Source organism: Streptomyces echinoruber (genome assembly GCF_014651135.1).
Classification (GTDB): Bacteria; Actinomycetota; Actinomycetes; order Streptomycetales; family Streptomycetaceae; genus Streptomyces; species Streptomyces echinoruber.
In genome coordinates this window covers 1-57,671 of record NZ_BMWH01000009.1, presented here as the reverse complement: position 1 = coordinate 57,671, position 57,671 = coordinate 1, and the positions used below count along the sequence as shown (strand labels likewise).

The window sequence follows — 57,671 nt, the reverse complement described above, 5'->3', positions numbered from 1 at the left end:
CCCGGGAGCCGGTGGCGACCACGGCGTGGGAGAAGCCGGCCGGCGTCGGCAGGCCGGGCGGGTTGACGCGTCCGGCGGTCACCGGGCCGCCTCGCCGGTGTCTGTGCCGGTGTCTGTGCCGGTGTCCGCACCGGCACCCATGCCGGTGTCCGCGCCAATGCCCGTGCCGGCGTCCGCGCCGGTATCCGCGCCGGTATCCGCGCCGTGGTCCACGGCGTGGTCCACGGCGTGGTCCACGGCGTGGTCCACGGCGTGGTCCACGGCGTGGTCCACGGTGGCGTACAACTCCTTGGCTATCACGGTCCGTTGGACCTCGCTCGCCCCCTCGTAGATGCGCGGCGCCCGCACCTCCCGGTAGAGGTGCTCCAGGAGGTGGCCGCGCTGCAGGGCACGGGCGCCGTGGAGCTGGACGGCGGTGTCGACGACGTACTGCGCGGTCTCGGTGGCGAGCAGCTTGGCCATCGCGGCGCGGCCGCGCACGTCGGGGGCGCCCGCGTCGTACGCCGTGGCCGCCGCGTACACCATCAGGCGGGCCGCCTCGGTGCGCAGGGCCATCTCGGCGACCTGGTGGGAGACGGCCTGCAGGTCCTTCAGGCGGCCGCCGAAGGCCGCGCGGCGGGCGGTGTGGGCGAGGGTGGCGTCGAGGGCCGCCTGGGCCATGCCGACGGCGAAGGCGCCGACGCTGGGGCGGAAGAGGTTCAGGGTGCCCATGGCGACGGCGAAGCCGCGGTCGACGCCGCCGAGGACGTCGTCGGCGGTGACGGGGACGGCGTCGAAGCGCAGGGTGCCGACGGGGTGCGGGGCGAGCAGGTCGAGGCGGGTGCCGGTGAGGCCGGGGCGGTCGGCGGGGACGAGGAAGGCGGTGACGCCGCGGGCGCCGGCGCCGGGGGTGGTGCGGGCGAAGACGGTGTAGACGTCGGCCTCGGGGGCGTTGGAGATCCAGCACTTGTCGCCGGTGAGCCGCCAGCGGGCGGGGCCGTCGGGCACGGCGGCGAGGGAGAGGGCGGCCGCGTCGGAGCCGGCGCCGGGCTCGCTGAGCGCGAAGGCGGCCACGGCGCCGCCCCCGGTCACCGGCGGCAGCCAGCGGTCGCGCTGGGCGGGGGTGCCGTGGGCGTGCACGGGGTGGGCGCCCAGGCCCTGCAGGGCGAGGGCGGTCTCGGCCTCGGTGCAGACCTGGGCGAGGGACTCGCGCATCAGGCACAGGTCGAGGGCGCCGGCGGCGAACAGCCGCGCGAGCAGGCCGAGTCGGCCGAGTTCGGCGACCAGGGGCCGGTTGACGCGGCCCGGTTCGCCCCGCGCGGCCAGGGGGCGCAGCCGGTCGGCGGCCAGGGCGCGCAGCTCGGCGCACCAGGAGGTCTGCGTCGGTTCGAGCGAGAACGCGGGCATCACCGGGCCCCTCTCTGCCGCCTGCGCCGAAGTCCGCCGCCCGCACGCGGGATTGCGCCTCTCGGGCGGCGTACCCGACGACGGTATCGCGCACCATTGACTGCCGTCACCAACACGATACGCTCGGTGCGCGAGCCCACCACGGCGAAGGGGGCGAACCGCCATGGCAGCCACCAACCCGGACGCCGCCGACCCGGACGCCGCCGACCCGGACGCCGCCGCCCGCGAACCGGTGGAACCGGTGCCCTCGGCCCACGTCGACACCTTCGCGCGCGACCGCCTCCCGCCGCCCGGCCAGTGGCCCGATCTGCTTTTCGACCTGCCGGAGCTGCGCTATCCAGGCCGGCTCAACGCGGCCGCCGAGCTGCTGGCCGGCCCCGATCCGGCCCGCCCGGCGTTCCGCACGGCCGCCGGGGAGGTGTGGACCTACGGCGAGCTGCGCGCCCGCGTCGACCGCGTCGCGCACCTGCTCACCGGCCCGCTCGGCGTCGTCCCCGGCAACCGCGTCCTGCTGCGCGGCCCGACCACGCCGTGGCTGGCGGCCTGCTGGCTGGCGGTGCTGAAGGCGGGCGCGGTCGCGGTCACCGTGCTGGACCGGCACCGCCCGCACGAACTGGCCACGATGTGCGCCCTCGCCCGGGTGCGGCACGCGCTGTGCGACGCCCGGTCGGTGGACGACCTGGTCAAGGCGGGCGTGCCGGGCCTGGAGATCACGGTGTACGGCGGTGACGGCCCCACCGGCCCGTCCGGCCGTCCGGTGCCCGGCACGCCGTACGAGGCGGTCGGCACGGCCGCCGACGACGTGGCGCTGATCGCGTTCACCTCGGGCACCACCGGGCGTCCCAAGGGCTGTGTGCACTTCCACCGGGACGTGCTGGCGATCGCCGACACCTTCTCCCGGCACGTGCTGCGGCCCCGGCCGGACGACCTGTTCGCCGGCTCTCCTCCGCTGGGTTTCACCTTCGGCCTGGGCGGCCTGGTCGTCTTCCCGCTGCGGGCCGGGGCGTGCGCGCTGCTGCTGGAGCAGGCGGCGCCGCGGCAGTTACTGGCCGCCGTGGCCGAGCACCGCGTCTCGGTGCTGTTCACCGCGCCGACCGCCTACCGCGCGATGCTGGCCGGGCTCGACGGGTACGACGTCGCCTGCCTGCGGCGCTGCGTCTCGGCCGGCGAGAACCTGCCCGCGGCCACCTGGCACGCCTGGCACGAGCGCACCGGGCTGCGCCTGATCAACGGCATCGGCGCCACCGAGCTGCTGCACATCTTCATCTCCGCGGCCGACGACGCGGCCCGCCCCGGCGCCACGGGGCTGCCCGTCCCCGGCTGGCAGGCGCGCGTGCAGGACGGGCGGGGCGTGCCGGTGCCGGACGGCGAGCCCGGCCTGCTCGCCGTGCGCGGCCCGGTGGGCTGCCGCTACCTCGCCGACGAGCGGCAGCGCGGCTACGTCCGCGACGGCTGGAACGTCACCGGCGACACCTACGTCCGCGACGCCGACGGCTACTTCCGCTACGTGGCCCGCGCCGACGACATGATCGTCTCCGCCGGGTACAACATCGCGGGGCCCGAGGTCGAGGAGGCCCTGCTGCGCCATCCGGAGGTGGCGGAGGCGGCGGTGGTGGGGCGGCCCGACGAGGAGCGCGGGCAGGTGGTGGTGGCGTACGTCGTCGCGCGCGAGGGCGCGCGGCGGGACGCGGAGGCGCTGCGCGCGTTCGTCAAGGCGGAGCTGGCGCCGTATAAGTGCCCGCGCGAGGTGGTCTTCCTGGACGCGCTGCCGCGCACGGCGACCGGCAAGCTCCAGCGGTTCAGACTGCGCCCGGGCCGGGCCGGCGGCGCCGGCCGTGACGGTGGTGACGGCGGAGACGACCAGCGGTGATGCCAGCGGCCTGAGCCGATCGACTTAAGATGATCAACGTGTCCGAGCAGCACGCCCCCCGGTCTCTCATCGTCACGCTCTACGGCGCCTACGGCCGCTCCTGGCCGGGCCCGGTGCCCGTCGCCGAGCTGATCCGGCTGCTGGCCGCGGTCGGGGTGGACGCGCCCTCGGTCCGCTCGGCGGTGTCCCGGCTGAAGCGGCGCGGGCTGCTGCTGCCGGCCCGCACGGCGCAGGGCACGGCCGGGTACGAACTCTCCCGCGACGCACGGCAGGTGCTCGACGACGGCGACCGCCGCATCTACGCCGCGGCGCCCGCCGCGGACGAGGGCTGGGTGCTCGCGGTGTTCTCCGTGCCGGAGTCGGAGCGGCAGCGGCGGCACGTGCTGCGCTCCCGGCTGGCCTCCCTCGGCTTCGGCACCGCGGCCCCCGGCGTGTGGATCGCCCCGGCCCGCCTGTACGACGAGACCCGGCACGCCCTGCAGCGGCTGCGCCTGGAGGCGTACGTGGACCTCTTCCATGGCGAGCACCTGGGCTTCACGCCCACCGCGGACGCGGTCGCCCGCTGGTGGGACCTGGCGGCGATCGCCCAGCAGCACGAGGCGTTCCTGGAACGGCACGCGCCCGTCCTGCGCGCCTGGGAGCGGCGCCCGGACACCCCGCCGCAGGACGCCTACCGCGACTACCTCCTCGCCCTGGACTCCTGGCGCCGCCTGCCCTACGCCGACCCCGGCCTGCCCGCCCGCCTGCTGCCCGCCGACTGGCCCGGCGCCCGCTCGGCGGCCGTCTTCCAGGCGCTGCACGCGCGTCTGCGGGACGCGGGGGCGGCCTTCGTCGGCGTGTGACGCCTCCCACCGGCCTCCCACCGGCCTTCCGCCGGCTTCCCGTCGCCCTCCCGCCGCCGGCGCGCGGGCCGGTGCCGCTCAACTCCCCAAGGAAAGGCGGGGTTTGGGGGCGTCCGTACGGCCGGTGGGCGGGCGCCTGCTGCCCGCGCGGTACGGCGCCGGCCAGACGGCGCCCGGACCGGTGTAGCCCTGCTCGGCGGCCGCGTGCAGCGTCCAGTGCGGGTCGTACAGGTGCGGGCGGGCCAGCGCGCACAGGTCGGCCCGCCCGGCCAGCAGCAGGGAGTTGACGTCGTCCCAGGAGGAGATCGCGCCGACCGCGATCACCGGTGTCCCGGTCTGCTGCCGGATGCGGTCGGCGAACGGCGTCTGGTACGAGCGCCCGAATTCCGGCCGTTCCTCGGACACCACTTGTCCCGTCGACACGTCGATCGCGTCGGCGCCGTGCGCGGCGAAGGCCCGCGCGATCTCCACCGCGTCCTCGGCGCTCGTCCCGCCCTCGGCCCAGTCGGTCGCGGAGATCCGCACCGTCATCGGCCGCTCCGGGGGCCAGGCGGCGCGTACGGCGTCGAAGACCTCCAGCGGGAAGCGCAGCCGTCGCTCCAGGCAGCCGCCGTAGGCGTCGGTGCGGCGGTTGGTGAGCGGGGAGAGGAAGCCGGAGAGCAGGTAGCCGTGGGCGCAGTGCAGTTCCAGCAGGTCGAACCCGGCGCGGGCGGCGCGCTGCGCGGCGGCGGTGAACTGTTCGCGGATGTCGGTCAGTTGGGCGCGGGTGAGTGCGCGCGGGGTCTGGCTGCGCGGCGTGTACGGCAGCGGGGAGGCGGCCACCAGCGGCCAGTTGCCCGTGTCGAGGGGTTCGTCGAGGCCCTCCCACATCGGCTTGGTGGAGCCCTTGCGGCCGCAGTGGCCGAGCTGCACGCCGAGCGCGGTGCCCGGCGCGTGGGTGTGCACGAAGTCGGTGATGCGCCGCCAGGCCTGGGTGTGGCGGCCGTCGTACAGGCCGGCGCAGCCGGGGGTGATGCGGCCCTCGGGGCTGACGCACACCATCTCGGTCATCACCAGCCCTGCGCCGCCGAGGGCGCGGGCGCCGAGGTGGACGAGGTGGAAGTCGCCCGGGACGCCGTCGACGGCCGAGTACATGTCCATCGGGGAGACGACGACGCGGTTGCGCAGGGTCAGGTCGCGCAGCCGCAGCGGCGTGAACATGGGCGGGGTGCCCGGCGGGCAGCCGAACTCGCGCTCCACGGACTCGGTGAAGCGCGCGTCGCGCAGGCGGAGGTTGCCGTGGGTGACGCGGCGGCTGCGGGTGAGCAGGTTGAAGGCGAACCGGCGGGGCGGCTGGCGGACGTAGAGGGCGAGGTCCTCGAACCACTCCAGGCTGGCGCGGGCGGCGCGCTGGGTGGAGGCGACGACCGGCCGGCGCTCCTGTTCGTAGGCCGTCAGCGCCTGATCCAGGCCGTCGTGCTCCCGCAGGCACGCGGCCAGGGCGAGGGCGTCCTCGACGGCGAGTTTGGTGCCGGAGCCGATGGAGAAGTGGGCGGTGTGGGCGGCGTCGCCGAGGAGGACGACGTTGCCGTGCGACCAGCGGTCGTTGACGACCGTGCGGAACCTCGTCCACGTCGAGGCGTTGGAGCGCAGGGGCCGTCCGTCGAGGGCGTCGGCGAAGATCTTCGCGCAGCGCTCGACCGATTCCCGCGTGCTCAGCGTGTCGAAGCCGGCCGCCCGCCACACCTCCTCGCGCATCTCGACGATCACCGTGGACGCGCCGGGCCGGTGCCGCGGCCCGCGGGGCCTCGTCGCGGGGTGGTGGCCGGGGGACGGGCGGGCGTAGGGGTAGCCGTGCAGCTGCATCACGCCGTGTTCGGTCTCGGCGATCTCGAAGCGGAACGCGTCGAAGGCGAGGTCGGCGGCGAGCCAGATGTAGCGGCAGCGGTGCGTGGTGACGGACGGGCGGAAGACGTGCGCGTACGCCGCCCGGGTGCCGCTGTGCACGCCGTCCGCGGCGACGACCAGGTCGTGGGTGCGGGCCAGCTCGCCCGGGTCCGGCGCGAGGGTGCGAAAGCGCAGGTCGACGCCGAGCGAGCGGCACCGCTCGTGCAGGATGCGCAGCAGTCGGCGCCGGCCGAGGGCGGCGAAGCCGTGGCCGCCGGAGGTCTGCCGCACGCCCCGGTGCACGATGTCGATGGCGTCCCAGCGGACGAACTCCCGCTGCAGGGCGGCGTGGACGGCGGGGTCGGCGTGCTCGATGCCGCCGAGGGTCTCGTCGGACAGCACGACGCCGAAGCCGAAGGTGTCGTCGGGGGCGTTGCGCTCCCAGACGGTGATCTCGCGGGCCGGATCGAGGCGTTTGAGCAGCGCGGCGGCGTACAGGCCGCCGGGGCCGCCGCCGATGACGGCGACCTTCATCGTCCCCGCCACCTGGGCGGCCGCTGCTCGGTGAAGGCCGCGTGGAACTCGGCGTAGTCCTCGCCGTTCATCAGCAGGGCCTGGGTGGCGGCGTCGAGTTCCACGGCGGCGGCCAGCGGCATGTCCAGCTCGGCCGTCAGCAGCGCCTTGGTCTGGGCGTGGGCGAGGGCCGGGCCGTCGGCGAGGCGGCGGGCCAGGGCGTGGGCGGCCTCGTCGGCGCGGCCCTCGCCGGTGAGTTCGCTGATCAGGCCGATGCGTTCGGCCTCGGGCGCGTGGACCGGCTCGCCGAGCATCAGCAGGCGGGTGGCGTGGCCGAGGCCGACGACGCGGGGCAGCAGGTAGGCGGCGCCCATGTCGCCGCCGGAGAGGCCGACCCGGGTGAAGAGGAAGGCGAAGCGGGCCCGGGGGTCGGCGACGCGGAAGTCCGCGGCCAGGGCGAGGACGGCACCGGCGCCGGCGGCCACGCCGTGCACGGCGGCGACCACCGGGAAGGGGCACTCGCGCACGGCCCGCACGACCTGCCCGGTCATCCGGTTGAAGTCGAGCAGCTGCGCGGTGTCCATGGCCAGGGTGGCGCCGATGATCTCGTCGACATCGCCGCCGGAGCAGAAGCCGCGCCCCTCCCCCGCCAGCACCAGCGCGCGCACCGCCCTCTCGCGGGCCAGTTCGGCGAGCAGGTCGCGCAGGTCGGCGTAGGCGCCGAAGGTGAGCGCGTTGAGCTTCTCGGGGCGGGCCAGGGTGACGGTGGCGACGCCGTCGTCGAGGGCGACGCGCAGGTGCCGCCAGTGGGAGGTGCGGGCGGCGGAGCCGGTGAAGGGACTCATACCGTCGAAGCTATCACTGAGTTGTGACGGTCGTCACGAGCGCGCGACACACCCGGTGCGCCCGGCAGGCGGCCGGTCACCATCCGTCACATCGGTAACGAAACGGCCGCAACCTGTTCCTCGTGCGGCAACGACGGGAGCGCGGCGGTGGGGTGGGGCGCCGGGCCGGGTAGGCCCCCGTACGATCCCCTTGTTGACAGCAGGACGGCCCGCCGGCGGACGGCGGGGCCCGCTGCGCCACGAACGGACCCGCCTTGGACGAACGCCCCGCCGCCCCCGCCTGCCCGGCATCCGGCCACCACCCCTCACCGGGGCACTGCGTGGCGTCCCCGCCGTCCTGGCGCGTCGCGCTGCCGCACACCACCGCGGCCGTGCCCGTGGCCCGCGCCCTGGTCCGCACCGCCCTGACGGAGCTGGAGCACGCGGCCGACAGCGACACCGCCGAGCTGCTGACGGCGGAGCTGGTGGCCAACGCCGTGGAGCACACCTCCGGCGAGGCCCCCATCCGGCTGGTCGTGGAACTGCTGCCGACCGGCTGCCACGTCGAGGTGCACGACCCCGACCCGGCGCCGCCCGGCAACCTCACCCGCCCCCCGGACACCGAGCCCGACCCCTGGCAGGAGCACGGGCGGGGCCTGCTGCTGATCCGCACCCTCAGCTCGTCCTGCGGCCACCGCCCCACCGAATCGGGCAAGGCGGTGTGGTTCAGACTGCCGCTTCCGCCTTCTCGGCGACGCCCGCCGGAGTAGCCGCGCCCCGGGCCAGCCGCGAGTGGCGGCGGCCGTAGCCGGCGTACACCGCCAGCCCGGCCGCGAGGAACACGGCGAACTGGATCCAGGCCGCGCCGCCCGTCTCGTACATCAGGTACAGGCAGCAGCCGGTGGCCAGCAGCGGCACCACCGGGTACAGCGGCACCCGGAAGGTACGCGCCAGGCCCGGCTCGCGGCGGCGCAGCGCGATCACGGCCACGTTGACGGCGGCCATGGTGGCGAGCGTGCCGATGGTGCACAGGCCGACCACGGCGTCCAGCGAGGCGAAGGCGGCCGGCAGGGCGAAGACCACCGCGACGAGCACCGTGCCCGCCACCGGCGTGGCCGTGCGCGGCGAGACCCGCTCGAAGACGCGCGGGACCAGCCCGTCCCGGGACATCGACATCAGGATGCGCGTCTGGCCGTAGAGCACGGCCAGCACCACCGAGGCGATCGCGACGACCGCGCCGAAGGCGACCACCCCGCCGCCGACCGAGGAGCCGGTGACCTCGTTGACGACGTACGACAGCGCGGCGGGCCGGCCGCCGACCCGGTCGCCGCCGACGGCGCCGATCGCGGCGAGGGCGACCGCGCAGTACAGCAGGGTGACCACGCCCATGCACACCAGGATGGCGACCGGAACGTGCCGGCGCGGGTCCTTGGCCTCCTCTCCGGCCGTGGTGATCGCGTCGAAGCCGATGTAGGAGAAGAACGCGGCCGTGGTGCCGGCGCCGACGCCGCCGAGCCCGGCCGGCGCGAAGGGGGTGAGGTTGCCGTCCTGGAAGGCGCTGAACCCGATGGCGCAGAACGCGGCGAGGATCGCCAGCTTCAGCACCGCCATCGCGGCCGTGGCCCGGGCGCTCTCCCGCACCCCCCGCACCAGCAGGACCGCGGCCAGGGCGATGACCAGCACCGCGGGCAGGTTGACGACGCCGCCGTCGCCGGGGCCGGCGGTGAGCGCGGCGGGCAGGGACAGGCCGGTGAGGCTGTGCAGCAGCTCGTCGACGTACTGGCTCCAGCCGACCGCGACCGCGGACACCGACACGCCGTACTCCAGCAGCAGGCACCAGCCGACGAGGAAGGCGGCCGTCTCGCCGAGGCCGGCGTAGGCGAAGGAGTAGGAGGAGCCGGAGACCGGGAGGGCGCCGCCCAGCTCGGCGAAGGAGAACGCGGTCAGCACGCAGGTGACGGCGGCGAGGACGAAGGAGACGACGACGGCGGGCCCGGCCTGGGCGACCGAGTCGGACAGGCCGACGAAGATGCCGGTGCCGACGATCGCGCCGACGCCGAAGCAGATGAGCTGGAACAACCCCATCGTCCGCCGCAGGCCGTGGCCCGCGCGGTCGGTTCCGGCCTCGGCGAGGAGAAGGGCGGGGGACTTGGTGCGGAATGCGGGCATGCGGGTGGTGCTCGTTTCTGGTGGTACGGGCATGCGGGTGGTGCTCGTTCCCGGTGGCTTTCCGGTGGCTTCCGGTGGCTTTCCGGTGGCTTTCCGGTGGTGCGGGCGCGACGGGGTGCCGTCGCGCGGCGGCCGTGGACGGGGTGGGTCCGGGCCACCGGTCGGGACGGGGTGCGGCCGGGCCGGCCGGCGGGGCTCAGGCGAGGGTGGCGACCAGGACCGCCTTGATGGTGTGCAGACGGTTCTCGGCCTCGTCGAAGACGACGGAGTGCGCCGACTCGAACACCTCGTCCGTCACCTCCAGGGACTCCAGGCCGTGGGCCTCGTGGATCTCGCGGCCGATCTCCGTGCCCAGGTCGTGGAAGGCGGGCAGGCAGTGCAGGAACTTCACGTCCGGGTTGCCGGTGGCGCGCAGCACGTCCATGGTCACCGCGTACGGCGCGAGGGCGGCGATGCGCTCGCCCCACACCTCCTTCGGCTCGCCCATCGACACCCACACGTCCGTGGCGACGAAGTCGGCGCCGGCCACGCCCTCGGCGACGTCCTCGGTGAGGGTGATGCGGGCGCCGCTGCCGGCGGCGAGCTCCTGGGCGCGGTCGACGACCTCCTGGGCGGGCCAGTAGCTCTTGGGCGCGACGATGCGCACGTCCATGCCGAGCAGGGCGCCGGTGACCAGGTAGGAGTTGCCCATGTTGAAGCGGGCGTCGCCGAGGTAGGCGAAGGCGGTCTCCTCCAGCGGCCCGGCGCGGTGCTCGGTCATGGTGAGCACGTCGGCGAGCATCTGGGTGGGGTGCCAGTCGTCGGTGAGCCCGTTGTAGACGGGCACGCCGGCGTACGCCGCGAGCTCCTCCACCTTCCGCTGGCTGTCGCCGCGGTACTGGATGGCGTCGTACATCCGCCCCAGGACGCGCGCGGTGTCCTTCACGGACTCCTTGTGGCCGATCTGCGAGCCGGAGGGGTCCAGGTAGGTGGTGCGGGCGCCCTGGTCGGCGGCGGCGACCTCGAAGGCGCAGCGGGTGCGGGTCGAGGTCTTCTCGAAGATCAGCGCGATGTTCTTCCCGCGCAGGTACGGCGTCTCGGTCCCGGCCTTCTTGGCGGCCTTCAGCTCGGCGGCCAGCTCGACCAGGCCGCGGAACTCCTCCGCGGTGAAGTCGAGCTCCTTGAGGAAGGGGCGGCCGGCGAGGGCGGTCGGGACTGTCGCCATGGGGCGCTCCTGGGTAGGGGGACACGGGTCTGCGGAACGAACCCATGGAATTCTATACGACGGCCAGCATTTCTATGCGACAGGGTGGGTGCCGGGCGCTCATACGGCGTCCCGCTCCACCGGACAGCTCATGCAGCGCGGGCCGCCCCTGCCCCGCCCCAGCTCGCTGCCCGGGATCTCGATGACCTCGATGCCCTGCTTGCGCAGGTGGGTGTTGGTGGTGGCGTTGCGTTCGTAGGCGACGACGACACCGGGTTCGACGGCGAGCACATTGCAGCCGTCGTCCCACTGCTCGCGCTCGGCCGCGTGCACGTCCTGGGTGGCGGTGAGCACCCGGATCTCGCTCAGGCCGAGGGCGGCGGCGATCGCGCGGTGCATGTGCTCCGGCGGGTGGTCGGTGACCTTCAGCTCCTTCTCGCCCACGCCCGGCTCGATGGTGTACGAGCGGAGCATGCCGAGGCCGGCGTACTGGGTGAAGGTGTCGCCGTCGACCATCGTCATCACCGTGTCCAGGTGCATGAAGGCACGGCGCTTGGGCATGTCGAGCGCGACGATCGTGGTCGCCGACCCGGCGGCGAACAGCTTGTGCGCGAGCATCTCCACGGCCTGCGGCGTGGTGCGCTCGCTCATGCCGATCAGGACGGCGCCGTTGCCGATGACCAGCACGTCGCCGCCCTCGATCGTGGACGGGTAGTCGGCCTGGCCCTCGGACCAGATGTGGAAGGACTGGTCGCGGAAGAGGGGGTGGTGGCGGTAGATCGCCTCGAAGTGCACCGTCTCCCGCTGCCGGGCCGGCCAGCGCATCGCGTTGATGGCCACCCCGTCGTAGATCCAGGCGGAGGTGTCCCGGGTGAACAGGTGGTTGGGCAGCGGGTCCAGCAGGAACTCGTCCAGCTCCATGGCGTGGAAGCGCACGGACACCGGCTCCTCGTACGCGTCCAGGAACTCCCGCTTCGTCATCCCGCCGACCAGCGCCTCGGCCAGCTCCCGCGCGGGCAGCGCCTCGAAGACGGCGCGCAGGTGGTCGGTGGCGAGCGGGCCGTACTCCTTCTCGTCGAAGACCCGGTCCAGGATCAGGGTCCGGGCCTCCGGCACGTCCAGGGTCTCGGCGAGCAGCTCCCCGAAGAGGTGGACCGTGACCCCGCGGTCGCGCAGCACGTCGGCGAACCCGTCGTGCTCGGCGCGCGCCCGGCGCACCCACAGCACGTCGTCGAAGAGCAGGGCGTCCTTGTTGCTGGGGGTGAGCCTTTTGAGTTCGAGGTCCGGCCGGTGCAGGATGACGCGGCGCAGCCGCCCGGTCTCGGAGTCGACGTGGAATCCCATGACTCCATCCTGACCGCCGGGGCGCTTCTTCATCCCCCGCTCGGCGGTTTCCGCCGCACCTCGTCCCCGTCCGCCCACCGCGCCTCGCTCCGTCCGCCGCGCCTCGCTCCGCCCGCCCGCCGGTTCGCCCACAGGTTCGCCCGCCCGGCGGCCGGCTCGGCGGGTCACTCGGCGGCTCGCTCGGTGGCCGGCCCGGCGGCTCACTTGGCGGCGCGGACCACGTCCTCGGTCGTCACCACCCGGGCGAACCCGCCGCCGTGCAGCGACACGGCCGAGGCGCGGGCGGCCTCGTCCGCGGTCAGCCGCCAGCCGAAGGGCCCTTGGAGGTCGAAGGTGTACGTGGCGTCGAAGGCGACCAGCACGTCGTGGCCGAGGTTGCCGCCCATGCGGGCCGTGGTCTCCACGCACATGTTGGTCTGGATGCCGGCCAGCACGAGCTGCCCGATGCCCGCCGCCCGCAGCCAGGCGTGCAGGTCCGGGGTGCCGTAGAAGGCGGAGTTGACGCTCTTGGTCACCAGCAGCTCGGGGCCGGCGCCCCCGCCGCGCCGCTGTTCGACGTAGTCCTTGAAACCGTTGCCGGGCCGGCCGGGGCGCAGCGGCGAGTCCGGTTCGGCCGAGTCGTGGCGGACGAACACGACCGGGCGGCCGGTCGCCTGCCAGACGTCGATGAGGGAGGCGATGTTGCCGTCGGCCTCGGGATGGTTGCGCGGCCCCCAGAAGCCGAGCTCGTCGAAGCCCCGCTGGACGTCGACGACGACGAGCGCGGCGTTCGCCGCGAGGTCCGCGACGCCCGCGGTCGCGGTGGCCTGCGTGCTCGCCGTGGCCTGCGTGCTCGCTGCGGCCTCCGTGCTCGCTGCGGCCTCCGTGCTCGCTGCGGCCTCCGTGCTCGCTGCGGCCTCCTCGGCCTCCTTGGTCTCCTCAGCCTTCTTGGTCCCCATGGCCTCGGTGGTCTCCATGGCCTGTGCGGCCTCCGTGTTCTCTCTGGTCCCGGTGGTCTCCGTGGTCTCCATGCCCTTGATCCTGCCGCCCGGCGCGCGGCCGCCCCAGAGGTACGGAAGACAGCGATCGATGGTTTACTGCCAGGCCGTGGACCGTGCCTACCGTGTCGCGCTCGTCGCCTTCCCCGGCATCCGCGCCTTCGACGTCTCCGTGGTCACCGAGGTGTGGGGCGCCGACCGCACCGACCGCGGGGTGCCCCCGTTCGAGCTGCGCCGGGTGGCCGCCGGCCGCGACCCGGTCCCGATGCGCGGCGGGCTGACCCTGGTCCCCGACCGCACCCTGGCCTGGCTGGACCGCGCCGACCTGGTGGTGGTGCCCGGCCTCGACGACCACCTCACCCCGGCGCCCGCCCCCGTCCTGGCGGCGCTGCGCCGCGCCCACGCCCGCGGCACCACGCTGGCCGCGCTGTGCGGCGGGGCGTTCACCCTGGCGCAGGCGGGGCTCCTGGACGGCCGCCGGGCGATCACCCACTGGGCCCTCGTCGACCTGCTGCGCCGCCGCCACCCCCGGGTCACCGTCGTGCCCGACGCGCTGTTCGTCGAGGACGGCGGCATCTGGACCGCCGCCGGGACGGCCGCCGGGATCGACCTGTGCCTGCACCTGGTGCGCACGGTGCACGGCGCGGAGGTCGCGGCGACCGTCGCCCGCTCGATGGTGACGGCGCCGTTCCGCACCGGGACGCAGGCCCAGTTCGTCGAGCGCCCCGTCCCGCGCGAGGACCGCGACGCCGACGCGCTCGCGGCCGTGCGCGAGTACGCCCTGCGGCACCTCGGCGAGCCCCTCACCGTCGCCGCCCTGGCCGGCCGCGCGGGCATGTCCCCGCGCACCTTCGCCCGCCGCTTCGCCGCCCAGACCGGCACGACGCCGCTGCGCTGGCTGCTGGACCAGCGGCTCGCCGCCGCCCAGCGGCTCCTGGAGCGCACCGACCTGCCGGTCCCGGAGGTCGCCCGCCGCGCCGGCTTCGGCAGCGAGGTCACCATGCGCCAGCACTTCGCGGCCCGGCTGGGCACGAGTCCGCGGGCGTACCGGACGGCCTTCGCCGCGGACGGCGTCCGGCGCGGGGGCACGGCCGGGGGCGCGGGACGTCCGCGCGGGCGGGGGCGCCCCGGGCGCAGGCCCGCCCGGCGGGCGCCGAAGCCCCGCCCCCGCGGGCGCGCGGCCCGCGGTGAAGCCGTCCGGGCTGTCCCGGGCGGGCGGGAGGTGGCACGCGGCCGGCGGCGGACGGGAGACGGCACACGGCCGGCGACGGACGGGAGACGGCACACGGCCGGCGGCGGGCGCACGCCGCCGGCCGCCCCCGGCTACAGCCGCGGGTCCACCGGCTCCGACTCCAGGGCCAGCACGCCGAACACCGCCTCGTGCACGCGCCACAGCGGCTCGCCCCCGGCCAGGCGGTCCAGGGCCTCCAGGCCCAGGGCGTACTCGCGCAGGGCGAGGGAGCGCTTGTGCCCGAGGGAGCGCTCGCGCAGCCGGGCCAGGTGGTCGGGGCGGGTGTACTCCGGGCCGTAGATGATCCGGAGGTACTCGCGGCCGCGGCACTTGACGCCGGGCTGGACCAGGCGCCCCTCCGGGTCGCGGACGAGCGCGCCGACGGGCTTGACGACCATGCCCTCGCCGCCGCGGCCGGTCATCTCCAGCCACCAGTCGACGCCGGCGCGCACCGAGTCGGGGTCGCCGGTGTCGACGTACAGCCGCCGCGTGGTCTGCAGCAGGCCGCTGCCGTCGTGCTCGACGAGCCGGTCGAGCAGGGCGAGCTGCTCGTCGTGCGGCAGCGCGGCCAGGCTGCGCCCCTCGACGGCCAGGAGCTGGAACGGTGCGAGGCGTACGCCGTCGAGGCCGTCGGTGCTCCAGCAGTAGCGCCGGTACGCCGCCGTGAACGCGGCCGCGTCCGCCGCCCGCTCCCGCTGCCGGGCCAGCAGGCCGGCCACGTCGACCCCGCGGGCGGCCGCGCCCTCCAGCGCGGCGAGCGCGCCGGGGAACACCGCCCCCGAGGCGGCGCCGACCGCCGCGTACTGGCGGCGCAGCAGCCCGGACGCCTTCAGCGACCACGGCATGAGCTCGCCGTCCAGCAGCAGCCAGTCCGTCTCCAGCTCCTCCCACAGGCCGGCCTCGTCCACGGCGCGGCGCAGGCGGGCGAGGACCTCCTCGGTGACCGCCGGGTCGTCGAAGAAGGGCCGGCCGGTGCGGGTGTAGAGGGAGCCGGTCGGTCCTTCCCCGCCCTCAACCCCGTCCGAGGGGGAGGCGGCCCCGACGCCGAAGCGGCGGCGGGCCGCCTCCGCGTCCCGGCACACCAGGGCCACCGCCCGCGACCCCATGTGCTTCTCCTCGCACACCACCCGCGCCACGCCGTCCCGCGCGTACTGTGCGAACGCCTCCGCCGGGTGCTCCAGGTAGCCGTCGATCCGCGAGGTCGCGGTCGGCGCCATGGTCGGCGGGAGGTAGGGCAGCAGCCGCGGGTCGACGGCGAAGCGGCTCATCACCTCCAGCGCCGCGGCCGCGTTCTGCTCGCGCACCGCGACCCGCCCGGCGTACCGCGTCTCCACGCCCCGCCGCCCCTGCACGTCGGCCAGGTCCAGCGGGCGGCCCTCCCGCCCGCCGGGCGCCTCGCTCCGCAGCGGCTTGACCGGCTCGTACCAGACCCGCTCGGCCGGTACGTCGACCAGTTCCCGCTCCGGCCAGCGCAGCGCGGTGAGCCGGCCGCCGAAGACGACGCCGGTGTCCAGGCAGATGGTGTTGTTCAGCCAGGTGGCCTCCGGCACCGGCGTGTGGCCGTACACCACGGCCGCCCGGCCGCGGTACTCCTCCGCCCACGGGTAGCGCACCGGCAGCCCGAACTCGTCGGTCTCGCCGGTGGTGTCGCCGTACAGCGCGTGCGAGCGCACCCGGCCGGAGGTGCGGCCGTGGTATTTCTCGGGCAGGCCGGCGTGGCAGACCACGAGCCGGCCGCCGTCGAGGACGTAGTGGCTGACCAGCCCGTCGATGAACTCCCGCACCCGCGCCCGGAACTCCTCCGGTTCCCGCTCCATCTGCGCGACGGTCTCGGCCAGCCCGTGGGTGAGCTGCACCTTGCGGCCCTTGAGGTAACGGCCGTACTTGTTCTCGTGGTTGCCGGGGACGCACAGCGCGTGGCCGGCGGCGACCATGGACATCACGCGGCGCAGCACGCCCGGGGTGTCCGGGCCGCGGTCGACGAGGTCGCCGACGAACACGGCCATGCGGCCCTGCGGGTGCACGCCGTCGACGTAGCCCAGCTTGTCCAGCAGCGCCTCCAGTTCGGCCGAGCAGCCGTGCACGTCGCCGATGATGTCGAACGGGCCGGTGAGGTGGGTCAGGTCGTTGAAGCGCTTCTCGGTGACGATCCGCGCCTGCTCCACCTCCTCGGTGCCGCGCAGGACGTGCACCTTGCGGAAGCCCTCCCGCTCCAAGTGCCGGAGCGAGCGCCGCAGTTCGCGGATGTGGCGCTGGATCACCCGGCGCGGCATGCCGGCCCGGTCGGGGCGGGCCGCGTTGCGGGCGGCGCACACCTCCTCGGGCACGTCGAGCACGATGGCGATGGGCAGCACGTCGTGCCGACGCGCCAGGTCGATCAGCTTCCGGCGGGCCTCGGACTGCACGCTGGTGGCGTCGACGACGGTGCGCCGGCCGGCGGCCAGGCGCTTGCCGGCGATGTAGTGCAGCACGTCGAAGGCGTCCCCGGTGGCGCTCTGGTCGTTCTCGTCGTCCGCGACCAGCCCCCGGCAGAAGTCGGAGGAGATCACCTCGGTGGGCTTGAAGTGGCGGCGGGCGAAGGTGGACTTGCCCGAGCCGGAGGCGCCGACCAGCACCACGAGGGAGAGGTCGGTGACGGGCAGGACCCGCTCCGTGCGTGTCTCGGTCATGCCGTCCTCGCCTCCTTCTCGTCGGTCTCGTGCTCGCTGGTCTTGTTCTCGCTGGTCTTGTTCTTGTGCGCCTCGTTCGGCGTCACCGCGGTGAACACGGCCATCTGCGTGGGCGGGCCCACCTCGGGGTCGTCCGGGCCGACCGGCCGGAAGTCCACCGCGTACCCGTGGCGTGCGGCCACGGCCCGCGCCCAGGTGCGGAACTCCTCCCGCGTCCACTCGAAGCGGTGGTCGTCGTGCCGCACGTGTCCGGCCGGGAGGGTCTCCCAGCGGACGTTGTACTCGACGTTCGGGGTGGTCACGATCACCGTGCGGGGGCGGGCCGTGCCGAACACCGCGTACTCCAGGGCGGGCAGCCGGGGCGGGTCGACGTGCTCCACCACCTCGCTGAGCACGGCCGCGTCGTACCCCTTGAGCCGGGTGTCGGTGTAGACGAGCGAGCCCTGCAGCAGCCTCACGCGGGACGCCTGCCGCTCCCCCATCCGCTCCAGCCGCAGCCGGCGTTCGGCGAGGGCGAGGGCGCGCCGGGAGACGTCGACGCCGACGATCTCGGTGAACCGCCGGTCCTTCAGCAGCTCCTGCACCAACTGGCCCGGTCCGCAGCCCAGGTCGAGGACCCGGGCGGCCCCGGCCTCGGTGAGGGCCGCGACGATCGCCGCCCGCCGCTGCACGGCCAGCGGCACGGGCCTCTCCTCCGGGCCGGCGCCGGCCGCCACCGCGGTGCCGGTCCCCTCGGCCCCGGTCCCCTCGGCCCCGGTCTCCCCGGCTTCGGTCTCCTCGGCTTCGGTCTCCTCGGCTTCGGTCTCCTCGGTCTCGGTGTCGTCGGCCGCGACCGCGTTGTCGATCTCCTCGACCTCGGTGTCGTCGGCCTCGGCCAGCCGCACCAACTCCAGCCGCTCCAGCGCCTCGCGGGTCAGCGACCGGCGGCGCGCCAGGTACCGGCTGGTGATCAGCTGCTGCTCCGGGTGGCCGGGCAGCCAGCCCTCGCCGGCCCGCAGCAGCTTGTCGACCTCGTCGGCGGCGACCCAGTAGTGCTTGGCGCCGTCGAGCACCGGCAGCAGGACGTACAGGTGCCGCAGCGCCTCCGCGAGCGTCAGCGTCTGCGACTCCAGCGTCAGCCGCACGTACCGCGAGTCGCCCCACTCCGGGAACGTCTCGTCCAGCGGCACCGGTTCGGCGGTGACCGCCCAGCCGAGCGGCTCGAAGAGACGCCGTACCAGGTCGGGGCCGCCGTGCGCGGGCAGGGCCGGTATCGCGATGCGCAACGGGCGTGCCTGCGCGGGCAGTTCGGGGCGGGCCCGGCACACGCCCCGGATCGCGCTGGAGAAGACGCCGCTCAGCGCCACGGCCAGCAGCGAGGAGGCCGCGTACGGGCGGTCGTTGACGTACTGCGCGAGCGCCGCGTCCGGGGCGCCGCCGCGGCCCCTGCCCTTCCCGCGCCGCACCAGCGCCACCGGGTCGACCTCCAGCAGCAGCGCCGCCGTGCAGCGCCCGGCGTCCGCCTCGGGGTAGAAGACGTGCGCGGTGCCGTGGGAGGTACTGAACGCCTGCGCCCGGTCGGGGTGTTTGTGCAGCAGGAACCCCAGGTCGGTGGCCGGGCGCTCGGGCGTGCCGGTGGTGGTGAGGGTCAGGAACATACGGTCGAGTCTCCCGGCGCCGGGGCCCGGGTGACCACCGGTTTTTCCCGACGGGGGTGCGGCCTTCCTCCCGACGGGGATGCGACCCTTCTCCTGACGGGAGTGCGGCCTTTCTCCTGACGAAGGCGCGGCGGGGCGCGCCGTGCCCGGGCGCGCCCCGCCGGCGGCTCCGCCGCCGCTTCTCGGCCTCCCGGCCCGGCCGCGGGCTACGACAGCTGCGACTGCACCTGGGAGGAGATGAGCTCCAGGTGGTCCAGGTCGGACAGGTCGAGGACCTGGAGGTAGATGCGCCGGGAGCCGATCTCGGCGTAGCGGCCGATCTTGTCGACGACCTCGGCCGGGGAACCGGCCAGACCGTTCGCCTTCAGCTCGTCGACCTCGCGGCCGATGGCGGCGGCGCGGCGGGCCACCTCCTGGTCGTCCCTGCCGACGCAGACGACCAGGGCGTTGGAGTACGTGATCTCGCCGGGGTCGCGGCCGGCCTCCTGGGCGGCGGCGCGGACCCGGCCGAACTGCCGCTCGCTGTCCTCGACCGAGGCGAAGGGGATGTTGAACTCGTCGGCGAAGCGCGCGGCCAGCCGCGGGGTGCGGGTGGCGCCGTGGCCGCCGATCAGCACCGGGATCCTCTTCTGGGCCGGCTTGGGCAGCGCGGGCGAGTCGGTCAGGTCGTAGTAGGTGCCGTGGAAGGTGAAGGTCTTGCCGACGGGCGTGCCCCACAGCCCGGTGACGATCTCCAGCTGCTCCTCGAGGCGGCCGAACTTCTCCTTCGGGAAGGGAATGCCGTACGCCTTGTGCTCCTCCTCGAACCAGCCCGCGCCCAGGCCGAGTTCGATGCGCCCGCCGGACATCTGGTCGACCTGCGCGACCTGGATGGCGAGCACGCCGGGCAGCCGGAAGGTGGCCGCCGTCATCAGCGTGCCGAGCCGGATGCGCTTCGTCTCGCGGGCGAGGCCGGCCAGGGTGATCCAGGCGTCCGTGGGACCGGGCAGTCCGTCCACGGTGCCCATCTTCAGGTAGTGGTCCGAGCGGAAGAAGGCGTCGAAGCCGAGGTCCTCGGCGGCCTTGGCCACGGTCAGCAAGGTGTCGTAGGTGGCCCCCTGCTGGGGCTCGGTGAAGATACGAAGGTCCATGCGTCCATCCTGCACATTCCCGTCCGCACCGGTCCCACCGGCATCCGGCGCCACCGGCGCCCGACGCCACCGACATCCGGTACCACTGGCATCCGGTGCCCCGGCTCAGCCCGCCTCCTTCTCCGGCACGGCCTGGTCGCGGTCGGCGAGTCTGCGCAGCATCTCCAGGACGCGGTCGCGGGACTCGTCGGCCGCGTCGATCGCCTCCATGCACTGCCAGTAGGTGCCCTCGTCGGCGGCGGCGCTGGCCATGCCGACCAGGGCGATGCCGACCTCGCCGAGCAGGCTGCCGAGGCAGAGCAGCACCTGGCGGGCGTCGTCGAGGACGGTGAGCCGGGCGGCGCGCAGCTGCCCCGGATCGAGGTCCGGCGCGTCGAGCACACCGCAGCCCCGGCCCGCCAGCTCGGTCAGTCCCAGCGCCTCGCCGCGCAGTTCGGGCGGCCCAAAGACCGCGAGACGACTGCCGATGGCCTGGGCCAGTGCCTGCGCCTGCCACACCTCCGCCATGGTCTCCTGCGCCTCGCCGCTCGCCGCCAGGGCGCGTCTGCTCGCCAGGATGAGCCGCACCGCGTCCATGCGCTGCCCCCGTCCCCTCGTGTGGGTGCCGACCGTCCGTCCGCCCGAACTCCCTAATCCACTACCCAGAGTGAGGGCGCTTGAGACGAAAAGCCAGAGGAAAACGGAAATCCGTGGACAACAAATCGGTTTCGAACGCCGAGTTCGTAACTGAGAGTGACTGGCCGTCAAGAGGGCTCCGGCGGCGGGAACCTGCGCTCGTTCCGGTCGATCTTCTCCTCCAGCGCCGCCAGCGGGTCGACGCCGAGCACCTCGCACAGTTGCAGGAGATACGCGAGCACGTCCGCGACCTCGTCCCGCACCCGGTGCGCGGTGTCGGGGTCGTCCATGACCCGGGCGGACTCCTCGGGCGTCAACCACTGGAAGATCTCCACCAGTTCGGACGCCTCCACGCTGAGCGCGGCGACGAGGTTCTTGGGGGTGTGGTACGGCTGCCAGTTGCGCACGGCCGCGAACCGCGCCAGCCGGCGCTGCAGTCGGGCGAGGTCGCGGGGTGGTGTCCCGCCGCCCGCGGGTTCCTCTGTCACGGGGGTCACGCGTCCAGGTGTACCACCGCGGCGCGGGGCGGCGGGCACGTCACGGCGCGAGGCGGACGACGGTCGGCCCCGGTGTCCCGGCCGTCCCGGCGATCCCCGCCATCCCGGCCGTCCAGGAGACGTCGCTCACCGCGCCCACCCAGCGGATGTGGCCGCGCTCGCACATCCGCACCGCCAGCCGCAGCAGGGCGTCACGCTGCCGCGCGTCCAGCCCGCGGTCGAAGCCGTCCGCGAGCACGGTGAGGGTCTGCAGGGCGGCGGGCACCTCGCCGGGTACGTCGACCTCCAGCACGCCCGGCCCGGTCAGCAGCACCAACGCCAGTGCGGCATAACGCAGTTCGCCGTCGCCGAGCCGTTCGAAGCCGATGCGCGCCCCGTTCCCGCGGTCGAGCACCGCCCGCACCTGCCCGTCACCGGTGAAGTCGGCCAGGACGTCCGTGACCGGCCCGGCGCATCCGGCGCGCAGCACCTCCACGAGGTACGCGTGCCGCCGCCCGCACTCGGTACGGGTCCGCCCGAGGACGTCGGCGAGGTTGTCGCAACCGCGCAGCAGGCGTCCCGTGCCGCGCGGCACGGGGTCGCGCATCCGCTCGGGGCGCGGGTCGCAGGCGAAGACGGACCGCAGCGCGACGACCATCTGCTCCGCCGCGGCGAGCACCCGGCGCTGCCCTTCGGTCTTGCCGGCCACCCGCAGCGGCACCAGGGCCGTGCCGAGCCGGTCGTCGGGCAGCGGGGCGCGGGTGACCGGTGCCGCGCCGGCCGTGTGCCAGGCGGCCTGCACGGTACGCCGCCCGGGGTCGCGCAGCGCCGTCTGCAGCAGGACCGTGCCGCCCGCGCTGAGCCGTTCGCCGACGATGCGCAGCTCGGGCTCGGCCTGTACGGCGACGTCGAGCCGGACGGGACCCTGCGGGCCGTCCGCGGTGCAGCCGATGCGGAAGCCGCGGCGCCGCTGGGCGTCGGGCCGGGCGCGTTCGGGAACGCAGCCGGAGGGGTCCGGGAAGACCTCGCCGAGTTCCGCGCCGCCTCCGAGCCGGGCCAGCGCCTCGTAGGCCCGCAGCGCGCTGGACTTGCCGCTGCCGCTGGGGCCGGTGAAGAGGGTGAGCGGGCCGAGCGGGAACACCGCTCCGCGGTGCCCGGCGAAGGCGGACAACCGCAGCTCGGTGATCCGCGCCCGCCCGTCGCTCCGCTCACCGGCGCCTTCGGACGGGGCGGGGGCCGGGGAGAGGACGCCGGGCCGAGCGGGCGAGGTGCAAGGCGAAGAGGGGACGCCGGGCCGAGCGGACGGAGTGGAAGGCGAAGAGGGGACGCCGGGCCGATCCGACGGGGAGGGAGCCGGGAACGGGGCGTCGGGCCGAGCGGACGGGGACGAACCGTGCGGCTCGGGCGGAGGGGAGGGAACGTGCGGGGTCGGCACGGGGAAGGCGGGCGAGACGGGCGAGGCGGCCATGTCCGGACGGTAGGACTCCGCTCTTCGGCCGAACCGTTTCCGCCCGCGCTCCTTCCCACGAACGGGCGACCACCGCGTCAACGCACACCGCGCCACGCCCGCCGTACGCGCACCGGCACTCCGCATCGGCGTCCCGCACCGACGGCTTCCCCCGCACCGGCGCCCCGCATCAACGGCCTCCCCCGCGCCGGCTCCCCCGCGCGGCACCCGGATCGGGCCCGCCCCGGGCCTCACCCTCCGTGCACCGCCGCCTCCTCCACCAGCCCGCTCACCTCGGTGCCGGGCGGGGTGAGCAGGAACACGTTGCGGTCGACGCGGTGCATGCCGCTGGCGAGGCCGAAGACGACACCGGTGCTGAAGTCGAGGACGCGCTTGGCGACGTCGCTCTCGGCGCCGGTGAGGTCGAGCAGGACGGGCGCGCCCGCCATGAGCGTCTCGGCGACCTCCCGGGCGTCGGCGAAGACGTTGACCCTCAACACGACGAAGCGGCGCCGGGTCTCGGTCTCCGCGTCGGGCAGGGCCCGGTGGTCGACGGCGGACGGCCAGGCGTCACGGCCGCGCAAGGGAACGACCTGGGCGAGCCCCTCCCACTGTTCATCGGTGACGTCGTGGCTGTTCACCGGCTTCCCCCGACCTGACTCGCACTCATCGCCTGCATCAGCCAATTCTTACGCCACGTCACCCGTTCGGCCGAACCGCGACACGCTCCGCGACCGATCCGCCCGGACGGGACCGACACGCGACGACACACCCGTAAGGAAATGCCTTTTATCAGACCTTCCTTCACCATTCCTCCCCTCTATTCGCCTTCCATCCGCTTTCTTGACGCCCACCCGGATCGCGGCTTCTTACCGGTCTCACACCGGACTCTTCACCTTCGGTCGTTCCCCCTTCACCGGTCGCGGCTACCGTCGGTCGTCGTGCGCTTGGCAGAAACGCCAGAAACAACGCCGGAAACGCGGCGGGTGACCACGGCACGGCGGACGAGGCCGACGGTGTCCGCCGCCCCCGAGGTGCCCGCCCCGTGGCATCGCGTCCTGACCCTGCTCGCCGACGTCAGCCTGTTCATCGGCACGCGGGCCGTGTGGACCCAGGCGGCCGGTCACCGCCTGGTCGTCGCCGCGGTCATCTCCGTCTGCTACGCCTCCATCCTGGTGTGCGGGGTGCTGGCACTGGTGGTGCGCCGCCCCCGGTCGCTGGCCCGCCTCGACGCGTGCGTGCTGGCCACGGCCGTGACGCTGGTGCTGTGCGCGTGGGTCATGAACCACCGGGGCGGCGACGAGGGGGTCCTGACCGCTCAGGCCGCCAGGGAACTGGTGGCCGGCCACGCGGTCTACGGCCGGCCGTGGCCGTGGCTGTTCCACCAGCCCGGCGTCGCCCTCACCCCGACCTTCGACGGCGGCTACGACCTCACGTACGGCTATCCGCCGCTGGCCCCGCTGCTGACCGCCCCGCTGCTGTGGCTGGGGCACGGCGGCACACCGGCGACGGCGATGACGACCGGCGCGCTGGTGTGCGGCGCCGTGCTGCTGTGGCGGCTGCTGCCGGTGCCGTGGCGGCCGGCCGCGGCCATGACCTGCCTCGGCTTCGGCTTCCTGCCGACGTACGCCCGGCTCGGCTACCCCGCGATCCTCGCCCTCGCGCTGCTGGTCCCGGTGGTGGTGCGCTGGCCGCGGCTCGGGCGGGGCGGCCGGCTCGGGCCGGCCGGCGTCGCGCGGGCCGCGTGCCTGGGGCTGGCCTGCGCGGCGCAGCAACTGCCGTGGTTCGTGGCGCCGTTCCTGCTGGCCGGGATCTACGCGGTGCGCCGCGGCGAGCTGGGCGGGCGGGCGGCCGCCGGGGTGCTGCTGCGCGTGACGGGGACCGCCGCCCTGGCGTGGCTGCTGGTCGACGCCTATTTCGTCGTGCACGAGCCGCGGGCCTGGCTGACCGGGGTCGCGCTGCCGCTGACGCAGGGCGCGGTGCTGCACGGGCAGGGCCTGGTGGACGTCTCCCTGTACCTGACCGGCGGCAGCGACCGGCTCGTCTGGTACTCCCGCGCCAGCCTGCTGCTGCTCGTGGCGCTGCTCGCCCTGCTGGTGCTGTTCGTGCGGCGGCTGGGGCCGGCGGCGACCGTGCTGCCCTGGTGCGCGTTCTACCTGGCGACGCGCTCCCAGGACGGTTACTACCTGATGATGACTCCGCTGTGGCTGGCGGCCGCGCTCACCGCGCCCGCCGCGGAGTTCGCCACCGCCTGGCAGCCCCGGCCGCGGCTGCTCTCGGGGCCGCACCGGCGCCCGGCCCGGTGCGCCGCGGTCGCGCTGCTGGTGCTGCCGGCCCTGGTGAGCGGCGCCGTGGCGGCCACGGGCACGCCGCCGCTGCGCATGCGGATCACCGCGGCGCGGTGGGCGGCGCCGAGCACGGTGACGCGGCTGACGCTGCGGGTCACCAACCGGGCGGGCACCGCCCTCACGCCCCACTTCATGCTCACCACCGGTCAGGGCATGAGCCGCTACTGGTCGCCGGTGCGCGGCCCGGCCACCATCCCCGCCCACGCCACGGTCCGCATCGAACTGCGGGCGCCCGGCGGCCGGTTCGTCCTCCCCCACCGGCACCACGGCATCCGCCTGCGGGCCTTCACCGCCGCCCCGCAGACCCTGTCGAGCAGCTACGTCCATCTGACACCCCCGGCCACGGCCGGCGCCGGCGACCGCGGCCGGCACCCGCTCAGCCCTCCCCCGACGCCGGCGTGAACGTCACGTCCGCCGTGTCGGCGGTGCCCGCGCGGCGGCCGGAGCCGCGGTGGCCCTGCCAGTAGAGGTTGGTGTGGGCGATGACCTGTGCCGGCGGCGGCGCGCCATACGCCGTGAGGTCCTGCGTGGTGTGCGCGTCGGCGACGAGCGTCACGTCGTAGCCGCGGGTGAACGCGCCGTGCAGCGTGGCGCGGATGCACTCGTCGGTCTGGGCGCCGGCGACGACCAGCCGTCCCACCCGGTGCCCGGCGAGGACCGCCTCCAGGCCGGTGTTCTCGAAGGCGTCCGCGTAGTGCTTGGGGACGAGGGGTTCGTCCTCGCGCCGGACGAGTTCGGGGACGTACTCCCAGCTCTCGGTGCCCTGCTCGATGTGGTCGTCGGAGTGCTGCACCCACACCACCGGGGCGTGCTGCTCGCGCGCCCGCTCGACCAGGGCGGCGATGTGGGCGATCACCTCGTCGCGCCGGTGGGCGTGCGCGACCACGCCCTTCTGGACGTCGGTGACGAGCAGTGCGCTGCGGGGCCGGTCGGGCAGCGTCGTCATGGCGGTCCCCCCTTTTTTCCTCCGCGGCCGGTGGCGGCCCCGGATCCGTGGCCGGTGTCGCGTTCCACGGTAGGGGCCGCCACTGACAGCCGGGCGGCTCAGGCGGTGCCGCGCGCCCTGCGCCGCAGGGTCAGCCAGGTACCGGTGGCTCCGGCCGCCAGCAGGGCGCCCACCGCGATGCCGGCCGGGACCGCCGGGGACGGGGAGGCGTCACCGCTCGCGGCGGTGTTCCGCAGCGCGGGTCCCGGCACGATGGCGGTGGTCACCGGCTTCACGGTGCGGATCGGGCCGACGGACTTCACGGAGCCGTCGGCGTTCAGCAGCACCTGCTTGCCGTTCGGGTGCCGGAAGTCGAACATTCCGGTCAGGGGGCCGGCGGTGGCGTCGAAGGAGTGGTCGCCGATGCGGCCGGTGTGCCAGTTGTCCTCGATGAACCGGATGATCGACGCCTGGTCGGTGAAGGTGTGGTCGACCTTGTTGACCTTGCTGTAGGGGGAGATGACCAGCAGCGGCTGGCGGGTGCCCGGGCCGCAGCGGTCCTGGTAACCGCCGGACGGCTTCGGCCCGGCCTGGCAGGCGGGGCTGTCGGTGGCCCTGCCGTCGGAGCCGGGGGCGGTGTCCGTGGAGCCGTTGCGCGGCTTGACGTAGGCGTGGTCGTACCAGCCGTCGGAGTCGTCGTAGGCGACCACGATCGCCGTCGACCTCCACTGCGGCGAGCTCTGGACGGCGTTGATCTCCTTGACGAGGAAGTGCTGTTCGTCGATCGGGTCGGAGTAGCCGGCGTGGCCGTCCTGGTACTGGGCGGCCTTGACGAAGCTGACCGCCGGGAGTTTGCCCGCCCTCAGGGCGGCGTGGAAGTCGGTCAGGTCGTAGTTGTGGTTGGCCTGCCCGTCGTGGCCGATCTCGGCGACGTTCCGGGGCGGCAGGTGGTGCGGGTTGGCCGTCGACCGGTAGTACGCGAACGGGTTGTGGTGCGGGCTGTAGTCGACGACCGCCGCGCCGCCGGCGTTGGTGTGCGTGGTGTCGCACTGGGCGTAGTGGCCCTGGGTGCCGTCCCACGCGGTGGACGGGCGGAAGCCGCCCTGGAACCAGCCCCAGGTGACCTTCTTGGCGTTCAGCAGGTCGCCGATGTTCCTGCCCCGCATAACCGCGAGCGCGTTGCTGCTGGTGTGGTTCTTGCCGGCGCAGTCGTCGTAGGCCGGGTCCGGGTCGTTGACGACGGTGCCGACGCCCTGGGCGTCGGGCGACTTCACCGCGTAGGGGTCGGGCGTCAGGGTCTGCCGGGGGTGGTCGGTGCCGGACTTCGGGTCGACGGAGATCACGCCGTGCGTCTGGCCGGAGGCCAGGTTCAGGGCGCCGGGCGTGGAGGGGCCGTAGACCGAGCTGAAGGAGCGGTCGTTGAGGGCGTAGTGCTGGGCGTAGTTCCACAGCGCGGTGACGGTGTTGCCGTCGTAGTAGTCCATCACCAGGCCCGGCTCGCCGAACAGGCCGCCGCTGCACTTGCCGACCTCGGTGTTCTGGACGAACCGGTCGGCCCTGCCGCCGTCGTAGGCGTACTGCTCGGCGCTGTAGCCGTGGTTCTGGTCGCAGGTCATGGCCTGCGCCGGGGTGAGCCGCCTGGGCGCGTACTGGTTGGGGTTCTTCGTCAGCAGGCCGGCGTGGGCGAGGGTGTCGACGTCCTTCGGGGTCCGCCGCGACGCGGTGAACCTCGTGCCGTCGGTATTGGCCGCCTTCGGGTAGGTGGCGAAGTAGTGGTCGAAGGAGACGTTCTCGTCGAACAGCACGACCACGTGCTGGACGGGCGTGGCCGTGACCGTGGCGTTGGTGCCGGGTCGCGGCGCCGCGGGTGCGGACGCCCGGGCGGGCCCGCTTCCGGCGAGGACCGCGAGCGCGGCGGCGCCCGCGAGCGCCCCCAGTCTCCGGACGGTTGCTCGTCTTCCCCTGCTGGCCATGGTGGCTCACCTTCCGTGCCTGAACGGTGCCGCGCCGTACGGCCGGACATGCTTCACCGGGTGGGAGGCGTCTCGGCGCAGCCATGGTGACGCCGGGGTGAACACCGCGTCAGGGATGCCGGGCCGAAGCTTGACCAGGTGTTGACCCGGAAGGGTGTTCGGGTGGGCAGGTCGCCGGTGCGGGCGGCGCGTTCGTCCGTCGGGAGCCGACGCGAACGCGGCGAGCCGGCTCGGCGGCCGGACGGCGCGTGACCACGCGGTCGGCGCGCCGCGTCGCGGCCCGGAGCGGCAAGGGCACCGACGGCCCGCGAGGTGGCCCGGAGGACCTACGCCAGCAGCGACCGGCCGTACCAGTCGGTGGTGTCCCGTACGCCGGGCAGGGCGAAGAAGTAGCCGCCGCCGAACGGCCTGACGTAGTCGGTGAGGGGCTCGCCGGCCAGGCGCTTCTGGACGGTCTCGAACTGGCGGGCCACGTCCTGCTGGTAGCAGCAGAAGAGCAGGCCCATGTCGAGGTTGCCGTTGGCGTCGACGCCCCGGTCGTAGTTGTGGGCGCGGCGCAGGATGCGCTGGTCGGCGGTGTCCGGGGTGCGCGGGTTGGCGCGGCGGATGTGGGCGTCCAGCGGGATGACGTCGCCCTTGGGGTCGTCGGCGTAGTGGGGCACGTCGTGCTCGGCGTCGCCGTCCAGGGGCGCGCCGGTGGAGCGGACCCGGCCGATCATGCGCTCCTGTTCGCCGAGGGAGACGCGGTCCCAGAACTCCACCAGCATGCGGATGAGCCGGACGACCTGGTAGCTGCCGCCGGCCGCCCAGTCGGGCTCGCCCGTGCCCGCGCCCACCCACACCAGGCGGTCCATCGCGCGGGCGTCGGTGACGTCCGGGTTGGCGGTGCCGTCCTTGAAGCCCAGCAGGTTGCGCGGGGTGCCGGAGGGCCGGGGCGGGCTGGTGAAGCCGTCCAGGCGCCAGCGCACCTGCATTGCGCCGCGGGTGTGCCGGGCGAGGTCGCGCAGCGCGTGCAGCACGGTGTCGGTGTCGTCGGCGTGCAGCTGCACACTGAGGTCGCCGTGGCACCACTCGGGTCTGAGGTCGTCGTCGGGGAAGGACGGCATCGTGGTCAGGCGGCGCGGCCGGAGCGCGGCGAGGCCGTAGCGGTCGTCGAACAGCGAGGCGCCGACGCCGACCGTCACCGCCAGCGCCCCGCCGGGCAGCCGGTCGCCCAGGAGGCCGGAGTCCGCGGGCGGCGCGGTGACGCCGAGGGGCTGCGGTACACCGCCGGCGGTCAGGAAGCGGGCACGGTCGGTCAGGATGCGCAGGAGGTCGGTCAGTTCCGCGCGGTTCTCGGCGGTCACGTCGAAGGCGGTGAATGCGGTGACGCGGCGCGGGGCGGCGAGCACCGACCCCTGGTGGATGCCGTGGAAGGGGGCCACGGGCGCGGCGTGGGCCGGCTCCGCGCCCGCGCCGGTCACGGCGGCCGCCCCGGCTCCGGCGGCGCCGCCCGCGGCCAGGCCCGCCCCGGCCAGGGCCGCGCCGCGCAGAAAGCCGCGCCGGCCCACCGGGGGCGTGCCCCGGTCCCGGGTCGTGCCGTCGGCACTCACGTCGGTGCTCCCGTCGGCGCTCATGTCGGCGTCCCCATTGGTGCTCGCGTCGGCGCTCATGTCGTCCTCCGCGGGTCGCACAGCACCGCCACCGGCGCCAGCCGCTCCACCAGGTCGCCGAAGACCGCGTCGACCGCCTCGCGCTGCCGGCGGGTCAGGCGCGCCAGGGGGGTCGGGCGGCCGGCGGCGCCGAGGGCGTCGAGGGTGCGCCGGGCGCGGTCCATCTCCTGCTCCAGCCGCGGCAGTTGCGGGTAGCGGGTGGCGAGCAGGGGGCGCAGCCGGGAGAGCACCGCGCGGGTGCCGTCGAGGTGGGCGCGGGCGGTGGCGAGGCTGCTGCCGCTGCCGTAGTCGGTACGGCCCGTCAGCTCGAACTGCACGGTGTCCTCCAGGATTTCGTGTGCCCGCACTCCCAACTGCCCCGGTTCCACGCGGGCTTGCGCCCAGCCGTCGCGCAGCGCGCCGACGTCCCGGGCGAGGGCGGCCGCCGAGGCGCGCAGGGCGCCGGCGGACCGGCCGTGCCACAGGCCGTACTCCAGGCGGTGGAAGCCGGTGAAGCGCGGGTCGCGCACCCCGCCGGGCAGGCCCGCGTCGGTGCCGTCGATGCGTTCACCGGCGTCGCCGAAGGCGCCGTACGCCGCGCCCAGCCGCGCGTACTGCAGGTGCGCCGGGAGCCAGGCGCGCCGGGCCGCGGCCAGGTCGCCGCGGTCGATCGCGGCGCGCAGCGCGCCGGTCAGCCGCACCAGGGTGTCCAGGCCGGCGCCGACCCACTTCTGGTAGGCGAGCGCGGGCGGGACGAGGTCGTGCTCGGTGACGGGCGCCGCCGCCGGGCCGGGGACGCCGGAGGTGACGCGGACGGTGGGCCCGGTGACCGCGTCGGAGTCATCGGGGACGCACCGGAAGGCGTAGGCGCCCTTGCCGAGGCGGACGGTGAGCTGCCGGGTCGTGCCCGGTGCGATGCCCTCCAGTTCGCCGTGGACGGCGTGGCTGCGCGGGTCCTCCAGGTACGCCTCGGCGGCCCGGTCGGAGGTGTTGTGCAGGTCGAACACCTGCAGTCCGGGCCGTGGCGCGCGCCAGCCCCGGCCGCAGTGGCCGGGCGAGATCTCGACGGTGGTGTGCGGCAGGCCGTCCGGGGCGGCCGCGGTGTCGGCGCGCCCGTGCCCGCCCCGCGCCCCCGGGACGCCGGCCGGGGCGGCGACCAGGACGACGGCCAGGACGATCAGGGCGACGGCCAGGACGACGGCCACGGCGGCGACCGCGAGGGCGGCCGGCGGTCCGCCGCCCGCCCGGGGCCGGGCCGGCCGCGGTCCGAGGCCGGGTACCGGCATGCCGCGCCTCCCGGACGACGTACGGACGTACTCGCACCGCACCGGGCGGGACGCCGTCGGCGCGATCGTCCCATGCTAGGCGGGCCGGCCTGCCGCCTCCCGCGTTCGGAGGAATCCGTGGCCAGGAGTTTTCTCCCCCTTGCACCGGCGTTCACCGGCCCGGGGCTCACCGGCCCGGACCGGTCGCTGGGCCCGGTCGGCCAGGCCGACGCCGGTCGGCTCCGATCAGCTCCCACCGTCTCCGGGCGGTGCCGGATGGTGCCGGAGGGTTCCGGACGGTCACGCCCCTTCGTCAGTGCCGGTCAGTTCCACAGCGGGTACGTCACCGTGCGCGGGAACCCGTCGGGCCGCCCGTCCGTGTAAGTCAGGTGGATTCGGGTGTAGTGCCGGAGGGAGGGGTGCTTCTTCCAGGACTGCGAGTGGTCGAGCCGGACCACGACCGGGTACCGGTGGAAGTGGCCGACCGCGCAGTACGGCTTGCAGTCGTTCACCCAGTTGTCGCCGCGGGCGACGGCCTCGGCGCGGTTCCACCGCGACCAGTGCAGCGAGGACAGGCGGCTGTTGCCGTCGCCGCAGGCCAGGACGAAGTCGGTGGGGCGGACACGGCCGTGCCAGAAGCAGTCGACGAGCACCACCGGGTGGCCGGCCGGCTGCCGTGCGGCCTGCGGGGCCGCGGCGGCGGAGGGCGGGGCCGCGGCCGGGACGGCGGAGGAAGGCGGCCCCAGAGCGGCCGCCAGGGACCCGACAGTACCGAGGGCAACGGCTGTGAACAGGGCTTTTCTCCGCATGGCGGCTCCCGCCGTGGTGGTGCTCAGCGTTTCTGTAATGACGGTACGACCGCTCCGGCGACGGCACCACCGGTGCGGAGCACCGCACGCGCGGGAGCGTCGGCAGCACCACCGAGGGGGGACAGTGAGCATCACCGGAGCACCGCACGCGCGGGAGCGTCGGACGTGGCACCCTGGCGGTATGTGCGGCCGGTACGTCTCCACCCGCAGCCCCGAGGACCTGGCCCGGATCTTCGGGGTGACCGACTGGCGTCCGCAGGAGGCCCTCGCCCCCAACTGGAACGTCGCCCCGACCAACCGGGTCTACGCCGTGCTCGAACGCGCCCCGCGCGACGCCGACGACTCCGGCTCCGGCTCCGGCTCCGGCTCCGGCTCCGGCGGACAGGACGCGGTGCGCCGGGAGTTGCGGCCGCTGCGGTGGGGCCTGGTGCCGTCCTGGGCGAAGGACCCGAAGATCGGCTCCCGGCTGATCAACGCCCGGGTGGAGACGGTGGGCGACAAACCCGCCTTCCGCAGCTCCTTCGCCAAACGCCGCTGTCTGCTGCCCGCCGACGGCTTCTACGAGTGGCAGCAGGTCAAGGACCCGGCGACCGGCCGGTCACGCAAGCAGCCCTACTTCATCCACCCCGCCGACGGCCGGGTGCTGGCCTTCGCCGGGCTGTACGCGTACTGGCGCAACCCCGAGGTGCGGCAGGACGACGACCCCGACGCCTGGCTGCTGACCTGCACGATCCTCACCACCGAGGCCACCGACGCGGCCGGCCGCATCCACCCCCGCATGCCGCTCGCGCTGCCCCCGGACCACTACGACGCCTGGCTCGACCCCCGCCGCCAGGACCCCGGCGACCTCCGCGGCCTGCTCACCCCGCCCGCCGACGGCCGCCTCGACGCCCGCCCGGTCTCCCTCGCCGTCAACGACGTACGCCGCAACGGCCCGGAGCTGCTGGAGGAGGTACCCGCGCCGGCCACCGGGCGGTAGGAGGTGACGGACGGGCCGACGAAGGTCTCGGGGAGCGCCGGACGGGCCGACGAAGGTCTCGGGGAGCACCGAACGAGCCGGCGGGGGCCTTCCGGGACGGGACGGGACGGACCGGCGCCCGCGCACCGGGCGGGCGGTGCCGTTCGGCCGGGCCGGCGGGCCGAACGGCACCGCGCGGTGCGGGCGGGTGGCGGACATCCTCGAAAGCATGAGGACCTACGGCGTTTCTGCGGACGGGACCGGCGGATCGGGCGGCCGGCACGGGCCCCGGGCGGGCCGTGCGGCACCGGCGGTGCCGCGCTCGCGCCGGCCCGCGCGCCCGGCCGGAAGGCGGGTGTGGTGGTCGTGGTGGTGTTGGACGACTCTGGGCGAGACCGTCGGGTTCTGCGTGCCGGCCGCGGCCGGTGCCGCCGCCGGTGACGCCTCGACCGCGCTCGCGTGGTCGCTGCTGCCGGCGGCCGGCCTGGCGGAGGGGGCGCTGCTCGGCGCCGCCCAGGCCCGTGTGCTGCGCCGGGTGCTGCCCGCGGTGCGGCCGCGCCGCTGGATCGCCGCCACGGCCGGCGCCGCCTGCGTCGCCTGGCTGCTGGGGCTGCTGCTCCCGCTGCTGGCCGTTCGCGTTCCCTCGGCGCCGGCCGTGGCCGTTCCGGCGGCCGTCGTCGGGGCGGCGCTGCTGCTGAGCCTGGGCTGTGCGCAGTGGTGGGTGCTGCGCGGGCAGGTGCCCCGCGCCCACCGGTGGATCGTCGCCACGGCCGCGGCGTGGCTGGCCGGGCTGGCGGTCTTCTGCGCGGTGGCCATGCCGCTGTGGCACCCGGGCCAGTCCGCCGTGCTGATCGCGGGCATCGGCGCGCTGGCCGGGCTGCTGATGGCGGCCACGGTCGCCGCCGTCACCGGGGCCGCGCTGCTGCGCCTGCTGGATCGGCCGGCCGACGCCTCCGCGGTGGATCAGCGGCCGGCGCCCCCGCACACTTCGCCCCCGCGCACTTCGTGAGGCCGCCGGCCCGTGGGCCCCGTCGCCGGGTTGCGGGCCGGTGCCGGGCGGGCGGTCATCCGATGCGTTCCCAGCCGCGGCGGGGGGCGCGGGCTCCCAGCCGGGTGTCGCGGCTGCGGTAGACGATGTAGGGGCGGGTCAGATAGCCGACGGGCGCGGTGAGCATGTGGACGAGGCGGGTGAAGGGCCAGGCCGCGAAGAGCAGCATCGCGCTGATCGCGTGCAGTTGGAAGAGGATCGGGGCGCCGGTCATCCGGTCCGGGTCGGGCCGCAGGGAGAAGATCGAGCGGAACCAGACGGAGATGGTCTCGCGGTAGTCGTAGCCGCCGCCGACGAGGTTGGCGGCGACGGTGGCGGCCAGGCCGAGGACGATGGTCGCGGTGAGCGAGGCGTACATCGCCTTGTCGTTGCGGGTGGTGGCGGAGAAGACGGGGCCGACGGTGCGGCGCCGGTAGACGAGGATGGCCAGGCCGCCCAGCGTGCAGACGCCGGCGACGGTGCCGAGGGCGACCGCGGTCGCGTGGTAGGCGTCCTCGCCGATCCCGGCGGCCTCGGTCCAGCTCTTGGGGACGACCAGGCCGCCGATGTGGCCGAGCAGCACGACCAGGACGCCGAAGTGGAACAGCGGGCTGCCGATGCGCAGCAGGCGGTTCTCGTAGAGCTGGGAGGAGCGGGTGGTCCAGCCGAACTTGTCGTAACGGTAGCGCCAGACGTGGCCGAGGACGAACACGGCCAGGGCGAGGTACGGCAGGACGACCCACAGCAGGATGCCGCCGGTACCGGTCCCGGCCGCCGTGGTCAGCGTGTGCGGGGCCGTGGTCGCCGCTTGTGCGGCAGCGGTCATCGGGGACCTCCTGCGGAGTCGGGCACGGGCTGCTCGGGCGGGTAGGGGGCGAGGCCGACCTGCTCCTCCGGCGGGCCCTGGGCGGCCAGGCGGGCGACGGCCTGGTGTTCGTCGCCCGCGAGCGGCGGCAGGGTCGCGGTGACGGAGTCCAGCAGGGCCGCCCAGGGGGAGCCGTCGTCGCGCAGGGCGAGACGCAGCAGTTCCAGGCCGGCGCGGTGCTCGGTGAGGAGGCGGTGGCCGGTGGCCGGTTCGGCGGCGGCGAACTCCAGGACGACGGCGAGGTGGTCGGGCAGTTCGTCGTCACTCAGGCGCCAGCCCGCGGCGGCGTAGGTCTGTTTGAGCCGGAGCAGGGCGATGCCGCGTTTGCGGGTGTCGCCGTGGGCGTAGTACGTCAGGTACGGGCAGCAGCGTTTGCGGTGGTCGAAGGTGGCCACGTACGCGGCCGCCAGGTCGTCGGCCGGGACGTGCTCGGTGCGCGCGGCGAAGTCCAGCAGGGGGCCGGCGACCGCGGGGGGCAGGGCCGTCGCGGCGCGCCGGGCCAGGGCGCGGTGGGCCGGGAGCCGGTCGTCGGGATAGGCCAGCAGGAGGGACTGGGCCTGCCAGGCGTACGGGTGCCACGGCTCGGTGCGGGCGGTGCGCGCGGTCCTCCTTCTCCTGGCTCTCATGGCTTCGGCTCGACCTCCCCGCCTCTGCCGGCGCTGCCGGCGGCGCCGCCGGTGGGCGGCCTGGGCGGGAACAGGCCGGGCGGTGAGCCCTTGCCGTCCCAGTTGAGGAGGTTGACCCGGGTCTCCTTGTCGACCGGCGCGGCGGGGGTGTCGGAGGTCTGCCGGTCGTGCAGGGCCCGGTAGTTCTCGACGGCGATCGGCGCGGCGCCGCCGGAGGATTCGCCGAAGGGCCCCCAGCCGCCCATGCCGGGGCCGCCCTCGCGGTCGAGGCTGCACTCGGTGGCGAGTTCCTCGAGCTGGTGGGCCTGTTCGGCGTGCGCGGGCGGGATGACGTAGCGCTCGTCGTACTTGGCCAGGGCGAGCAGCCGGTACATGTCGTACATCTCCTCCTCGCTCATGCCGACCGCGGCGGGGATGGACGCGTCCGGTTCACGGCCGAGGTTGATGTCGCGCAGGTAGGAGCGCATGGCGGCCAGCCGGCGCAGGACCGCGTCGACCGGGGCCGGGTCGCCCGCGGTGAACAGCTGGGCGAGGTAGTCGACGGGGATGCGCAGCGCGTCGACGGCGGCGAAGAGGGTGCGGTGGTCCTCGGCGTCGTGGCCGGTGTCGCGGACGGCGTCGACGACCGGGGACAGCGGCGGGATGTACCAGACCATGGGCAGGGTGCGGTACTCCGGGTGCAGCGGCAGCGCCACCCGGTAGGTGTTGATCAGCGCGTACACCGGTGAGCGCCGCGCGGCCTCGATCCAGTCGCGCGGGATGCCGGCCCGCTCGGCCTCGGCGGCCACGTGCGGGTCGTGGGGGTCGAGGAAGACCTGGCGCTGCGCCTCGTACAGGTCGGTGTCGTCGGGAGTACAGGCGGCCGGCAGGACGCGGTCGGCGTCGTAGAGGACCAGGCCGATGTAGCGCAGCCGGCCCACGCAGGTCTCGGAGCAGACGGTGGGCAGGCCGACCTCGACGCGGGGGAAGCAGAAGGTGCACTTCTCGGCCTTGCCGGTGCGGTGGTTGAAGTAGACCTTCTTGTACGGGCAGCCTGTGACGCACATCCGCCAGCCGCGGCAGCGGTCCTGGTCGACCAGGACGATGCCGTCCTCGGTGCGCTTGTAGAGGGCGCCGGAGGGGCAGGAGGCCGCGCACGAGGGGTTGAGACAGTGCTCGCAGATGCGCGGCAGGTAGAACATGAAGGTCTGCTCGAACTCCAGCTTGATCTTCTCGGAGACCTCGCGGAGCAGCACGTCCTTCTCGCCGTGCTCGGCGGAGCCGGCGAGGTCGTCGTCCCAGTTCGCCGACCAGGAGATCTTCATGTCCTTGCCGGAGATGAGGGACTTGGGGCGGGCGACCGGGGTGTGTTCCTGCAGCGGTGCGTTGGTGAGCGTCTCGTAGTCGTACGTCCAGGGTTCGTAGTAGTCGTCCAGGGAGGGCAGTTTGGGGTTGGAGAAGATGCTGATCAGTTTCTTCAGGCGGCCGCCGGCCTTCAGGGTGAGCCTGCCGCGCTTGTTGAGTTCCCAGCCGCCCTGCCAGGTGTCCTGGTCCTCGTAGCGGCGGGGGTAGCCCTGGCCGGGGCGGGTCTCGACGTTGTTGAACCAGACGTACTCGACGCCGGTGCGGTTGGTCCACGCCTGCTTGCAGGTGACGGAGCAGGTGTGGCAGCCGATGCACTTGTCGAGGTTCATCACCATCGCCATCTGGGCCATCACGCGCATGTCAGTACTCCACCTCCTGGTCGGTGCGCCGGCGGATGACCGTGATCTCGTCGCGCTGGTTGCCGGTCGGCCCCAGGTAGTTGAAGGCGTACGACAACTGGGCGTAGCCGCCGATGAGATGGCTCGGTTTGATCAGCAGGCGGGTCAGGGAGTTGTGGATGCCGCCGCGGCGTCCGCCGGTCTCGGTGCGGGGGACGTCGATGAGCCGGTCCTGGGCGTGGTGCATGTAGACGGTGCCCTCGGGCATGCGGTGCGAGACGATCGCGCGGGCGGCGACGACGCCGTTGCGGTTGACCGCCTCGATCCAGTCGTTGTCGCGCACGCCGATCTTCGCCGCGTCCTTCGTGCTCATCCAGATCGTCGGCCCGCCCCGGGACAGCGACAGCATGAACAGGTTGTCCTGGTACTCGGAGTGGATGGACCACTTGTTGTGCGGGGTCAGGTAGCGCACGGTCAGGCCGAGCTCGCCCCGTTCGCCGACGCGGGGCTCGCCGAACAGCACGTGCATGTCCAACGGGGGCCGGTAGACGGGGAGTTGTTCGCCCAGAGCGCTGATCCAGTCGTGGTCGAGGTAGAAGTGCTGGCGTCCGGTGAGGGTGTGCCAGGGCTTGAGGCGTTCGACGTTGACGGTGAAGGGCGAGTAGCGGCGCCCGCCGGTCTCCGAGCCGGACCACTCGGGCGAGGTGATGACGGGGACCGGGGCGGCCTGGGTGTCGGCGAAGGTGACCTGCTTGCCCTCGTGTTCGGCGGCCAGGTCCGCCAGCGGGGTCCCGGTGCGGGCCTCCAAGGTGTGGAAGCCCTGGGTGGCCAGGTGGCCGTTGGTGGTGCCGGACAGGGCGAGGATCGCCTCGCAGGCGTGGGCGTCCCGGGCGATCGACGGGCGGCCGTCGGCCACTCCCCCGCGTACGGTGCCGTTCTTGTGCCGCAGGTGGTCCAGTTCCCGGTCGACCGTGAAGGTGATGCCCTTGGTGGTGGCGCCCAGGCTGTCCAGCAGCGGGCCGAGGGCGGCCATCTTCTCGGCGACGGCCCCGTAGTCGCGTTCCACCGTGATCAGCTTGGGCAGGGTGCGGCCGGGCACGGGCTCGCACTCGCCGGCCTTCCAGTCCTTCACGCGTCCGTGCGGGGTGGCCAGTTCGTCCGGGGTGTCGTGCAGCAGCGGGGCGGCGACCACGTCCCGGCGCACGCCCAGGTGCCGGGCGGCCTGGCGGCTGAACTCCCCGGCGAGGGTGTGGAAGGCGTCGAAGTCGGTGCGGGTCTGCCACGGCGGGGCGATCGCCGGGCTGAAGGCGTGGACGTAGGGGTGCATGTCCGTGCTGGACAGGTCGTGCTTCTCGTACCAGGTCGCCGCGGGCAGCACCACGTCGGAGAAGACGGTGGTACTGGTCATGCGGAAGTCGAGGGTGAGCAGCAGGTCGAGCTTGCCGACCGGGGCCTGTTCCCGCCACACCACGTCCCGGGGGCGCGCCCCGGGCGGGGCCTCCTCGGCGCGCAGCGAGGAGTCGGTGCCCAGCAGGTGTGTGAGGAAGTACTCGTTGCCCTTGGCGGAGGAGCCGAGCAGATTGGCCCGCCACACGGTCAGCACTCGCGGGAAGTTCTCCGGGGCGTCGGGGTCCTCGCCCGCGAACCGCAGCCGCCCGGCCTTCAGTTCCGCCACGACGTGCTCGGCCACCTCGCGGCCGGCCCGTTCGGCCTCGTCGGCGAGGTCGAGCGGGTTGCGGTCGAAGGTGGGGTAGGAGGGCATCCAGCCCAGGCGGGCCGACTGCGCGATGACGTCGGCGGTGGCCTTCCCGGCGAACGGGCCGCCGGAGCCGGCGGCGGCGAGGGTGTCGGCGGAGAAGGGGTCGTAGCGGAACTGGTCGCTGTGCAGGTACCAGTAGGCGGTCTGGATCATCTGCCGGGCCGGGCGGTTCCAGTCGGCGGCGGTCGCGATCACCGAGTAGCCGGTGAGCGGCCGGACCTTCTCCTGGCCGACGTAGTGGGCCCAGCCGCCGCCGTTGACGCCCTGGCAGCCGGTCAGCGTGGTCAGGGTGAGGAAGGCGCGGTAGATGGTGTCGGAGTGGAACCAGTGGTTCGTCCCCGCCCCCATGATGATCATGGAGCGGCTGCCGGACTCCTCCGCGTTGGCCGCGAACTCCCGCGCGATCCGGGCGGCCTTCTCCGCCGCGACACCGGTGATCCCGGCCTGCCAGGCCGGGGTGTACGGCTCGCTCGCGTCGTCGTACGACGCCGGCCACCGGCCGGGCAGCCCGGGGCGCGCCACCCCGTACTGCGCCAGCAGCAGGTCGAACACCGTGGTGACCAGCCGTCCGGCCACCCTGCGCACGGGCACGCCCCGCAGCAGCCGGCCCGCGCCGCCGTCGGGTGCGTCGAAGCGCGGCAGTTCCACCGTCACCGGCGCCTCGTCGCCGCCCGCGGCCGACAGCAGCGGGTCGGTGTCGCCGAGGTCCAGGTTCCACTTGCCCGCGCCGCTCCGCGCGAACCGGTCACCGAGAGTGCCGTTGGGGACCACCGGGCGGCCGGTGGCCGCGTCCAGCAGCACGGTGCGGAACTCGGCGTGCTCGGCCGCCGCCTGCTCGCCGCCCAGGTCGGCGGCGGTGAGGAACTTGCCCGGCCGGTGGACGCCCCGCGTTCCCCCGCCGGGTTCGTCGCCCGTGGCTCCCCCGCCGGGTTCGTCGAGCGTGACCAGGAAGGGCAGGTCGGTGTAGCGCTTGACGTACGACAGGAAGCGGTCCGCCTGCCGCTCGACGAAGAACTCCTTCAGGACGACGTGGCCCATGGCCATGGCGAGGGCCCCGTCGGTGCCGGGCCGGGCGGCGAGCCACTCGTCGGCGGACTTCACGTTGTCCGCGTAGTCGGGGGAGACCGCCACCACCTTCTGGCCGCGGTAGCGGGCCTCGGCCATCCAGTGGGCGTCCGGGGTGCGGGTCACCGGCAGGTTGGAACCCCACATGATCAGGTAGCCGGCGTCCCACCAGTCCCCCGACTCCGGCACGTCGGTCTGGTCGCCGAACACCTGCGGGGAGGCGACGGGCAGGTCGGCGTACCAGTCGTAGAACGACAGCATCACCCCGCCCAGCAGCGAGTAGAAGCGCGCCCCGGCCGCGTGCGAGACCATCGACATCGCCGGGATCGGCGAGAACCCGGCCAGCCGGTCCGGCCCGTAGGTCTTGATGGTGTGCACGTGGGCGGCGGCGGCCAGCTCCACCGCCTCCTCCCAACTCGCCCGCACCAGGCCGCCCTTGCCGCGGGCCCGCTTGTAGCGCCGAGCGCGCTCCGGGTCGGAGACGATGTCCGCCCAGGCCGCCACCGGATCGCCCAGCCGGGCCTTGGCCTCCCGGTACATCTGCAGCAGCACGCCCCGCACGTACGGGTAGCGGATGCGGGTCGGGGAGTACGTGTACCAGGAGAAGGCCGCCCCGCGCGGGCAGCCGCGCGGCTCGTACTCCGGGCGGTCCGGGCCCACCGAGGGGTAGTCGGTCTGCTGCGCCTCCCAGGTGATGATGCCGTCCTTGACGTACACCTTCCACGAGCAGGAACCGGTGCAGTTCACGCCGTGCGTGGAGCGGACCACCTTGTCGTGCGACCACCGGTCCCGGTAGAACGCGTCGGCCTGCCGGCCGCCCCTCTTGTGCAGCGAACGCAGGTCGTCGGAGATCTCGGCGCGGGTGAAGAACCGGCGGGAGCGCACCAGGGCGTCCGTCACCTCGCCGTCCAGTCCCGCCCCGCGCATCGCGGGCCCGCCCTCCGGCAGCGGATCGGTCTCGGTGGCCACCGTGCCGCCCTTTCCCGGGCTCGAAGGCCCTCTCGGATACTCGCCCCGGCTCTCCAGGGAACGCCATCCCACGCCTTGCCACAATCGCTGCCTCCCACACCTCCGGTTTTGGATTTCCTCACGGCCCCCGCCGCCGGGCGGGCGGCACTCCGCCCGGCGGCGGGGGCTGCGGCCGGGCGGGTGATCGGGGGCGGGAGGGACGGGAACGGAAGGTCCGGGGGGCGGCGGGGCCAGGCGCGGGACGGCCGAGGACAGGACGGCCGAGGACAGGACGGCCGGGAGCGGGGGCGTCAGGTCTGGGGGACGGCTCCCGGCGCGTGGGTGCCGACCTGGGCGCGCACCGCCTCCACGGCCTCCCACTGCTCGGTGTCCAGCAGCGCCAGGGCGGCGGGGAAGACGCCGTCCTGCTCCTTGAGGATGTGCTCGCGCAGCAGGTTCAGCGCGTCGATCAGCCGGTCCGGCCAGCTCGGGTCGGTCAGGAACGCGCCGTCCGCCTCGGCCAGTACCGCCTCGATACGCCGGTGTTCGTCCTCCAGCGCGGCGATCTTCTCGGGGAACTCCTCGGACATCGCCGGGAACAGTCCGTGCTCCTCCACCCGCGTGTGCGGGTGCAGCACGGCGGCGATCTCACGCGCCAGCCCCGCCATCCGGGCGATCGCGCCGTCCCGCCGGGCGTCCCGGACGTGACTGATGAGACGGACGACCCACTCGTGCTCCTGGGTCAGCTCGTCGATCGTCCGCACCGCCTGGCATCCGCAGTACTCGCACACCGCTCGGCCCTTCCTTCCTGCCCGGCTTTTGCCCGGTTTTTGCCCGGTTTCTGATCGGCTCCTGATCGGTTCCTGCCCGGTTTCCGATCGGTTCCCGCGCGCTTGCCGCTCGGTCACTACTCGGTCACTACTCGGTTGTTGCCCGGTACTTTGTCCCGGTGCCTGCTCGGCTCAGTGCGGCCGTGCCGCGTGACCGCGTGGTGCACGCCGGTGCCGGTGAAGGCCAGCGCCGCGGCCGCCACCGCCGCCAGCAGGAGCAGGCCCACCGCGTACGAGCCGTACGCGCCGTACAGCGCGCCCATCACCAGCGGCGGAACGAACCCGCCCAGGCCGCCGGCGGCACCGACGATGCCGGTGACCGAACCCACCTTGTTCGCCGGGGCCAGCAGCGCCACCAGGGCGAAGACGGCCCCGCTGCCCGCGCCCAGCGCCGCGGCCATGGCCAGGAACGCGAGGGTGCCGACCGGCAACAGGGACAGGCCGAACGACTGCGCGAGGGCACCCGCGACCACCACGGCCAGCGACCCGCCCAGCACCCGCACCGGGCCGACACGGTCCGACAGCCAGCCGCCGACCGGACGCATGGCCACCGCGAGCAGCACGAACCCGGCCATGCGGTTGGCCGCGTCCGCCTGGGTCAGGCCGTAGCCCGTCTTGAGGTAGGTGGGCAGGTAGACGGAGAAGGCGACGTAGCCGCCGAAGGCGACCGCGTACAGCGCGGACGCCTGCCAGGTGACGCCCAGCCTGCAGGTGTCGGCCAGGCGGCGGACCAGCGGCTCGGCGGGCACCGTACGGCCGGGGGCGTCGCGCAGCAGCAGCGCCGCCGCCACCGCGTACCCGGCCAGGACGACGGCGGTGATCCAGAACGGGGTGGCCATACCGCGCGCGCCCACCAGCTTCACGGTGGTCAGGGCGCTGATGGCCGTACCGCCCATGCCGACGCCGAAGACGCCGATGGCGAAACCCCTGCGCGCGGGCGGGAACCACGCGTTGACGAAGGGCACGCCCACGGCGAACGCGGTGCCGCCGACGCCCAGGAAGAAACCGCCCACCAGCAGCTCCGCCAGCGACGAGTGCCCGGCCAGGCCCAGGTAGAGGACCGGCACGATGGTGGCCGCGGAGACCAGCGGGAACATCACGCGCCCGCCGAACCGGTCGGTCAGGGCGCCGACCGGGATGCGGCCCAGCGAGCCGACCACCACGGGCACCGCGACCAGCAGCGACTGCTCGAACGAGCTCAGCTCCAGGCTCTCCTTGAACCGTGGGCCGAGCGGGCTGAGCAGCGCCCAGGCCCAGAAGTTGACGGCGAAGCCGACCGTGGCGAGCGTCAGCATCAGCCAGGCACGGCCCGGCACCGGCTCGCGGGCCGGCGGTGCCGTACCGGAGACCGTCGCGTCGGACGGTGCCGCACCGGACGGCGTCGCGTCGCTTCTCCCAGACCGCTGGAGCACCATGCTGTTCCTCCTGAACGCAGTATCCGGCCGCTCCGTGCGCTCCCGCGCGGCGGCCCGTCCTCCAGGTTTCGCGCTCCGGGGTGGTCATGCACGGGGCCGTCGGTTCCTGGTACCGGCCCGACCGGTCCCGGGCCGGGGGGCCATACGGACCGCTTGCCGGGCGGCGTCCCAGGGCCGATGGGCCCCAAGCCACCGGCACCGGGACCGACGGCTCCGGGGTCGGTCTCCGACCCCAAAGATCCGGACGCGTGCTCCTCGTCCTTCCCGTGCTCCTCGTACCCTTGGTCGGCTGCCGCGGCCGGGCCCGGCGGCGGGTGGGGCTGGTGAGGGCGGGCGGAATGCGTCCGGCCGTCCGGGAACGTGGCAGGCGAGGCGGACGGCCGGGCGGGACCGGTCCGGACCACCTGCCGCGCCCGCGACGGGGGATGGCGGGGGAGACGGCCGCACACGGGCGTGGGGTGCGGTCGCGGTATCCGGAATGTCCCCGAATGCCTTCGCACGCCTCCGGACCGGTCGATGCCGAGCATCCGGCATCGGACGCGTCCGGCGCGGCGGCCGACGGTCCCCTGGGCGGTGGGCCGAGGGTCCCTTGTTCCAGCGGACCCCGCCGGAACAAGGGCGTCAATAACGGTTGCCCATCACGGCACGCACGACGCGTTCCTCCAGTACCGCGCTGCGGGCCTGCGCGGCGGACGTCCCGAGCGTGTCGGCGGGGGCGCGGAGGGAGCCGGGGAGGCCGCGGGAGAGGTGCGGGGGAGCTGCGGTGTGAAGGGCGGTGTTCACGAGGTCTCCCGGGGTGGGTCGGTCTCGCCGCCGGTACGGGACGGACCCCCGCTCCAGGGGACACGAAAGGGCCGTCCGTCCGAACGGCCCGGTCGTGCGCGAGAGGCGGCCGCTCCTACGAGGAGCGCCACCAGCTCAGACACCACCAGAGAGGCATGGACGCGTGGTAACGCCGGCTGCCGTGATCCGGGAGAACCGCACAAGCGAGAAGCAGCGGAAGCCGAGCACGGCGACGGCCCCGCACCCGTCAAGTGGTGGATGCGGGGCCGTCGTTACGCTCAACGCCGGGGCACGCGGCTCACGCGCCCACCTCACCACGCTTCACGGCCGCCACGAACGAGGCCCAGCCACCGGCCGCGAACGTGATCACGGGGCCGTGCGCGTGCTTGCTGTCGCGCACGGGGACAACGGCGTCGAAGTCGTCGGAGACCTCAATGCACGCGCCACCGTCCTGATTGCTGTAACTGCTCTTGCGCCAAGAAGCAGCGCTCAGGTCGACGATCCGCACGGCACTTCCTCCAACTTGCGCAGGATGTACTTCCGCGACTCGGCTGGGGTCAGCGCCAGGTCGCGCACTGAATCGTACGCCTTCTGGAGGCGCACAACCGGCGCTGTTTCTTCGATGAGTTCGCCCCTATAGCCGTTCTCGGTGTAAACCACGGTTCGGCCGTCCGGCAGGAGCAGATACCAGACGTCGAAGCCGAGCAACGCGTGCAGTCCGGCACTGTTCGGCAGCACGTGGACCGTGATGTTGTCGCGGGACGACATCTCCAGAAGGTGCTCCAACTGCGCTCGCCACTCTGCTGCGTCCCGCAGCGGCGTGCGCAACACAGCCTCCGAGAGGATCGTCCGGAACGGCGGCGCATCCTCCCCCTCCAGCAGCTCCCGCCGCCCCATCCGGGCCTTCACCTGCTGCTCCAGCTCGGCCCCCTTGATCCCACCCGCCGCCAGAACCTCCCGCGCGTACCCCGGCGTCTGCAACAGCCCGGGCAGCACGCTCACCGCGAAGTGCCACAGGCTGACCGCTTCCGCCTCCAGCGCCATGTACCGCCGGTAGCGCTCGCGGAACTGCGTATGGTCGCCGGCCGCCAACTCCCAGAGGGCGAGCAGCAGTCCGGGCGTGCCGTAGTGCTGGTCGAGGGCCTGGACGACCTCCGGGCTGCCCAGCGTCTCCTCCTTCTCCATCTTCCCGAACAGCGACCAGTCCCACCCCAGCCGCTCCCCGAGCTGCCGCAGGCTCTCGCCCTTTCCGGCGCGCAGTTGCCGCAGCTCCTCGGCGAACCGTTGGCGTGGTTCCTGGCTGCGGCCCGTGACGAGGCGGCGCTGCGGCAAGGTGACTCCCCTCCGGGGGCCGCCGGTCGTCGTCGGCGCGACGCCCGGCACCCCTTCGTACCCGTGACTTCCACGACCGCACGTGTCCACCGCCCACCGCCCGCTGCGGCTCCTGTGGAACTTGTGGAACGTGCGTCGCCGGGCGGGGAAGGGCACCGCGTCGACGGCACGTCCCGTCCCACCCCGGCTGCATTCTCGTAATGCACCGACTACACACGGTAATTCGCCGTACGTGGCCGCGGTGCCCGAATCACGAAATCGCCCGCTCCGTCTTCCCTCCGAAAGGACATCCACATGTCGAACCCGACCCCCGCCCCCGACTCCTCTCCCGACCGCCCCGCGCTGCCCCGCCGCCCCAAGCCCCGCACTCTCGCCCCCAACCTCCAGGAGGCCCTCGCCGCGCGCGACGCCCTCGCCGACGCGCTCACCCGGGCCGGCATCCAGCTCCCCGCCATGGACGTGCGCACCCCCTGGGGCGACGCGCTCCCCGACGAGCCGGAGGGAGCGGAACCGGCGGACGCCGCCGAGGAGGCCGCGCCGGACGACCGTCGTACTCCCCTCAGTGCCCGGTACGCCCTCGTCCACCTCGGTGTCTGCTCGGCCCCCGTCGCCTTCGCGCTGGCCGCCGTCATCGCCCGGGGCGCCGCCCGGTGACCGCCCCGGACCCCGCCGCCCCCGTGCCCGAATCCGCCCCTCCCCCGCCGCCCGGCACCGCCGTCCGCGACACCGCGTGCGACCGGGTCGGCGTCGTCATGGGCCACCAGGGGCCGTACCTCCAGCTCCGCCCCCTGTCCGGCGGCCGCGAGTGGGACGCCGACCCCGGCGGCGTGCAACCGCTCACTCGGGCGGAACTCCTCCGTGCCCGCCTGGCCGAGGCGAACGCGCGCAGCCGCGCGGCTCTCGACCGCTGACCGGTGCGGCCGGCCGGCCCGCTCCACCACCCCGGGTGAGTTCCAGCCGTGCCCGCACAGCGACCACCGGGCGATCTCGTACAGCGTGGGCTTCGCCCACCCTGCGGCAGGGTGACGCAACCGTCGCTGTCACCCTCAGCCGACGCTTCTACGACTACGACAGGCCGGGCAAGACCGGCACCGCACCACCGGCACCGGCACCGGCACCGCGCATGGTCCGGTCTGCCGGCTCGCTGCACGTGCACGGTCCGTCCGCGGGCCGGACGGACGGAACGAGCGACCGGCACGCGGGGGTGCACACGGTCTTCGGACACCTTCAGAACGACGCCTCTTTGAGGGAGTGGTTCCGCGCCCGGGCCCCCATCTCGTCCCAGAACCTGAGCAGGTTCTTCACCGGGACCTTGCGCTGCCACCGTGCCCGCCGGCGGAACCTGAGGAAGCGCCATGCCTGGAACTGCAGCGGGCTGAGCAGTGAGCTCTGCTGGATGCAGAACAGCTCATTCAGTTCGGTGCGGCACTGGGGCCCCTTGGGCGGATACGGGCAGAACTCGAATGGGCAGCCGTCGGCGCAGTTGGAGCCGGGCAGCGAGCACGGAGTCTCCCCGACGAGTGCCTGCAACGGATTGAGCGGGGTACGGTCCCTGGCCAGGCACGGGGGAAGGCGGTTCTGCTCACCGGAGTACGCGTGTTTCAGACGGAGCAGCGCGTCCTTCGGCCGATCGCCCCGCTCCTCGGTGAGGATCAGCAGGACCAGTACGTCGGCGAGCAGTTGCTGCGCGTCGGGGTCCAGCGTGCTCCAGCCCCTGGAGGGCGGGATCCACAGGTTGTGCATCCGCTGCTCCCCCGGTGAGCTGGTCTCGGATCCGATCTGTGAGGCCGTGCCGACCTCGTCGATCCACAGGAACCGGTCCGGACGCCGGGTCTGCAGGGCTTGACGCGCCAGCTTGCCCGCTGCTCCGACCAGCGGATGCTCCTCATGGCGCTTGCGCCGGCCGACGGGGTCGGCCCCCTGTTCCAGCCACTGCCGCATCTGCCGGGCCGGACGGGCACCGTGGCCGTGCCGGGGCTGCCGCTGTGTGATGTCGTCCGGAAGGGCCCACAGGGTCAGGGCGTGCAGCAGGACGAGCCGGGCGAACCAGTAGCGGGTGTATTTGAGCATCTTCCAGGCCTGCTCGTTGAGGAAGTCGCGGGCCCTGGCGGGTTCCGTCGGGGGCGTGCGGTGGTTCGCGGCCTGCCGGAAACCCTGGGCGAGCGCGACCTGCTGCCTGAGGTCGACCCGCCCGTCCCGCAACCGCTCCATCCACCAGGAGAGCAGTTCGTACGGAGTGCTCCGGTGCGGCGTGAACGAGCAGGAACGGACCAGCATCGGAGCGAGCCAGGCCCGCATGATCTCCTTCCGGTGCTCTCTTTCCTCGGCCTCCCGCTCTCTCTGCTCCGCGGCTTCCTCGTCGCGCTGGTGCTTGCTGAGCCGGCGCGCACGCTCCTTCCGCAGCAGCCGCTCGGTCCTCGTGGTTCCCGGCGCGGAGGGAGGGCCGTCCGCTTCGCACGTCCCGGGGGACCCGGATGTGGACCTGCTGACCGCTTCGCTCGCGCCGGGACGGTAGGAGAAGGCGTAGAAGACGTCGTCGACGTTCATTCCGGTGGGAAAGAACTCCGCCTTGCCCCCGGCGGGAACGGAAGCGCCGGCCGATGTTCTGAAGAGTTCGCGCTCAAGGGTGCGGTAGGCGTCGTCGCCGCCCTCACCGATCGCCTGAGCGATGGTGAACCGCACGCTGTGGGAGGGCTCCTTGCCGGTGATCTCGAACAGGTGGGCGTAGGCGGTCTCGCCCTGGACCTCTTGCACGTCCCAGGGCGGCAGCGCGTGCCGTTTGCTCAGCAACCGACCGGTCGCGCCGATCCGCTGGATCAGCGCCTTCTTCGGGGCGTCGAGCTTGCGGTCGTTGTAGACCTGCAGTTTTTCCCAGCCATCGCGGACGGTCTGGACGATGTCGTGGTGCCTCGGCCGGTGGTGGAAGCTGTCGACGTCCAGTGCGGCGGAATACAGCTCCAGAGCCCTGATCTTCGGGTCCTGCTCGATGTCACCGCTCCCCGCATCGTCCCGCCCCGCACCGGCGGCCTGCGCGGAACCGCCCTGCAGCGCTCTGCCCGCGGCCTCCTCGAGCCGGTCCCGCACGATGCCGATCGGGCAGTCGTCGATGCCGTGCGCGTCGGTGCCGTGCGCATCGGAGCCGTGCCCGTCGGCGCCGTGCGTGTCGGAGCCGTGTTGGCCGTGGTTTCCCTTGAGCGCTTCCATCGACCGCGAGTAGAACACGAGCGCCATGGCGAGTTCCCGGCCCGGGCGTTGGAGCGCCTGACCGAAATAGGCTTCCTCGACAGAGGGGGCGGACGGGGCCGGCACGGGCTGGGGATCGTTCGGGGGCCGTCCTCCCGCGGGGGCGGTCGATGACGCCGCGGCCACCGCTTCGGACCGCGGTGGGCGTACGGTCTCCTCGCAACGCACCAGTGCGTCCATGTACCGGGAGGCAAGGTAGGCCTGCAGAACACTGTGATGGAACCTGACGCCCTCGCCCTGCTCCTCCACCAGCCCCAGGCGGCTGCCCCAGCTGCCCGCCAGACGCTCGTCGAAATTCCCGGCCGGGCCGTCACCGGCGTCGCACCCGTCTGCAACGGACTCCAGACGTTTCCGCAGCCGGGCGCGCAAAGCTCCTACGACCAACGCCTCCCCGGTTCCGCCGCTCCCACCACTCACGCCGCCCTCACCGCTCGCGTCGGCGGCGGCTGCGGGCGTCGCCGTCAGGGCGCCGTAGCCGGCGTACGTCGAGTTGGTGTGCAGTGCCGCGCAGGCGAGGACCGACAGGTACTCGACGGTCGTGAAACGTCCCTTGTAGGAGAGGGGCTGCTCGGGGTAGAGGTGGCCCTTGACCAGCGCCTGGATCCAGGCGTCCAGCAGGTCGTAGCGCAGCGTCCACACGTCCTGGTCGCGCGGATCGCATTTCTCGTCCTCTCCACCTCCCACGATCGGCTCGAGCAGGCCACGGAGTTCGAGGTCCTTGGCGATGTTGAGATAGATCGGGGACTCGGCGATCTCAGCCGCCTCCACCACCCAGTCCATGCGCTGCCTGTTCGACCGCCAGTTGCTGCCTTCGGCGACGTACCGGAGCGCCGCCTCCTCGCTCAGCGGCTCCAGAACCGTCTGAGCCGCGTCGATGGCCTCCAGTGATTTCTGCGGCCTGGACGTCATGACCAGCGGGAGCTTGGCCTCCCGGGCGTCGTTGATGGCTTTCCGGATCTTGTTGTCGCGGTCATCGGCGCCTTTCAGGGCCTCCTCGAGTCCGTCCGCCAGTACGACGGCCCGGTCCTGGGTGTGGCGCAGCCGCTGCCAGATCTTCTCCGCCTCGCTCCTGGAGGAGACCCATTCCAGCACCTCGGCACAGAACTTTCTCGCGGCGAGCTTCGAGAAGTTGAACTCCCTGACATCGCGGACATCGCGCAGTTGCAGCACCACGGGCACGACACCTTTTCGGGCGAGACGCTGGGTGAGGCGCACGAGCAGGGCCGTCTTTCCGACACCGAGGGTGCCGACAATCACATGGGGACGGCGCTGGCGACGGTCCCGAAGATCATTCATCAGGGCGTCGCACAGCTGATCGCGTCCCACCACTTCGCCGATGATGCTGCCCGGTTTCACCAGCTCGCCAGGAAACCGCTTCGCCTTGCGCAGGTAGTAGGAGCGGGCTCGCCGGAAGCGCCAGAAGATGAACCACACCGTCGCGATCACGGCCGTGGACGACAGACCGATGGCGGCCAGCGCGCCCTGCCAACTGTTGAACGAGTATATTTTTTTCGGCGCCACGAAGCTGTACACGATCAACAGCAGGTACATCGCGGAAAGCGCGAGGTAGACCGCGTTCACCAGCCAGGTCCGGGGCCGCCACCAGTGACGCGCCCTTCGCTCCCCCTTTTTCACCAGCCACCCATTACGGCCCCTGCGCCACAGGGCCACAGCCGGCCAGCTCGCCCGGAACCACAACCGAGCCCACATCCCCGCTGGACGGGGACCGGGCGGGCCGTGCTTCTTGGTTTCGCCACCAGAACTCATGAGCGCTCTCCACTCCAGAGGACGGGCACCCGTTCCGAGGGCTGGATATTTACACGTCACGGCCACGCAATGGCGTCGCCATAAGCGTTTCCGGAGGAAAGTTGCGCACTGCCGCGTCAGCGTGGAGCTTTCCCTCGAGTGAACACTCCGCGTTGAGCCGCCGGAAATCGAGGGTGAGAGTCTCCTGTGCCCGCCATCGCATTATCGGCTTTTTTCCGTGTTATCACGGAGACCTCGGACACGCAAAGGATCATCGAGCTTCTTCAGCGGTGCCGCTCCGGGGTGAGGACGACCTGGACGATTGACGTGCGTCGGTTCGGGCCGCAGCGTGCCCCGCGGAAGATCCTCCTTTGCTCGAGCCGGGTGAAGGCACGCCCGACCGGGCTGCGGAGCCGACAGTGCGCCTTGTCGTCGCCGCTCCGGCAGGCGGCGAGGCCGCGTCCGCGGTACCGCTTGTAAGGCTCAGTGACCTTTTTGCAAGGCTCAATGATCTTTTGCCATGGGCTCGCCATCAACGACGCCTCGTTGGAGCGGCCGTCCCTGAAGTCGATCGGGAGTTCCGGCGGCAACGCACCGCCAGGGCGAGGTGCCGCGGCGTCTCGGTCGCGCGCTTTCAGGAGTTCTCGTCGCCCCGGTCTCCGGGGGACCGCTCGTCGAGTCCTGCGACGAGGGCCGAGGCGATGAGGGCGACGGTGCGGTCGTCGTCGTGGGCCAGCCGACGCAGGACCTCCCGCGCGGTGGTCCCCGGCAGTTCGACCAGCGCCTGGGTCAGGCGTACCCGCGTCGCACAGTCCGCGGTGGGCGCGGCGAGTTCGTCGGCCAGCGCGGTCACGATCCGGTCCGCGCACCCGGGGTTGCGGGCCAGCGTTCCCAGGACCTCCGCCGCTTCGACGTCGTGGGAGCCCTCGACCACCATGCCGACGAGTGCCGGCACGGCCGCGGTCACGCCACGCCTGCCCAACGCCAGAGCGGCATGCCCGCGCACCGTCGTGTCCGGGTCCCCGAGCGCGTCCGCGAGCACCGCGGTCGCACCCGGGGCGTCGGGCATCTCGGCGATCGCCAGCACAGCGCGCCGCCGGATGCCGGCGTCCTGCGACCGCATGCCGGCGGCCAGTGTCGCCAGGCCGTCACCGCCCGAACGGGCGAGTGCCCAGCGCAGGGCACCCGCGACGTTGGGGTCGGATTCGGCCAGGACCGCCCCGGCCAGCAGCCCGGCGGAAGCCGGCCCGCCCTCCGGCCGGGCCAGCACGGCCTGCTGCCTGCGCGCGGCACTGGCCGAGCCGAGTCCTTGCATGAGTTCGACGATGCGCAGGACCTCCTGCCAGTCGGCGGGCGCCGACGCATCGATCGCGCGGAGCCGCTCGAGCAGCTCCTGTTCCCGCCTCAAGCGGTCCTCCGTCCACCGGACAAGATCGCTGACCAGGGCGGACGGGGTAAAGGCCGGGTCCTCCAGCGCGCGCCCGATCTGCTTGAGCGACAGCCCGAGGGACCGCAGGCTCTCCACGTGGAAGATCCTGCGGACGTCCTCGGCGGAGTACTCGCGGTAGCCGCCGACGGTGCGACCGCTCGGTCGCACCAGCCCGAGGGCGTCGTAGTGCCGGAGCATCCGGGTGCTCACCCCGGAGCGGCGGGCCACATCACCGATCAGCAATCCATGGCCTCCTCGGTCCGGGCGGTCTCCGACATCCGGCCAGTCTGCGACATCCGGCCAGTCTGCGGCATCTGACCGGCCTGCGGCATCCGGGCAGTCTCAGACGTCGGGGCAGTCTCAGACGTCGGGCCGGTCTCCGGCGTCTCGGCGGCTCCCGACGCAGCCGCGGCGGCAGCGTCGGCAACGTCGTCGGCGGCAGCGGCTCGTTCCGGGCCGAGGGCGACGACTCGCTTCGCCTCCTCGACGGCCGCGTCGAACCCGGCCTCCGGGTTCTGCCGGAGCAGTTCGGTGGCACGGGCGTGCGCGGCCACCGCCGGGTCGGGGTTCGCCGCGGCCTTCTCCAGAGCGGGCCCGGTCACGTCACCGAGGTCGACGAGGGCCCGGCTCAGGCTCAGTTGCACCGTGCGGTCACCGCGGCCGAGCTGCCTGACCAGTTCGTCGGCCAGGCCCTTCTCCTCACCCTCGGGGACGAGGACGACCGCGGCGCGCCACGCGGTCCGCGCGACCTCGTCGTCGGCGTCGCGCAGCATGTCGCGCGTGATCCAGGCCCATGCGCGCTTGTCACCGATCTTGGAGAGGGTGTGCAACGCCTGGCTGCGGGCCTGAGCGCGCTCGGAGTCGAGTTCCCGGCGTATCCGGGGCAGGGTGATCTCCGGCGGGAGGCGGGTCAGCGCCCAGGACAGCATGTCCCGCACGAAGAAGTCCGGCTCGACCGCGCACCGCTCGACGAGCGTCTCCAGGAAGCCGGGGTCGGGGTGCGAGCCGGCCGCCAGGGCCGCCTGGAGCCGGACCGACGGGTCCTCGGCGCTCAATGCTTTGGCCACACGGGTGTGCTGCGGGGTTCCGTTGGTCGTGTTGATCGGGACCACCTCCCGCACCCAGGGGACACCTTGCCAACGTGTCAAGGTCAAGCCCGTGACCGGCGGACCGGAGGATCCGCCGGTCACGGGGCGGCACGGGCGCTCTCCGATCCGCGCGACTCCCTGTGATCGCCCAGGACGGCCGACGGATGGTCGCCCCCTGCGATCCGTTGCCGCCGCCCGCCCGGCAGGTCATGCCCCCGTCCGAACCCCCATCCGAATCGGTCCGTGCTGTCGGTCCTCAGGGCCCCAGTCGGCGTCCCCAACTAGGCTCCGGGCCGACCAGAGCGACAGAGGCCCTCGAAGCGCCACCACCCCGACCTCGCATGAAAGCTGAGGTCAACCGATCCCATAGAGGCCCGGCAGGTCGACCAGGAGCAGATCGTCGCGGCGGGCTGCGGACTCGATCAGGTCCGGGTAGAACCCGTGCAGGGAGAACAGGGCCAGGGTGGTGCCCGTGGTGTCGTAGCCCTGGTCGGTGAGCAGGGTGCGGATGCGTTCCAGGCGTTGCAGGTCGCCGGTGCCGCGGCGGGCAGCGGTGGCCTTGGCCTCGCCGAGGAGGGCGATCCGGGCGCGGGGAGCCTGCGGGCGCTCGCCCAGGGCCAGAGCGATGACATCGACCTCGTGCTTGGTGCGGGCCGCGGGGTCCGCCACCTCAGTGGTGCCGACCGGGCCGAGTGGACCGCCGGGAAGCAGGGTGTGCGCGTATCGGCGGGTGAAGGCGCGGGCGAGGTCCTCGAAGTGGGGGCCGAGGATCTTGGAGTTGAAGGTCGGCGCGGCGGCCTGCCACGCCTCTTCGGCGAAGCCCTGTTCGATGGCGGCCGCCTGGGGGAGCGTGATCAGCTGGTTGAAGCGGATGACGGGGTCGGCCAGGGTGATGACCGGGTGGCGGGGACGCAGGATGTCCTGCTCGCGCTGGATGTAGCCTGTGGACTCCAGGACGCCGAGCGGGTGGGTGACTGCGTTGCGCTGCCGTTCCAGGGCCGCGCCGATCTTGGTGGGGGTAGTGGCGCCCTGGGCGATCGCGGTGAGGATGTCGTAGTAGAGGGTGTGCTGGGTGATCCGGGGATCCTCGCGCAGCAGGTACTCCGTCTCCGTGCGCGAGTACACTGCCCGCCCCGGGTCCAGGAGTGTCCGCGTCAGCCAGGAGGCGAAGCCTTCGTTCGGATGCGGGCGGGCCGCCACCGACCGGTAACCGGGAGCGCCACCGAGGACGGCGTGCACCTGCAGGGCGGTCAGTGGGTCGTCGATCTGCCAGAACGCACGGCTGGCCCGGTAGTCGAAGGCCCCCAGCCTCAGATCGATCACCGCACGGCCGCGCAACGGCTTCGTTCCCGACAGCAGTTCGTGCATGACGCTCATCGCGGACCCGCACAGGATCACTCGCGCTCCGGGTCCGGCCCCCGTGCCCCGCTGGCGCTCGTCGTAGAGCTGCTGGAGCAGGCCGGGGATCTCGGGAGAATGCTGGAGGAGATACGGCAACTCATCGATCACCAACAGCGGAGTCCGTGAACGCGCGATGACGTCAAGGGCGTTGGACAGGACGTCCCGCCAGTCGGCCAACCGCAGCGTGCCGGGCCGCAGACCTGCGTGCGCCGCGATGGCGTCGCTGAACCGCCGGATCGCCGGCAACCGTCCCTCCTCCCGCACCGCGGTGACGTACAGCCCCCCGACCCGCTCCGACAGCGCCTGCAGAAGATACGACTTCCCGTGCCGCCTGCGCCCCGACACGATCCCCAGGCGCATCGCCGGATCCGGGTCCGTGACGAACTCGGTGAGCAGGACCCACTCACGGTCACGGTCGACCACATCATCGGGTTTGGCGAGCGTGTTCTCGTCCACCGGAACTCCTACCAGCTGGATCGACCACATTCTGTCTAAGTCTACTTAGACAGAATTCGTCCAGCTCAACCTTCCCCATGGCCGGGAACAGAAGTCACCGGCGGTGACCGTCGCAGAGCCGTGTCAGCGGCTTCCGGCGAGGCTGTCACGGGCCTCGCAACACACCGATCCAGGCGGCCTTGCCTACGGGAGTCGAGTGTCATATGAGCGCCGAGAGTCCCCGGCGGCCAGGCATCACGCAGCCGCCCCTCTCCGTCGCCCCAGCACGAATCCACAGGTGAGGCGGGTCCGAAGGGCTCGGCCTGCTGGATATCGCGGAACAGGCCGAGACCCGCCGGCGCCCCTGCTGAACCGCAGGTCGGGAAGCCTTCGCCGCAAGTTCAAGAATCGTCACGCACTCCATGTGGCGCGTCACGGAAAACACGTCAGGAGGCACGGAGAGAGGAAAAAATGCAGATCAGCACGCTTTGCGGTGTTCGGGCGGCCGGCGAGGTACTGGAGCGCCACACGAGCGTCACAAGGCGGCAGGCTTCTCCAGGCTCAAACCCGACAGGTCACCTGCACGAATGGCTGGTCTCAAACGCTCACGTTCGCGCGTGACACCCGGACGCAGGCCGTGCCTCGGACCGGGCCGGCATGACGGGCAGCCACTATGACGGGCAGCCACTATTCGGAGTCAGGGTGCATCTGCACCCACCGGCCGTTGATGAACTTCATCTCCACACCGTAGAACGGCTGGGGCGGGGGAACCGGCCGCTTGCCGCGGTGTGACGCTGTCGGCCGCTTGGGGCGGCCGGCGGGCTGCACCTTCGCGGCCCCGGCTTCATTTTCGCGTCACGCTTCCGCAACGCTTCGATTTTTCTGAGGAGTTCGGCGCGGCTGATGTCTTTCGGCGCCCGTGCCCGGGTGAGACCGGGCGGAGCCGCCGAACGGGCCGGCGAGCGATCCGTGGCCGACCGGCAGGCGCGGTGCACCGGCTGTCCGTTCGCGGCGAAGACGAGCTTCTTCCTGGCCACCGGCAGACGGCATACCGCACAGCGCTTGAGCGCGGGCTTGGACCCGAACGTGTCGGACACGATCCCCCCGGATGGTGATGCCTTGGTGGGACAGCAGGATAGGCGCGCTGATGACAGCTCGGGAGAGTTCGGGCGAAAACCGTTGTCCTGCTTGGGAACGCTCCTTGTCTCCGCGGAACGGTGAGTTCGCAGCGGCTACGACCGCACGCCGCGGGAGGCAGGGCCGACCGACCACGCGGCCGTGCCCCTCGTTCGGACGCTGTAAATCCCATCAGCCACACCTGTAACAACCCTCGGCGTTTCGGTCAGCCTCGGTCGCGCCGAAGGCCGTGCGGCCCCGCAACCGTGCGGTCGAGCCCCCTGAATTCCGGGCCTGCGCCGCGACCGGAATCGAGCGTGTTCGATTCGCTCCCGGCCTCGTTGAGCCAGGCACCGCCGGACCATCCAGGTGCGGCGCCGACCCGAAGGAGGGATGCAGGTGCCTCTGACCGCCACCTCTGCCGAAAGTTCCGAAACGCCTCCCCCACCGCCGCCGGCCAGCATCGTCTACGAGGGCAAGTTCGGTAAGAACCCGCTGGAGGAAGCCGGTTTCCGCACGATGTGCGCCCGTCTCCCCTCGGTCCTCGGGGACACGGCGCGCATGGCGTGGGCCGTCGACCGGCGCGGGGTCGTCCTGCTCCTGGCCTGCCAGGTCCTCACCGGCATCGCGGCCGCCGTCGTCCTGGGCTTCACCGCGAAGGCCATGACGCGCATCCTCGGCTCCGGCACCGTGACCGAACGCCTGCACACCGCCCTGCCCGCCCTGGCGGTCGTCACGGCCGCGGCGGCGATCGGCCGGATCAGCGGCACCCTGGCCTCCTACGCCGACGGCCGGATCACTCCCCGCCTGGTCACCGAGGCCGACGTCGCCCTCGTCTCCGCGGTCTGCCGTGTCGAAGCCGCCGCGTACGGGGAGGACGGATTCACCGACCGGCAGGAGGCCGCGGAGGTCGGCGTCACCCGCACCACGATGATGGTCAAGGACGCCCAGCGGTTCATGGCCGCCCTCATCCGCATGGTCGCCGCGGCAGGCGTGATCACCGCCCTGCACTGGCTGATGCTTCCGCTGCTGCTGCTCGCGGTGCTCCCCGCCGGCGCCGGGGCCGTGCTGTCCGCCCGCGTCGACTACGAGACCCACTACGCCAACGTCGGCGACCGCAACGTCCGCGGCATGATGCGCTGGTGGGCCACCTACTCCCGCCACGGCGACGAGGTCCGCGCCAACGGCATGACCGGCTACCTCATCTACTGGTACCGCGCCCTGTCCGAACGCGTCGACCGGCGCACCCTGACCGCGGCTCCGCGCATGCTCCGCATCGTCCTGGCGACCTCCGCCGTCGGCGGCCTGTTCCTCCTGCTCACCTGGGCGGCCCTGGCCTGGCTCGCCGCCACCGGCCGCATCGGCCTGCCGGTCGCCGCCACCGCCGTGGTCGGCGTCCAGACGGCACTCGCCGCGCTGGCGCAGGTCGTCCTCCACGGCGCCGCCCTGTTCCACACCTCCCTCTACCTCGCCGACATGCGCTCCTTCCTCGACACCGCCGCCGAACGGGCCCCCAAACGCGGCAAGGCGACCATCCCGGAGCAGGTGGAGGAGATCCGTCTCGACGAGGTCGTCCACCAGTACCCCGGCAAGGACGAACCCGCCGTGGACGGTGTCTCCCTCACCCTGCGCCGCGGTGAGATCCTCGCCGTCGTCGGCGAGAACGGCTCCGGCAAGTCCACCCTCACCAAGCTCATCACCGGCATCCTGCTCGCCGACAAGGGCCGCGTCCTGTGGGACGGCATCGACCTGGCCGGCGCCGATCCCGAATCGGTGTGGAAACGCACCGCGCTGGTGCCGCAGAACTTCGCCTGCTGGCCCCTGCGCGCCCGGGAGAACATCACCCTCGGCCAGCCCCGCACCTTCGACGACGGCCCCGTGTGGGACGCCGTCGACGCCGTCGGCATGCGCGAAGCCATCGAGAAGCTGCCCCACCGGCTCGACACCCTCCTGGCCCGCGAACTCTTCGGCGGCGCCGAACTGTCCGGCGGGCAGTGGCAACGCCTGGTGTGCGCCCGCGCCCTGTACCGCCGTACCCCTCTTCTCATCCTGGACGAGCCGACCTCCCAAATGGACCCCCGCGGCGAGCACCGGATCTTCCTGGAGATCAAACGCATCGCCGCCGAGCGGATGACCATCGTCGTCACCCACCAACTGGAGAACACGCGCCTGGCGGACCGGATCGTGGTCATGCGGCACGGCCGGATCATCGAACAGGGCCGGTACGACGACCTCGTGAACGCCGGCGGCCTCTTCGCCGAGCTCGTGGCCCTCGCCAAGGACCGCTGACCTCCGCCCCCCGACACCTCCGACACCCCTGGCACCCCGCACCCACCAGCACCACATCCCCGTTCCGGCAACAAGAATCGAGACGCACATGACCGACAGTTGGCAGACCGTCGCCCGCCTCGCGGACCACCTGGAAGACCACTCCACGCTCCCCCGCGCACAGCGCGTCCTCCTGCAACTCCTCAAGATCCAGGAGGAAGCCGGCGAGGTCGCCGAAGCCGTGATCGGAGCGATGGGCCAGAACCCTCGCAAGGGCCACTCGCACACCTGGCAGGACGTGGAGGCGGAAGTCTGCGACGTCATCGTGACCGGCATGGTGGCCTTGACGCGTATGAACCCGGACGCTCCCGCCGTGTTCGCCCGGCACCTGGAGCGCATCGCCGCACGAGACCTGCACGAAGCCGAGGCCGCCACCCAGTAGGCGGCTCCCGATCCTCCCGATCCTCCCGCTGCTCCGCCGACGCCCACCCCTGCGGAGGCGCCCGCCGGCGCGCCACGCCCGCC

41 protein-coding genes and 3 pseudogenes (1 of these 44 running past the window's edge) are annotated in these 57,671 nt (G+C 73.4%); 11 read left to right on the top strand and 33 right to left on the bottom strand.

Annotated features, from left to right (window positions below; all coding sequences use genetic code 11):
- On the bottom strand, positions 1–82 hold the 5' end (the start) of the coding sequence (locus IE225_RS13655) for a RidA family protein (protein ID WP_190057738.1). It extends 317 nt beyond the left edge of the window; only the first 82 of its 399 coding nucleotides appear in the window; the start codon lies at positions 80–82; the stop codon falls past the left edge of the window.
- Positions 79–1,386 carry an acyl-CoA dehydrogenase family protein gene (locus IE225_RS13650; protein WP_229879515.1) on the bottom strand — a complete coding sequence of 436 codons (1,308 nt, stop codon included), beginning with the start codon at positions 1,384–1,386 and terminating at the stop codon, positions 79–81. Before IE225_RS13650 ends, IE225_RS13655 begins: the two co-directional genes overlap by 4 nt.
- A gap of 163 nt (positions 1,387–1,549) precedes the next feature.
- On the opposite strand from IE225_RS13650, the gene IE225_RS13645 reads away from it, so the two are divergent.
- Positions 1,550–3,256, top strand: a complete 1,707-nt coding sequence (locus tag IE225_RS13645) for an AMP-binding protein (RefSeq protein WP_373303183.1) — start codon at positions 1,550–1,552, stop codon at positions 3,254–3,256.
- A gap of 29 nt (positions 3,257–3,285) precedes the next feature.
- Positions 3,286–4,098 carry a PaaX family transcriptional regulator gene (locus IE225_RS13640; RefSeq protein ID WP_190057737.1) on the top strand — a complete coding sequence of 271 codons (813 nt, stop codon included), beginning with the start codon at positions 3,286–3,288 and terminating at the stop codon, positions 4,096–4,098.
- A gap of 78 nt (positions 4,099–4,176) precedes the next feature.
- On the opposite strand, the gene IE225_RS13635 is transcribed toward IE225_RS13640, so the two are convergent.
- Together IE225_RS13635 and IE225_RS13630 are read right to left on the bottom strand one after the other, a co-directional pair.
- Positions 4,177–6,498 carry a bifunctional salicylyl-CoA 5-hydroxylase/oxidoreductase gene (locus tag IE225_RS13635; protein ID WP_190057736.1) on the bottom strand — a complete coding sequence of 774 codons (2,322 nt, stop codon included), beginning with the start codon at positions 6,496–6,498 and terminating at the stop codon, positions 4,177–4,179.
- Positions 6,495–7,322 carry an enoyl-CoA hydratase family protein gene (locus tag IE225_RS13630; protein WP_190057735.1) on the bottom strand — a complete coding sequence of 276 codons (828 nt, stop codon included), beginning with the start codon at positions 7,320–7,322 and terminating at the stop codon, positions 6,495–6,497. The genes IE225_RS13635 and IE225_RS13630 overlap by 4 nt, the downstream gene beginning before the upstream one ends.
- 254 nt (positions 7,323–7,576) lie before the next feature.
- Here IE225_RS13630 and IE225_RS13625 point away from each other — a divergent pair, with 254 nt between their 5' ends.
- On the top strand, positions 7,577–8,071 hold the full coding sequence (locus tag IE225_RS13625) for an ATP-binding protein (protein WP_190057734.1): 495 nt from the start codon (positions 7,577–7,579) through the stop codon (positions 8,069–8,071).
- Here the strand turns inward: IE225_RS13625 and IE225_RS13620 are convergent.
- The 4 genes and pseudogenes from IE225_RS13620 to IE225_RS13605 all read right to left on the bottom strand — a co-directional run.
- Positions 8,028–9,470: an amino acid permease gene (locus tag IE225_RS13620; protein WP_190057733.1), complete on the bottom strand. Its 1,443-nt coding sequence runs from the start codon at positions 9,468–9,470 to the stop codon at positions 8,028–8,030. The two genes, IE225_RS13625 and IE225_RS13620, sit on opposite strands and share 44 nt — an antisense overlap.
- Positions 9,471–9,666: 196 nt before the next feature.
- Positions 9,667–10,674: an ornithine carbamoyltransferase gene (argF, locus tag IE225_RS13615; protein WP_190057732.1), complete on the bottom strand. Its 1,008-nt coding sequence runs from the start codon at positions 10,672–10,674 to the stop codon at positions 9,667–9,669.
- Positions 10,675–10,773: 99 nt separating this feature from the next.
- Complete coding sequence (locus tag IE225_RS13610; RefSeq protein WP_190057731.1) at positions 10,774–11,997, bottom strand: arginine deiminase; 1,224 nt, start codon at positions 11,995–11,997, stop codon at positions 10,774–10,776.
- Between the two features lie 200 nt (positions 11,998–12,197).
- Positions 12,198–12,779: pseudogene (locus tag IE225_RS13605) on the bottom strand (cysteine hydrolase family protein); the annotation flags it as partial.
- Positions 12,780–13,065: 286 nt separating this feature from the next.
- Between IE225_RS13605 and IE225_RS13600 the strand changes: the two are divergent.
- Positions 13,066–14,040, top strand: a pseudogene (locus IE225_RS13600) (GlxA family transcriptional regulator); the annotation flags it as partial.
- A 257-nt stretch (positions 14,041–14,297) separates the two neighbouring features.
- Here the strand turns inward: IE225_RS13600 and IE225_RS13595 are convergent.
- From IE225_RS13595 to IE225_RS13565, 7 genes are all read right to left on the bottom strand, one after another.
- Positions 14,298–16,874, bottom strand: a complete 2,577-nt coding sequence (locus IE225_RS13595) for a polynucleotide kinase-phosphatase (RefSeq protein WP_190057730.1) — start codon at positions 16,872–16,874, stop codon at positions 14,298–14,300.
- Positions 16,871–18,511 carry a 3' terminal RNA ribose 2'-O-methyltransferase Hen1 gene (locus IE225_RS13590; RefSeq protein WP_190057729.1) on the bottom strand — a complete coding sequence of 547 codons (1,641 nt, stop codon included), beginning with the start codon at positions 18,509–18,511 and terminating at the stop codon, positions 16,871–16,873. The genes IE225_RS13595 and IE225_RS13590 overlap by 4 nt, the downstream gene beginning before the upstream one ends.
- Positions 18,512–18,717: 206 nt before the next feature.
- A complete protein-coding gene (locus IE225_RS13585; RefSeq protein ID WP_190057728.1) occupies positions 18,718–19,641 on the bottom strand; it encodes an LLM class F420-dependent oxidoreductase in 924 nt (307 codons plus the stop codon).
- A 105-nt stretch (positions 19,642–19,746) separates the two neighbouring features.
- Entirely contained in the window at positions 19,747–20,217 is a 471-nt protein-coding gene (locus IE225_RS13580) for a DUF6099 family protein (RefSeq protein ID WP_190057727.1), read from the bottom strand.
- A 167-nt stretch (positions 20,218–20,384) separates the two neighbouring features.
- The gene (locus tag IE225_RS13575) at positions 20,385–20,753 is read right to left on the bottom strand and encodes a nucleotide pyrophosphohydrolase (RefSeq protein ID WP_229879514.1); all 369 of its coding nucleotides are present in this window, start codon (positions 20,751–20,753) and stop codon (positions 20,385–20,387) included.
- Positions 20,754–20,793: 40 nt separating this feature from the next.
- Positions 20,794–22,200 (bottom strand): AAA family ATPase, encoded by a 1,407-nt coding sequence (locus IE225_RS13570; RefSeq protein WP_190057726.1) that lies wholly within the window; start codon positions 22,198–22,200, stop codon positions 20,794–20,796.
- A 230-nt stretch (positions 22,201–22,430) separates the two neighbouring features.
- Positions 22,431–22,820, bottom strand: coding sequence for a cell division protein SepF (locus IE225_RS13565; protein WP_190057725.1), 390 nt, complete (start codon positions 22,818–22,820; stop codon positions 22,431–22,433).
- A gap of 375 nt (positions 22,821–23,195) precedes the next feature.
- Between IE225_RS13565 and IE225_RS13560 the strand changes: the two genes are divergently transcribed.
- On the top strand, positions 23,196–24,929 hold the full coding sequence (locus tag IE225_RS13560) for a hypothetical protein (RefSeq protein ID WP_190057724.1): 1,734 nt from the start codon (positions 23,196–23,198) through the stop codon (positions 24,927–24,929).
- Here IE225_RS13560 and IE225_RS13555 read toward each other — a convergent pair.
- From IE225_RS13555 to IE225_RS13535, 5 genes are all read right to left on the bottom strand, one after another.
- On the bottom strand, positions 24,904–25,473 hold the full coding sequence (locus IE225_RS13555; RefSeq protein ID WP_190057723.1) for an isochorismatase family protein: 570 nt from the start codon (positions 25,471–25,473) through the stop codon (positions 24,904–24,906). The genes IE225_RS13560 and IE225_RS13555 overlap by 26 nt on opposite strands.
- Positions 25,474–25,571: 98 nt before the next feature.
- Positions 25,572–27,425 carry a phospholipase C gene (locus IE225_RS13550; protein ID WP_190057722.1) on the bottom strand — a complete coding sequence of 618 codons (1,854 nt, stop codon included), beginning with the start codon at positions 27,423–27,425 and terminating at the stop codon, positions 25,572–25,574.
- A gap of 326 nt (positions 27,426–27,751) precedes the next feature.
- Positions 27,752–29,077, bottom strand: coding sequence for an iron uptake transporter deferrochelatase/peroxidase subunit (efeB, locus tag IE225_RS13545; RefSeq protein ID WP_229879513.1), 1,326 nt, complete (start codon positions 29,075–29,077; stop codon positions 27,752–27,754).
- Complete coding sequence (locus tag IE225_RS13540) at positions 29,074–30,342, bottom strand: EfeM/EfeO family lipoprotein (RefSeq protein ID WP_190057721.1); 1,269 nt, start codon at positions 30,340–30,342, stop codon at positions 29,074–29,076. Before IE225_RS13540 ends, efeB begins: the two co-directional genes overlap by 4 nt.
- Before the next feature lie 302 nt (positions 30,343–30,644).
- Complete coding sequence (locus tag IE225_RS13535; protein ID WP_190057720.1) at positions 30,645–31,130, bottom strand: hypothetical protein; 486 nt, start codon at positions 31,128–31,130, stop codon at positions 30,645–30,647.
- Between the two features lie 181 nt (positions 31,131–31,311).
- On the opposite strand from IE225_RS13535, the gene IE225_RS13530 reads away from it, so the two are divergent.
- Both IE225_RS13530 and IE225_RS13525 read left to right on the top strand, forming a co-directional pair.
- On the top strand, positions 31,312–32,109 hold the full coding sequence (locus IE225_RS13530) for an SOS response-associated peptidase (protein WP_190057719.1): 798 nt from the start codon (positions 31,312–31,314) through the stop codon (positions 32,107–32,109).
- Between the two features lie 388 nt (positions 32,110–32,497).
- Positions 32,498–33,097 (top strand): hypothetical protein, encoded by a 600-nt coding sequence (locus IE225_RS13525; RefSeq protein ID WP_190057718.1) that lies wholly within the window; start codon positions 32,498–32,500, stop codon positions 33,095–33,097.
- A gap of 55 nt (positions 33,098–33,152) precedes the next feature.
- On the opposite strand, the gene narI is transcribed toward IE225_RS13525, so the two are convergent.
- From narI to IE225_RS13480, 9 genes are all read right to left on the bottom strand, one after another.
- Positions 33,153–33,941: a respiratory nitrate reductase subunit gamma gene (narI, locus tag IE225_RS13520; RefSeq protein WP_190057717.1), complete on the bottom strand. Its 789-nt coding sequence runs from the start codon at positions 33,939–33,941 to the stop codon at positions 33,153–33,155.
- Positions 33,938–34,606, bottom strand: a complete 669-nt coding sequence (gene narJ, locus IE225_RS13515; protein WP_190057716.1) for a nitrate reductase molybdenum cofactor assembly chaperone — start codon at positions 34,604–34,606, stop codon at positions 33,938–33,940. Before narJ ends, narI begins: the two co-directional genes overlap by 4 nt.
- Entirely contained in the window at positions 34,603–36,309 is a 1,707-nt protein-coding gene (gene narH / locus IE225_RS13510) for a nitrate reductase subunit beta (RefSeq protein WP_190057715.1), read from the bottom strand. Before narH ends, narJ begins: the two co-directional genes overlap by 4 nt.
- Before the next feature lies 1 nt (position 36,310).
- On the bottom strand, positions 36,311–40,039 hold the full coding sequence (locus IE225_RS13505; protein ID WP_190057815.1) for a nitrate reductase subunit alpha: 3,729 nt from the start codon (positions 40,037–40,039) through the stop codon (positions 36,311–36,313).
- Between the two features lie 332 nt (positions 40,040–40,371).
- Complete coding sequence (locus tag IE225_RS13500; RefSeq protein ID WP_190057714.1) at positions 40,372–40,851, bottom strand: hemerythrin domain-containing protein; 480 nt, start codon at positions 40,849–40,851, stop codon at positions 40,372–40,374.
- A 116-nt stretch (positions 40,852–40,967) separates the two neighbouring features.
- Positions 40,968–42,185, bottom strand: a complete 1,218-nt coding sequence (locus IE225_RS13495; RefSeq protein ID WP_190057814.1) for a nitrate/nitrite transporter — start codon at positions 42,183–42,185, stop codon at positions 40,968–40,970.
- A 741-nt stretch (positions 42,186–42,926) separates the two neighbouring features.
- Positions 42,927–43,088 (bottom strand): hypothetical protein, encoded by a 162-nt coding sequence (locus IE225_RS13490; RefSeq protein WP_190057713.1) that lies wholly within the window; start codon positions 43,086–43,088, stop codon positions 42,927–42,929.
- Positions 43,089–43,386: 298 nt separating this feature from the next.
- Complete coding sequence (locus tag IE225_RS13485) at positions 43,387–43,596, bottom strand: DUF397 domain-containing protein (protein ID WP_190057712.1); 210 nt, start codon at positions 43,594–43,596, stop codon at positions 43,387–43,389.
- The gene (locus tag IE225_RS13480) at positions 43,578–44,420 is read right to left on the bottom strand and encodes a helix-turn-helix domain-containing protein (protein WP_190057711.1); all 843 of its coding nucleotides are present in this window, start codon (positions 44,418–44,420) and stop codon (positions 43,578–43,580) included. Before IE225_RS13480 ends, IE225_RS13485 begins: the two co-directional genes overlap by 19 nt.
- A gap of 294 nt (positions 44,421–44,714) precedes the next feature.
- Here IE225_RS13480 and IE225_RS13475 point away from each other — a divergent pair, with 294 nt between their 5' ends.
- Together IE225_RS13475 and IE225_RS13470 are read left to right on the top strand one after the other, a co-directional pair.
- Entirely contained in the window at positions 44,715–45,074 is a 360-nt protein-coding gene (locus IE225_RS13475) for a hypothetical protein (RefSeq protein ID WP_190057710.1), read from the top strand.
- Positions 45,071–45,331, top strand: coding sequence for a hypothetical protein (locus tag IE225_RS13470; protein ID WP_373303182.1), 261 nt, complete (start codon positions 45,071–45,073; stop codon positions 45,329–45,331). Before IE225_RS13475 ends, IE225_RS13470 begins: the two co-directional genes overlap by 4 nt.
- A 316-nt stretch (positions 45,332–45,647) precedes the next feature.
- Here the strand turns inward: IE225_RS13470 and IE225_RS13465 are convergent, their stop codons facing one another.
- The 4 genes and pseudogenes from IE225_RS13465 to IE225_RS13450 all read right to left on the bottom strand — a co-directional run bounded on the left by IE225_RS13465 (position 45,648) and on the right by IE225_RS13450 (position 53,813).
- Positions 45,648–49,244: an NACHT domain-containing protein gene (locus IE225_RS13465; protein WP_190057709.1), complete on the bottom strand. Its 3,597-nt coding sequence runs from the start codon at positions 49,242–49,244 to the stop codon at positions 45,648–45,650.
- A gap of 799 nt (positions 49,245–50,043) precedes the next feature.
- Positions 50,044–51,081: a MerR family transcriptional regulator gene (locus IE225_RS13460; protein WP_190057708.1), complete on the bottom strand. Its 1,038-nt coding sequence runs from the start codon at positions 51,079–51,081 to the stop codon at positions 50,044–50,046.
- Between the two features lie 164 nt (positions 51,082–51,245).
- Positions 51,246–51,959: pseudogene (locus IE225_RS13455) on the bottom strand (HEAT repeat domain-containing protein); the annotation flags it as partial.
- 321 nt (positions 51,960–52,280) lie between these two features.
- A complete protein-coding gene (locus IE225_RS13450) occupies positions 52,281–53,813 on the bottom strand; it encodes an AAA family ATPase (RefSeq protein WP_373303181.1) in 1,533 nt (510 codons plus the stop codon).
- A 1,458-nt stretch (positions 53,814–55,271) separates the two neighbouring features.
- On the opposite strand from IE225_RS13450, the gene IE225_RS13445 reads away from it, so the two are divergent.
- Together IE225_RS13445 and IE225_RS13440 are read left to right on the top strand one after the other, a co-directional pair.
- Positions 55,272–57,167: an ATP-binding cassette domain-containing protein gene (locus tag IE225_RS13445; RefSeq protein ID WP_190057706.1), complete on the top strand. Its 1,896-nt coding sequence runs from the start codon at positions 55,272–55,274 to the stop codon at positions 57,165–57,167.
- 88 nt (positions 57,168–57,255) lie between these two features.
- A complete protein-coding gene (locus IE225_RS13440) occupies positions 57,256–57,588 on the top strand; it encodes a MazG-like family protein (RefSeq protein WP_190057705.1) in 333 nt (110 codons plus the stop codon).
- Positions 57,589–57,671 lie beyond the last annotated feature (83 nt).

Excerpts from the sequence above, each read along its gene's own strand:
- IE225_RS13650 (WP_229879515.1), bottom strand. The coding sequence starts at position 1,386 with ATGCCCGCGTTCTCGCTCGAACCGACGCAGACCTCCTGGTGCGCCGAG.
- IE225_RS13645 (WP_373303183.1), top strand. The coding sequence starts at position 1,550 with ATGGCAGCCACCAACCCGGACGCCGCCGACCCGGACGCCGCCGACCCG.
- IE225_RS13640 (WP_190057737.1), top strand. The coding sequence starts at position 3,286 with ATGATCAACGTGTCCGAGCAGCACGCCCCCCGGTCTCTCATCGTCACG.
- IE225_RS13635 (WP_190057736.1), bottom strand. The coding sequence starts at position 6,498 with ATGAAGGTCGCCGTCATCGGCGGCGGCCCCGGCGGCCTGTACGCCGCC.
- IE225_RS13630 (WP_190057735.1), bottom strand. The coding sequence starts at position 7,322 with ATGAGTCCCTTCACCGGCTCCGCCGCCCGCACCTCCCACTGGCGGCAC.
- IE225_RS13620 (WP_190057733.1), bottom strand. The coding sequence starts at position 9,470 with ATGCCCGCATTCCGCACCAAGTCCCCCGCCCTTCTCCTCGCCGAGGCC.
- argF (WP_190057732.1), bottom strand. The coding sequence starts at position 10,674 with ATGGCGACAGTCCCGACCGCCCTCGCCGGCCGCCCCTTCCTCAAGGAG.
- IE225_RS13610 (WP_190057731.1), bottom strand. The coding sequence starts at position 11,997 with ATGGGATTCCACGTCGACTCCGAGACCGGGCGGCTGCGCCGCGTCATC.
- IE225_RS13595 (WP_190057730.1), bottom strand. The coding sequence starts at position 16,874 with ATGACCGAGACACGCACGGAGCGGGTCCTGCCCGTCACCGACCTCTCC.
- IE225_RS13590 (WP_190057729.1), bottom strand. The coding sequence starts at position 18,511 with ATGTTCCTGACCCTCACCACCACCGGCACGCCCGAGCGCCCGGCCACC.
- IE225_RS13585 (WP_190057728.1), bottom strand. The coding sequence starts at position 19,641 with ATGGACCTTCGTATCTTCACCGAGCCCCAGCAGGGGGCCACCTACGAC.
- IE225_RS13580 (WP_190057727.1), bottom strand. The coding sequence starts at position 20,217 with ATGGACGCGGTGCGGCTCATCCTGGCGAGCAGACGCGCCCTGGCGGCG.
- IE225_RS13570 (WP_190057726.1), bottom strand. The coding sequence starts at position 22,200 with ATGGCCGCCTCGCCCGTCTCGCCCGCCTTCCCCGTGCCGACCCCGCAC.
- IE225_RS13555 (WP_190057723.1), bottom strand. The coding sequence starts at position 25,473 with ATGACGACGCTGCCCGACCGGCCCCGCAGCGCACTGCTCGTCACCGAC.
- IE225_RS13550 (WP_190057722.1), bottom strand. The coding sequence starts at position 27,425 with ATGGCCAGCAGGGGAAGACGAGCAACCGTCCGGAGACTGGGGGCGCTC.
- efeB (WP_229879513.1), bottom strand. The coding sequence starts at position 29,077 with ATGAGCGCCGACGCGAGCACCAATGGGGACGCCGACATGAGCGCCGAC.
- IE225_RS13540 (WP_190057721.1), bottom strand. The coding sequence starts at position 30,342 with ATGCCGGTACCCGGCCTCGGACCGCGGCCGGCCCGGCCCCGGGCGGGC.
- IE225_RS13535 (WP_190057720.1), bottom strand. The coding sequence starts at position 31,130 with ATGCGGAGAAAAGCCCTGTTCACAGCCGTTGCCCTCGGTACTGTCGGG.
- IE225_RS13530 (WP_190057719.1), top strand. The coding sequence starts at position 31,312 with ATGTGCGGCCGGTACGTCTCCACCCGCAGCCCCGAGGACCTGGCCCGG.
- narI (WP_190057717.1), bottom strand. The coding sequence starts at position 33,941 with ATGACCGCTGCCGCACAAGCGGCGACCACGGCCCCGCACACGCTGACC.
- narJ (WP_190057716.1), bottom strand. The coding sequence starts at position 34,606 with ATGAGAGCCAGGAGAAGGAGGACCGCGCGCACCGCCCGCACCGAGCCG.
- narH (WP_190057715.1), bottom strand. The coding sequence starts at position 36,309 with ATGCGCGTGATGGCCCAGATGGCGATGGTGATGAACCTCGACAAGTGC.
- IE225_RS13505 (WP_190057815.1), bottom strand. The coding sequence starts at position 40,039 with ATGCGCGGGGCGGGACTGGACGGCGAGGTGACGGACGCCCTGGTGCGC.
- IE225_RS13495 (WP_190057814.1), bottom strand. The coding sequence starts at position 42,185 with ATGCTGACGCTCGCCACGGTCGGCTTCGCCGTCAACTTCTGGGCCTGG.
- IE225_RS13475 (WP_190057710.1), top strand. The coding sequence starts at position 44,715 with ATGTCGAACCCGACCCCCGCCCCCGACTCCTCTCCCGACCGCCCCGCG.
- IE225_RS13450 (WP_373303181.1), bottom strand. The coding sequence starts at position 53,813 with ATGTGGTCGATCCAGCTGGTAGGAGTTCCGGTGGACGAGAACACGCTC.
- IE225_RS13445 (WP_190057706.1), top strand. The coding sequence starts at position 55,272 with ATGCAGGTGCCTCTGACCGCCACCTCTGCCGAAAGTTCCGAAACGCCT.
- IE225_RS13440 (WP_190057705.1), top strand. The coding sequence starts at position 57,256 with ATGACCGACAGTTGGCAGACCGTCGCCCGCCTCGCGGACCACCTGGAA.